Source organism: Bacillus sp. TE8-1, assembly GCF_008368855.1.
In the GTDB taxonomy this organism is placed as follows: domain Bacteria; phylum Bacillota; class Bacilli; order Bacillales; family Bacillaceae_G; genus Bacillus_A; species Bacillus_A cereus.
On sequence record NZ_QPET01000021.1, the window covers coordinates 57,672 to 115,342 of the forward strand.

Consider the following 57,671-nt stretch of genomic DNA (forward strand, 5'->3'; position numbering starts at 1 on the left):
TCCTTTTACTGTTTGTCGCGCTACCGATAAGGAGCGCGGCTGACAGTTATCTTGGTGATGATGGGAAGATTAAGTTTAAAGTGGATCGACTTGAAGAAAGCGACCAAGAAAAAAATAAAAAGGAACATAAGGAAACAGAATTAGATAAAGCATCGATTGAGTTATTTAACAAAGATATAGAAGAAGAAATTGAGAAAAAGAAAAAGAAAGAACAAAAAGATATGGAAGCTTTGCGAGATTCTCTTTTTATAAAACAAAAAGAGAATAATAGTGTTAAAGATACGAAAAATAGTTTGTTTAGCAGTGAATACATTGTCAGAAAAAGTGCAGATGAAGTAGCAAGTAATGAAACAATGAATGAAGAACCAATTAGTATAACAATAATATTATTATTTGGCGGCGGCATTCTACTTATTTGCATCGGTATTTATACGGTTCTTCGTAAAAGTTGGAGGTAAAGCGATGGCAATACAAACACATATCAATGTGACAGTAGATTTTAGTAAATGGAATGGAAATACATATGATTTGCGTATTCCGAATCATCAATCTATTAAATATTTATTAAAAAACTTATTAGATACGCTAAAGATTGATAATCATGAAGGTTCACATTTTGTGATTAAAGTGAAAAATAAGTCAATTGTTTTAACAGATAATGATCGTTTAATTGATCACCAAATAACAGATGGAGATATTTTGCAAGTTTTATAAAGAATATTTTTTACTTTTAGTTATTTGAAAATAAGTTATTACGGGTTATAAAGAAAAGGAGAAGAGGATAAACATGACGGAAAAAATAATTCAAATTGATGCAATGAACTATCAATTTCAAATAGAAAAAGAAAATTGGAAATTGGAGATGACCAAATCTCAAACACGTATAAAAGACTTCCGTCAATTCGATATAATTACGGGCGAATCATCTGAATTTGTACCATTAACAATAGAAGAAACGGATGATATGTTTACGTTTCTATATCAAGTAGATAAAAAATTATATAAGTGGGACGATCTTAGCCGTTTTGGAAGAAATGAGAAATTAAGACTACTTCGGAATGTTGCGCAGTTTCGTAAATATTTAAATAAACGAATCACGTTCTTTTTACATCCAGACAATATAGTTTTTAATGCTAATTTAATACCAAGTATTATACATAGAGGAATTCGAGATATTGTTCCGCCAACCCCATTATTAGAAGAGCAATTTTTAACACAATATAAGTGTCTAATTATTGCTTTATTCTCCCAAAAACATAACTTTGATGATTTGTATGCTGGGTTACTAAAAGATGCAAAAGAAACAACATTTGAACAGACCGTTGCTCAAATGGAAAGCTTAGATGCATTACTGCAGTTTCTTGATGACAGCTTTGAGAAGGAACAAACAAAAACAGAAAAAAATATGCAGTTAGTACCTAAAAAAAGCTATAAATCATTTAAATACTTAGCTTTTTCCTTCATAGCGGCGACAGTTATTTTAGCTGCTCCTTTAATATATTTCACTTTTATAAAATTTCCTTATCAAAATAAATTGTTAGAAGCAAATGCAAGTTTCATAGCAACTGATTATGACAAAGTCATTACGCAATTGAATGAGGAGGAGTTTGAATCATTACCGATTGCATCTAAATATGAGTTAGCATTTGCATACATTACAGCTGAAAAACTAGGTGAAGCTCAAAAGAAATCGATTATGAAAAACATTAGTTTGAAAAGTGATGAAAAGTATTTGCTGTATTGGATGTATAACGGAAAAGGTAATTTTGATAAATCATTAGATTTAGCTAAGACACTTGATGATCCTCAGCTTATTATGTACGGCCTTGTTAAACAAATTGAATCACTGAAAAATAATCCAGATTTATCAGGGGAAGAACGTGATCAAAAGTTAAAAACATATGAGCAACAATTAGATGAATATAAAAAGAAATATGGCAATTCATCAAGCGATAAAAATTTGTCGGACACAGAGAAAAAAGAGTAAGCACTTGATGAGACAGTTGAAAAGGAGCAGTGAACACGGATGGAGCAACTATTAGTATTGACTTATGGAGACAAAATATATAAGTGCACATTACATCCAAATGAGCAATCAATAGTGTCGATTGGAAAAGAGTGGACAAATGATATTACGAATCCAAGTTTAGAACAAGAAGTAGAGTTAAAGTGGAATAATGAAGTAAATGCTTGGATGGTACAGGATCAATTAATAGAATTTAATAAGGAAATTGAGATTGGGAAAACAAGAGATGTGAGCTTGAAAATCTTTATATCTATTGTTGGCACAACTAGAGTGTTTGATATCGGAACGAAACATTCTCTTACAGTGAGTCAAAACGATTACGATGATATTTCTATTACCGGGACTAGTGTAGATTTAATGCTATCTCGCGAAACGTTGTACGATTCTTTTAAAGTGAACGTGTATGGCGGGGATGTATTTCATAATTATACGAAGTTAAAAGATAGCGTTATGTTGGAATCAGGAGACGTATTATATTTTGATGGTATTTTATTGGAGATTGGTAGTGAAGACATTCAAGTACTTTCTTCAGAAGATAAAGTGAAATCTGAGTTACCTATTTTAGTAGAATCAGAAACAAATTATCAAAGTGGTTATCCAGACTATCATCGTTCACCACGTATTATTTACCGTGAACCAGAAGAGAAAATGACAATTGCAAAGCCTTCAAGTATGCCATCAAAACCAACGGAGCATTTAGCAAGAATCATTGCACCTTCACTTGTCATGATTGTCGTAACCGTATTACTTGCTATTTTCATGAAATATGGAATGTTTATTATCGCATCGATTGCGATGACATTAGTAACAATCATTGTTTCTGTCACATCGTATATAAAAAATTTAAAGCAATATAAAGTCGATATTGTTGAACGAGATAAAAGCTATAGAGAGTATATAAAACAAAAAACGAAAGATTTACATGCAGAAAGTGAAAAACAGCGTCACGCATTACATTATCACAATCCAAATGTAGAAGTAATACGTAATATGGCAGTTCAAGTAAATCCTCGAATTTATGAAAAAACAATGTTACATCATGATTTCTTAACATTTAGCGTTGGAACAGGACAAGCTAATACGAGTTTTGAAATTCAATTTAATGAAGAAGAATTTAGTCAAACGAAAGATGAATTAATTGATATAGCACGTGAACTAAGACAGCGTTATCTATCGTTGGAAGATGTACCAGTTGTAACAGATTTAATGAATGGACCAGTCGGTTATATTGGTCAACGCTCTTTAGTGTTAGAGCAATTACAATTATTAGTTGCACAAACGGCTTTATTCCATAGTTATTATGACTTGCAGTTTATTACTATTTTTCCGGAAGAAGAAAAAGAAAAATGGGATTGGATGCGCTGGTTACCTCATGGAAGTGTTCGCGATATAAATGTACGTGGATTTGTATACCATGATCGTAGCCGTGATCAAGTGTTAAATAGTTTGTATCAAATATTGAAAGAACGAAAATTAAAACTAGATGAAAAAAGTTCTACTAATGAAAAAATGTACTTTGCACCGCACTATGTCGTTCTCATTACAGATGAAAAACTAATATTAGACCATGTTGTTATGGAATTCTTTAATGATGATCCGAGTCAATTAGGTGTATCACTTGTATTTGTACAAGATGTTATGCAAAGTTTACCGGAGCATGTGAAAACGGTAATAGATATAAGAGATGCAAAACAAGGGAACATCATCTTAGAGCAAGGAGAACTTGTTAACCGTCAATTTAAACTAAATCATGTGCCAAAAGGATTCAATTTAGAAGATATTTCACGGGCATTAGCACCATTAAATCATTTGCAAAACTTAAAAAATAGTATTCCAGAAAGCGTAACATTTTTAGAAATGTATGGCGTTGAAAAAGTAAAAGAACTGAATATTACAAGTCGTTGGGAGAAAAATGCAGCGCATAAATCTTTAGCTGTACCACTTGGATTACGTGGTAAAGAAGATATCGTAAACTTAAACTTACACGAAAAAGCACACGGACCACACGGATTAATAGCAGGTACAACGGGTTCAGGTAAATCGGAAATTATACAATCGTATATATTATCTCTAGCAGTAAATTTCCACCCGTACGAAGTAGCCTTTTTACTAATTGACTATAAAGGCGGCGGTATGGCGAATTTATTCAAAAACTTACCGCATTTATTAGGAACAATTACGAACTTAGATGGAGCACAAAGTATGAGAGCGCTCGCATCAATTAAAGCTGAATTACAGAAAAGACAACGATTATTTGGTGAAAATGATGTAAACCATATTAATCAGTATCAAAAACTGTATAAAGAAGGCTTAGTAAGTGAGCCGATGCCGCATCTATTTTTAATTAGTGATGAATTCGCGGAATTGAAGTCAGAACAACCAGAATTTATGAAAGAGTTAGTTTCAACAGCGCGTATCGGTCGTTCGCTCGGAATCCATTTAATATTAGCTACGCAAAAACCGAGTGGTGTTGTAGATGATCAAATTTGGAGTAACTCGAAATTCAAATTAGCATTAAAAGTTCAAAATACGTCAGATAGTAATGAAATTTTAAAAACACCAGATGCTGCTGAAATTACATTACCAGGACGTGCTTACTTACAAGTTGGGAATAATGAAATTTATGAACTATTCCAATCAGCCTGGAGCGGAGCAGACTATGTAGAAAACAAAGAGGATAAAGAACATTTAGACGCAACAATCTATGCAATAAATGATCTAGGACAATATGAAATATTAAGTGAAGATTTAAGTGGCCTTGGTAGCAGTAAAGAAGTAATAAGCGTACCATCTGAACTGGATGCTGTTATTGACTACATTCACGATTACGCAGAAATAAATGAAATTGAAGCGTTAGCAAGACCGTGGTTACCACCACTTCCAGAAAGCGTATATTTACAAGACTTACATGCTATTCAGTTCAAAGAAGCATGGACGAAAGAAAAGAAACCATTACAAGCAACAGTTGGTCTACTAGATCAGCCAGAATTACAATCACAAACACCATTAACACTAGATATTAGTAAAGACGGACACGTAGCGGTCTTCTCAAGTCCAGGCTACGGAAAATCCACATTCTTACAATCAGTCATTATGGATGTAGCTCGTCAGCATAGTCCGGAGCATTTGCATGTGTATTTATTAGACTTCGGAACGAACGGTTTAATGCCATTAAAATCATTACCGCATGTGGCAGACCTCATTACATTAGATCAAGTTGAAAAATGCGAGAAATTTCTTCGTCGCATAGAAGACCTATTAAAAGATAGAAAGCAATTGCTAAGTAAATATGGCGTTGCGAGTCTTGAAATGTATGAGAGAGCTAGTAAAGAAGTATTACCAACAATATTAATTACGTTAGATAACTATGATGCTGTTAGAGAAGCTGGATTTGTCGAAGACTTTGAACGCATTGTTGCACAAATTGTACGTGAAGGGGCAGCGGTAGGAATTCATTTAATGCTTACGGCTACACGTCAAAATGCATTGAGAGTACAAGTAAATACAAATATTAAACTACAAATTGCTCTATATATGATAGATGAGGCAGAATCTAGAGCTATTGTAGGAAGAACAGAGTTAAAAATTGAAGAATTAGCAGGCCGTGGTTTAGTTAAAATTGACGAACCAACAATCTTCCAAACAGCTTTACCGACAAATGGAGAAGATGTCCTTACTCGAATTGAAAATATACAAGCTGAAGGAAAAGAGATGGATTCATTCTGGGATGGAGAAAGACCGAAAGCAATTCCTATGGTACCTGAAGTTCTGGAATACAAGGAATTTATTGCATGGCCAGAAACAAGAAAAATTATTGAAGCAGGCAAACTAACATTTGGTGTAGAGACAGAAAACGTTACGCCTCTCGAATTAGATTTAACGGAAGCGTCTAATATTGTTGTAGGGGGAATTAAGAAAGATGAAGTTGAAAATGTAGTTCATCAATTCCTTCAACAGTTAGCAGACAGTGGACACTTTGACCTAGGTTTAATTGATACAAGAACACGAAATTTCTCAAACTATAGAGAGAGCGCTGCTTTATATGTAGCTGAAAAAACAGGAATTGAGAAAACGATTAAACAAGTTACAAACGCTTATAAATCGAGAGAAGCGGCGTTTAAAGAGGAGCAGGAAGCATCAAGTGAAACAGTGAACCCGGCAGAATTTATTAAGAAATTTAAGCCGATTGTAATCGTAATTGCAGATGTAAATGATATTTTAAGTAATTTAGAAGAAAGCGATATATATAGTTTAGCGGAATTAATAACAAATGGTGCATTTATGGGCATCCACTTCATAATTGGCTGTGATGTCGATTCAATTGACAGCCGATACGACTTAGTTTCAAAAACAATAAAAACGCAATCTCATGTTATTTTACTTAGAAAATCATCAGGCCAAATGGTCTTCGATGTATCTAATAAAGATTTAAGTAGTACAAAGTTAAACCCATTTGAAGGGTATTTTGTTGAAAATCGTTTTGCTACTAGAATTAAAGTGCCAACTATTTAAGGGGGGATTTGCATGGGGATAGAGGAATTAAATAGTCAAAAATCTGGTTTATTAAGTAGTATAAGTCATCAACAAGGGCAATTGGCTGAATTACAAATGAAACTACGAAGGCTAATAACTGCTAAGGGGAAATTTGTAAATAATCTTGAAGCAATTAAACAAAATCAAGAGCAGTTTAAGTCTTTAGAAATAAACGAGAGTAGTTGGAAAGGGCAAAGAGCAACTACTTTTAAAGAAACGTATGAACAACAAGTCATTTCGAATTTAGGGAAGTTTATCGGAGAACTAGGGAGAGTGCAAGAAGACATTGATCAAGCTATACGGCGGCTTGAAAGAGAAATCGCTACATGTGAGTCTAGTATTCTTTCTTTAAGTAGAAGTGTTTCAATGGTTGACGCTAGTATTCAAGTAGAAGTACAGAAGGCGGGGAAATGATAAATGGGGGAAATTAAATTAAATAAAGGGGTATTTGATGCGAAAGTAAGTGAATTGAAAAGTCGTGCTAGTGATTTAGGGAAACCGAAATTTAATGATATGAAGTTGAGTCGTACGAATTTGACTAGACTGATTCAATATTGTGAAGCAATTGAACAGTTATCTCAAAAGGTGCAACGATACGAACAGATATTAGAAAATGACTTAAATAAAATACAACAAACTGGGGAGAAAATAGTCGAAAAAGACGAACAACTTGAAAAACAATTAAGAATGATAGATTCAAATTATCATGCAAAATAGGGAGGGAGAAACGTGGATAAAAATATAGAGTTACAAGAAGTAAAAGAACTTCAAAGTAGATTTCAAGCAAGTGCCACTGAGTTGAATCAACAGTTTGAATCATTATTAGGAAAGATAGCGGATTTTAGTGAGATTAATTCATTTCAAGGTGCTGCTGCTGATGGAATTAAAGGCCATTTATCTAGAGTTCATGGAAGTGTTATTTCAGGTTGTATGGTCGCAGCAGAAAGCTTAAGCATGCAATTTGAAAAAGCAATAGAAGATTTTAATAGTTCTGTTGATAGTGATGCAGATACGAAAATTTATGGGAGTTATTTAGATAATGTAAAGCAAAAAATTAATGGGTATAGTAACAGTTTTAATCAATCAAATGAATTAGCACAACAGACTATCAGTTCAATTAATGATATTGTTCCGATCCATTATCCCTCATCATCAGGAATTTCTGAAGGGGTTGAAAAAAGTCAAAAAGAAATCAGTGATACGTTAGAAAAACTAGAGGCTTACAATAGTCAACAAAATGATCTTCAAAATTTTGATGACATGTTACGCGGATTAGATGGTGCTATGAGACAAATACAAGAGACTGAAGGGAACTTTTCTAGTGATACAACCGAAAAACTTCTGTCTGAAGGAACCTTCGCATCTATAGTTGGAGTAGCTAAAATGATTGCGGGATATACGGGTAAAGCGAAAAAAGGAGTAGTCGGATTATTTTCTGGTTATTTACGTCTGGTTTACATGAAAAAAAATTTGGGATTTGGTGTTGATTTTGATGTTAATGCTCGAAAAGGAAAAGGGGCATATGTATTTAAAACTTTAAACGATGCCGATATTGTAGCGGCTTCCAAACTTTTAGCTACAGATGCAAATGAAGATGCTATTTTTAAATTTATTTTTAAAGATAAATTTAAAGTCAAGTACAACAACGAAACAAGAAATGTAATAAAACAAGCAAAAAAAGATATTTATAAATTGCCTGAATTTAAAGCGGGTGAAGATTTTATGATGACTCGGAAGGAAGAAGGTTTTTTAAAAGCACTTAAAAATAGATGGACAGATTCATTTGGGACCGAATTTCAAAAGAGCATTGACGAATTCAATTTTAAGAAATGGCCAGAGACATTTAAAAAACTCAAAGGTACTGGGACGCTCTTCAAAAGTGTGGCAATTATTGGAACAGGGCTGACAGTTGTAGATAATGCTATAAAGTCACAAGATGATGGATTTCAGCTACAGGATGTAAGAGATGTTGCATTAGATACAGGTGTGGACTTAGCATATGCAGCGGGAGCAGCAGCAACTGGAGCAGCGATTGGGACTGCTGTGGGACCACTTGGAACCTTGGCAGGAGGAGCTATAGGTGCAGTGGTGGGGATTGGAGCCTCATTACTGGTGAATGAGAAACTTAGTATATTAGGAGGTGAAAGTGTAGTTAGCGGAACAAAGAAATTAGTAAAATGGGCGGTAAATATGAACGATAATTTAAAGTCTGGAAATTATAAAGAGTTTACGAAAGAAAATGCAAAGGTCCTTAAAAAATTGAAATCAATATTTTGGTAATTTATATAAAATTAGAAGGTAGGATAAATGAATGCTAAAGATAAAGGAAGAAGATTTGGGCCTTTTTGAAATTGAAAATAGAAACAGATTAAGTCCGGATTATATAAGAATCTTTTATGTAGGAGTTTTTGCATATACTTCTATACCCATGCTCATCATGTTTTTAGGTGTTTTGCTGAACGGTGATAAGATTTCTTTAACACCATTTGAAACATTTTTGGTACGATCTGAGGTAAAGTTATACATTTTGGAGTTGATTTTTTTAATAATTTTCATGTCTTCAAAGGTTGCTTTTAAATTACAGAAACTCCAAGCCATCGTGACTTTATTTTATTCTTTTCAATTAGCAACATTACCATTTATTGTTATGATGGTTGAAGGAATGTTTGATTTTCCAAGTAATAATAAAACGTTAGTTTATATTGGTTTAATAATGTTAGGGGCGCTTTGTACTCACATTGTAACTACAATTGATGTTTTTAAAAAGGCAAAACATGGAGGATATAAATCGGAAGGACCAGCCGTCTCATTTTTTACTAACGCAAAATTATATTTATCGATTGGAATGACAATTGGTGTAATGGTTCTACTTATATTAATTTTTTTAAATCTTAATTATACATTTAGCCAAATGGCAATTTATGTTGTACAAACAATAATATTATATACATTTGCTGTAGTATCAGCAGAATTCGTCCTGTTAGTGTATTGTCGCTTCAAATTCCCATCATTTAATATTACGTGGGAACAACATGAAAAGGAACGCCAAGAATTTATAGCAAATAGAAAAAGAATCAGAGAAAAAGAACAAAAGAAAAATAAAAATTGAAATGAGATTTGTAAATGATAGTCATAAACTGTTTTTTTATGTGCGTGGAAGAATCTATTTGTGAAGAAATAAATAAATCACTGTATAAGGGGTAGAGATTATGAAAGTTCAGTATAAAGCATTATCGCTTTTAAATTTAATAAGCATCACTCAAATAGTAAAAAAAGATGATTGGTTGTTACCAGCTATCGCACTTAGAAATCAAGTAGTTCATAACGATATATACCCAATAGGACCTGTTCTTTTTACGTATTCACCATTAGAGAATGAACCGGAATATGGTGAATATATGTATTGTGTCCCAGTGAATGGAAGGGTAAATATGGAAGAGGATTCACCGTATGAGTATATTGATGCAATTCTTATTGAAGAAGCACTTTGTGTTAGATTCTCAGATGAAGATGGTGATATTGAAGACGCTTATCGTGTTTTAAATGAATTTGCTGAACAGAATCATATGAAATTAGATAGTAGCTTTTATCACGTATGTTTAGATGTATATGGTGATATGTGGTTGGATATTTATGCTCCTATTATTGAAGTAGGTGAATTAGTGCGATGATAGTTGAGGAACAAAGCATTGCTTATACAAATGTTGTATCGAGAGAATATTTTTTTCACTATACTGATATGGAAAAAGTAATAGAAGATTTATTGACAGAAATTGCGCAAGCGAATTTAACGGTCAAAGGCCCAATGTTTTATGCGCTGAAAAATGTACCATCAGATGGAGATATGTTTATTGAATTATTTATGCCAGTATATGAGAGTAGTATTCCTAAATCAGAAACAATGAAGTTTCGAAGTTATTACTATGTTGATAACATGCTAATGAAAAGATATGCAGGAGATTTTGAAACATTAACAGAGTATGCATATGCTGAGATTCTTCAGTATATGGAAGATAATGAACTTGATATAATCTCGCCTATTTACCATATTTTTAGTGGTGATGAAGAGTTACAGTATGTTGAAATAAAAATTGCAGTAGATACACAATAATAAATTAGTACACTTTTAGTAATAAAGATATGAAAAGTAAAACCCTAATTTTAGTTTTGTTTTATAGAAGAATATAAAGGTATTCTTGAATTAAGAGTTCTAATTGTTGTTTTTAGTAGTAAGGGGCCTACATATGTGGTTATTTTCAAAAGAAAAAACTTTGTACTTTCAGTAAGAGTGTGGGGATAAAACTGGGGGATTAATTGAACAGAAAATATTGGATAAAGTATCGGTGGATGATTGCATAATAGCTGTTGAAATGCTTGATATATTGTTTATATACCTGAATTTGCAGAAGAACTTGCAACGATTGTATATATTAGTAATAAAGAATTATCCCGAACGGTTGCTATGTTTGTTGGTACATTTGAAATTTTTGTACAAGTTTCAAACACACCAAAAGTTATTATCCAATGTATTCCGATAGATGAGGAAATGGAAGAATAAGTATTTTCAGATATGAAAGTGATTGGTTTTAAATATAAGAAAAAATCCACTGACGAAGAGAAAGAAGAAATAGCAGAGTAGATGCTGGAATATAAAAAGATGTGTGAAAAAATAGCAGAGCACTATGAAATAGCTTAAAAAGAATCATTATTATAATGTAACAATATCTGAGATTAATAGAACCTTCTCTTTTCATCAAAATGAGAAGGTTTTTATTTTTAATCTACATGATTTAAGGGAATGTAGTTAAGGGTGGGACAATTGGATGTGGAACATAAAAGAAGATTTAGATGAATTTAATAACATGTAGACATCGTTTAAGCCCTGAAGGAGCTATGTTGTTTATGTTTGGTGGAATGCTTTATAGTTCGTTATTGATGCTTTTTATTTTTGGAGCATTAATTAGATTTGGCTGGGATTACTATCCGACTCTTTTTGACACAGTAATGGTCAGAATGGAATTGTTGTTATATAGCCTACAAGTAATCTTTTTTATTATATATCTGATTCCTAAGGTACGCTTTAAATTTCAAAAGCTCCAGACATTGGTGATATTATTATATGCGTTTCAGTTAGGTACTATAGGTCTTACGGCGTTTGTTCTTCCAGGGATGAGTAATTATTCTATTAATTTTATTACGCTTATTTATGTAGGTTTACTAGTATTAGGAGCAATACTTGTTCATGGTGTAACAACATTTGATACTTTTAAACAAGCAAGTAAAGGTGCGTTTAGTATGGGAGAAAGATCTACTTCATTTTTTAATAAGGAAAAGAAAAATGTAATGTTTGGTGTGGTAATTTATATACTAATTCTTCTTGTTTTAATTTATATACAAAACAATTACTCATTGAGCATAATGTTTGGTTACTTTATATTTACGTTCATCATGTACGCGGTAGCCATAGGTGCAGCAGAGTTCCAATTATTAGCCTATTGTAGATTTAAATTTCCATCATTTTATATTTCGTGGGAGGAACATGAAAGGGAACGTCAGAAAAGACTAAAGCTTTATGAAGAGAAGGAAAAAAGAAAACTAAAGAAATAAAATAAGTTTTGGTTTCTGAAAATTCGAATAGAATATATAAACAATTAAGGATTGTATATAAATTAATGCTATTAAAAATTAAAGCATCTTCAATATAATCTGTATGAGTAAATAAATAGCAGTAAGTAAAGGTGAAATGTATTAATTTCCAAAAAGGAACATAATGAACTTAAAAATGCCTAGGGAAATCAACGGGGTGTCAGTATGAAGTTAAAGAAGAAATCTAAGATGATGATAGTTCTGTCAATAGTATCAAGTTTATTAAGTGGATGTGGTTTTGGGGAGACGAAGATAGAGTATGAGAGATTAGTAAAGGCATTGGATGAAGGTGATATGAAGACGGTTATGTCTGCGAGTGATGATGGATATGCATATGTGAAAGAAGAGACTAGCGACAGTACTTATGAAGAAAAAGAAGATGGTGAACATAGCAGGATAATATATCAAACAACCCATGGAGTATATAATGTGAAAGAAGACGACTTATATGGGAAAACAACTCAAAAGATTGCTACTGATATAAAAAATGATAAAAACATTGGTAGTAATCAAAATTACAAAAAAGAAACTGTCTATAGTACAAATTTGAAAAATGAAAAATCCCGTTCAATAGCCCAGAATCAAGGCATAGATGTTTCATATGTAAAATTAATGTTTAGAGGATTAAATGAACTTAGTAAATTGAAACCGAGTGAAGATAAAAAAAGATCTAGTGAACCGAGCATAATAAGCTATGATTTAACTGAATTACAGTTTAAAAACATCATGAATGATAAGTTAAATTTAAAATATGATAAATTTGATTCTGCAATATTGATGATTGAATTTAATACGCCTAATGATACAAAAGAAAATCAAATGAGAATAACACAAATAACAATATCGGTAAATTATGAAGAAAAAAAAGAAGATAAGCTTATAAAACGCAATCAAGAGATTTCAACATATTATCATACCAGGGAAGATAATAATCAAAGTTCCAAAAAAGAATATGTAAATTATGAAAAAGAGTATATAAATCAAAAATAATATATTTTAATTGAATTTTGAGAACGATAAATGTTGTGAAAATATGAGTAAAGGGGTAGTGAAAAATAGTTATTGTGATAACAGTTATGTTTTACTGAGCGCGTATAGTTCTGGTAAATCAAAAAGAGTATGAGAGTCTAATTAAAAGTACTTGCAAGAATCGCTTAAGCCCCGATTGGGCTACAGGGTTTATGTTTGGAACGATGTTTTTTATTTCATTAATAATGTTTTTTCTTATTGGAGGGTTAATAAGGTTTGGTTGGAGTTATTACCCGACTCTCTTTGATAAAATAATTGTTAGCCTTGAGTTGGTGCTTTATAGTCTTCAAGTAATTTTTTTAATTATTTATTTGTTTCCTAAGATGCCATTTAAATTTCAGAAACTACAAACACTCGTGGTACTATTATATGCGTTTCAGCTAGGCACTATAACATTTACAATGTTGATAATTCCAGGAGCGTCAAATTATTCAATTGATCAAGTTACATTAATGTATGTCGGGTTATTATTTTTAGGTGCAGTCATTTTACATATTTTAGCGACTATTGATACTTTTAGACAGGCAAGTAAAGGGGCATTTAATACGGGAGAAGAGTCCTCTTCATTTTTTAGTAAAACAAAGAGGACTGCAATTAAGTGTGCTCTAATTTATGTGTTAACTCTTCTCATTTTAATTTATGTGCATAATGATTATACACAAAATATTTTAGGATTGTATGCGGGAGGAACTCTAATCATGTACGCGGTAGCCATAGGTGCAGCAGAGTTCCAATTATTAGCCTATTGTAGATTTAAATTTCCATCATTTTATATTTCATGGGAGGAACACGAAAGGGAACGTCAGAAAAGACTAAAGCTTTATGAAGAAAAGGAAAAAAAGCAAGCCAAAGAAATAAAATAAGTTTTGCTTTCTGAAAATTCGAACGGAATATATAAACAATTAAGGATTGTATAAAAATCGATGCTATTAAAAATTAAAGTATCTTCAACATAATCTGTATGAGTTAATAAATACCGGTAAGTAAAGGTGAACTATATTACTATCAAAATGGGAATGTAATGAACCTAAAAATGCCTAGAGAAATCAACGGGGTGTCAGTATGAAGTTAAAGAAGAAAGCTAGGATGATGATAGTTCTGTTAATAGTATCAAGTTTATTAAGTGGATGTGGTTTTGGGGAGACGAAGATAGAATATGAGCCATTTGTCAAAGCTTTGGATGAAGGTGACATGAAAACGGTTATGTCTGCGAGTGATGATGGATATGCGTATGTGGAACAAAGAGGTATATATAGTACATATGAGCAAAAGGAAGATGGAGAGCATAGAAAAACAATCTATCAAACTTCGGAAGGGATATATAATACGAAAGATAAAAGTTTATATGGAAATACAACACAAGAGGTTACTTCAGCAGTAGACAGCAAAGATAATAAAGAAGAAGTTGTTTATCGTACCAATATTATGTATAAAAATGGACAGGTACAAAGTCCGGAATCGAATCTGGATGTTTCATATGTGAACTTAATTGTAGATCGTTTAAAAGGGATAGGGAAACTAAAGATGAAGCCCGGGGATGATATAAAAAAGTTTGATCAGCCTAGTACTGTTGGATACAAATTAACTGAATTAGAGTTTCAGAGTATCATTAATGATAAGTTAAAAATACAATATGATGAATATGATGGTGGATCAATCGCATTGCATATTGAGTTTACAAAGGGCTCAGAGCAGATATTGGAGGTAAGTATTGTAATAAATTATAAGAAGCGAAATGATGAAGGTAAGTTAGTAGAATATATATCACAAATACACACATCTTTTGATAGTCACCAAGGTAATAACCAAGATGCGAAACAGGAATATATTGATTTTAAAGCAAAGTATAATGAGACGCAGTAATATTTAGAAGGGCATTTGTACGGAAAGATAATAGCGACATAAGTGTGATAAATGTTTCATAAATATTTCTATTTGTAGTGGAAAGAAATTGAGTATAAATATGTAGCCCCAGTTGCTGGAGTAGATGCAACTGGGGCGTTTATCTGTCTAAATTTAGCTTGAATACATGACATGTTTTAGTTAGGGGCACGGCTTTACAAGTAGTTTCTTCATAATAACGGTGTGGGTTTTTTGTGTAATCAACTTTTATTGCTAAGTTACAACTATTTTCGTTTATAGAGTATCTCTTATTATCGATACATCGTCCACATTCCAATGTCTTTAAATCCTAGTCGTTTATAAATTCGTCCAGCAGCTGGATTGTTATAAAATAAACAAAGTGTTCGGCCTTCTTTCGTAAAGTCTTGGATCATTTTTTGTAATATGAGTGAAGCGTAACCATTTCCGCGATAATTCGGGTGTGTACATACACCAACTACCATAGCAGATAATGAATTTTCAGCGGAAGTAGAGGCGGATGCGAAGCCTGATGAGATTTTATCTATGAGTGACCACTCTTTTAGTTATTCGTTTAGGAAAATTATAGAGGTTACAGACTTGTGAGTCAATAACTATTCAGTTTGAACTTGTGAGGTAGTCCAGAAAGTTAGACTAATAGATTTACCTAGCTTGTTTGTGAATAACCAACAATAAAGCCCTTGAGTTAGGGTTCTCGAATTTAATGCTAATCAGTGATCTAGGTAGGTTCGGGGAGTGTTTTTGCAAATCATGAAGGTATGGAAAATATAGTTTATTGAGGTTGTTTATGTTATAGTGTTATAGGTAGATTTATTGATGTAAGGGGGTGTAACTATGACAGTGATATATGAAATGGATCGCAAATCAATTATTCAAGAAAAAAAGGATAGGTTAAAGTGGCAAATGAACAAAAGAAAGCGAACGGGTAGATTGGCTATGTTCGTTGCTTTTGTTTGTATTGTAGTTATTCCGGTAGCTTTATATATGTTCCCAGAAAATATTTTTCCATATGGGTCCCGTTCTTTTATCCCATTATATTCTTTTATTAGTGTTATTTATGGAATGGTATTTTTAGCATTTCCTATTCTAAGACCATCAACTGATTACATGACTGAATTACTAGAGTTAGAAAATGAATTAGATTTATTAGCTATCTCTGATTCTTCATTAGAGGAAAGATCCGAAAAACTCTTTAAACATCATCATCTTGAATTAAAAAGATATTATGATGAGAATCTTAAGCAAAGTTCATGGATATTTTTAGTTGGTATAGCATGTATAGTTATTGGATTTGCAATAATTGGGATAACTTTGTACTTCTTAATTGCTAATCTCTCTAATGAGCTAGAAAATAAAATAATTGTAGCTTCAGTAGGAGCTGTAGGAGCAATACTATCTAACTTTATTGCTGTAATTTACTTAAAAATGCATTCTGAGGCAGTAAAAGCCTTAACGGAGTTTCATAATCGATTTGTAAACACTCATCATTTCTACTTTAGTAACTTCTTACTATCTAAGATTCAGAATGAGGATAAGAGAGAAGACGCACTTGTTGATCTGGCTTTGAAGATTAATGGTATTTCTCCAAAGGCTCCGGCTCAGGGGGAAGAAAATAAATAGGTATTAACTAAACACTGTTTGAATCTAAGCAGTGTTTTTTCTATGGAGTTAATGCCTTGGTAAATGATAAAAACTCTTTAGTTAAGCTACCAAATCTACTTTTAACTTCATCGTAATTAATAATGAGACCGAGGCTAGAGAGATGAATGATATAAACATTGGTTTACTTTAGTTTTAAATTAAATGAGTTTATTTATTCAAAATAAGTAAAATTTGGTATAATATTCGAAAATGCTATTTAAAATTATATCAAAGAAATTGGGTGTGGAATTTGGATTTAGAGTATAAAGGTCAAGCTGTTTTTCATGCAATGGAATTTGAAGGCGTTTATGATTATTACGATGAACTATATAAAGTAAAAAATAACCCAATCATTTGGAGGTACATGGATATCTCTAAATTTAAATCCTTATTAAATCAACATGCTCTCTTTTTCGCTAAACCTAGTGCTTTTGTAGATCCGTTAGAGGGAAGTTATTCAATGTGGGATATAGAGGGATATCGAACTAACGGTGATCCTATTTTACCTAGGGAGTATATGAAAAAGATTCAAGATTTTGCTGGCATCTCATGTTGGCATATGAATGATCAGGAATCTGCTGGAATGTGGGATTTATATTTGAATTCTCAAGATGGTGTTGCTATAAAAACAAAATATGGGAATTTGGTTAATAGTGTAGGGGACTTAAGGTATAGATTGTTCGCTGGTAAAGTACAATATATAGATTTTAACAAGGATATGACAAGTAGAAATATCTATGATACTTTATTCTTTAAAAGGAAGTCATTCAGTCATGAGAATGAATTAAGATTCATGATTGTAGCAAGTAGATATGATGAAAACTGGCTTCATTGTGTTTTTGATGAGAAATATATTCCATATTATAAAAGAAGAAGGAAAATGGAAAGGTTAGAGGAAGAATCTTATAAGTTTTCTCACTCTAATGGAAATCTTATATCTTGTGATTTAGAACTATTAATTGATGAAATATATGTTTCCCCAAAAAGTTCTCCTGAATTTTTTGAACAGGTAAAACAATTAGTTGAAGAACATGGGTTATCTCATAAGCGGATTATACAATCTGATTTATATACTGATTACATATATTGATTTTATTAAAGATTATAAAACAATTAACTGACACTGCTAAAATCCAAGCAGTGTTTTTCTATAGAGTTTGTACCTCGTTGATTAAGAATCCCTGCTATTAATCTGGTAGGGAGGAACTATATATACGGCGTGGTAGAGCAACATAATTATAGGTATATAAGAGATAGAAACGGAGAGTGGATTATCTTTCTGGGTAAAACCTCCCCCTCGATGCGGTACCTGTTGGGATATCCAATTTAGGAACTATAAGGTCATATGAACCTGAAAGTAATCACCCTTGAGTCAGCCTACTAGTACCCCTCCAGAGTATGCCTCCTCACCACTACCCAAAGAGTACAACTACAAAGGTGGAACCCATAGGGAAGTGCATAACCCACAGAGATAGCAACCCTACAGTTATACTGGTTAGCGCCACCTCATGGTGAATAGGACTGAGTAGATATACATTAGGTGAATATCTGTAGAGACCGCTACCTCATACAGTAATTTATTCAAAGGACTAGTGAAAGTACGATCAGTGTAGATGTACCAAGGAGGCAGATACCCTAGAGTATATCTACAGAGCTGTACCTGTAGTTTACATAATCAGCCTTATGGGTAGTAACTATCTGGGTTACAACTATATGAAAGTGAGGTAGCTGAACTCTACAGAGTGAACTCATGAGCCTGCCTCTGTGCATACCTACAGAGAGGTGATGCTAACAGACTACTTTATATAGGTGCGCCTCTGTATGAGCCTCCTAGACGCCTTGAACGGTACGCTGTACAGTGTGTACTGTTGAGGTGGATATGCGTCCTACCTGCAGAGTGCACCTTGTGTAGCCTTGCTGCTGTGTGTACCACTATTAGCTATGCGTATACCTATGAGTAAACCTGCTGTGTGTATGGCCTGTGTGTTAGGTCTAGCGAGGCAGGCATAGAGTGTATACTGTTTAGTCCTCGTCCTCATATAGACCTTTGATTAATGAATGAAAGTACGAGGGCTAATGGAGGTAGCTAATTAGGCTGAGCTCTTAGCCTTGCTGAACGTATAGTAACGGTAGCCGAACTCTTAAGGTAGATCCACCTAGCTTACTTCACCACTACAACTTACAGTGGTACTCATACAGACATACTTGTTAAACGCTCCAGATTGCCCTGTATGAGACGGAAGCTATATGAGTGGAGCTATTTAACTCGCTAGTATACACCATCAGGTAGACTCCTGTGAGCTGGGTACATATAGTGATAGACTGTTAGCCCTGCCTCCTCAGTGTAGCTACAGAGGGCGAACCTCAATAGATGCCAACTCCTATTGTTCTTGAATCAACCAATGAAAGTAAGGCACTATCCTATACAGTCCACTGTCACGAAAGTACACCACCATGAAAGTACGCTCACGCACTGACCGCCTCACTGGACACACCCTCCGAAAGTACACACCCCGAAAGTAAGGCACCTCCGAAAGTGAAAGAGGATATATGCCTACAGAGAGGTTCCTATGAGCTGGGTACATATAGCACTACCTGTTAGTCCTGCCTACTCAGTGTATAACCTACAGTGCCGCTACCTCACCAGTGTAAGCCTATGTGTATGGCCTCAGTGCTATGCCTACTAGGCTACACATGAGACAGCATACATTGTTTTGTAGTGTGACTAAGAGGGAGGCTTGTGTGGGTTTGTATGACTAGTACCTTGCCTGCTCAGTATAAGCCTGCTAGGTGTGTCTAATGGTGTGTGCCTACAGTGTGTGGACTAAGGAGCAGTACAATGAGACAGCCAGCTCAGTAGCCACCGTCTCATCAGCCACCACCTACCAAGGGTACCCCATCTTTTAGGAAGCGCGGGGGTGTACGTACGTACGCACCTAAACTTATGTAGGAGAAATCATATAGGAAAATCGCCCCCTGAGACAGCACCTCCCCAGACCTGCCATCCACGAGTACGCCTACAGAGTTTCCGCCTCCCCAGAAAAATAAAATTTAGAGTCGGGACATCGAGGCTACCTCACCAGTATTACCTAGGTATGACCTATATTCAGAATATACGAATACTATTGTTTGTCACCTAGAGACGGCTTACAATGATAACTATAGAGGAGGGATAAATATGTTCACAAACATTGAGTCACCACTCGGAAGTATTCGTACCTACGAGGTTGACGGTCTCAAGTGGTTCGTTGCTAAAGATATTCTAATGGATGCTATTGGATATAGAAACATGACAGACCTATTCACTAAGGTAGACAAGGAAGAGAAGAATAAAATTCCGTCATCTGGCGGGTACAAACTTACAGTGTTAACCTCGGAAGGATTAAGGCAATTCTTTGATAGGACGATCTCTAGTAAAGAGCAATTCAATACTATGAAGGAGTGGGCTATTGAGCAAGGATATATTCCAAAAGAAGTGAACAGGTCAGTTGTTACAAATATGCCATCTCTAGGTGATACATTTGATAACTCTGAGTTTGAAAGTAAACGAGATAGACCTCAAACCTTAGAAGGAAATTTCTATAGCTCAATTACCAAGTCATATGTAAATGGACTAGTATTGTGTGGGTTATCGTTTAATTTACTACTGATAAAGCTACCAGTTATTAGCTCTAAATAAAAAGTTAGGTTTAGCTCCATTATAACTACTGGTCGTGGTGTCTCCTCAGTTTTACTAAAAGTCATACTCAACATTCGCTTCCGGTAGTTATCCTTCTACAGTTTTCCGCCTCAGTAGATCCAACTCTAAAAGGTTAAAAACATAAAGACCTTCTGAGCAGACGCCTATGAGAACGTAGTAATAATAAAGGAGTAGACCTCCTTAGCCTAACTCCTTATGTGTAAATCCCTATAAGGCAATTATTCTTTATCGTGTTTGTTCCACAAATCCAACTTGCTATATTCAAATCGCAGCATAGCAAAATCTATATTTCCTTCCCCTTTGTAAATTATAGTTTCTATGTAGTCCTCCTCTTTGTAGAGTTCACCTACACCGCCAATCAACTGAGCTACTTCCTCACGAGTCATATCATCTTCAAGTGCTTCAAACTCTCCCTCGTTTATGTACCCCTGAGATGGCTTGTAGTCCTCAAATGGTACCTTCGTCGCAACTTCTTCTTCCTGTGAGCAGGCAGCTAATAAGCTGATACTTATAAATAATGCTCCTAATCCAAAGTGTTTAACCATATAACATCCCCCTTGGTTTATTATATTCGTTCTCATAGTTGTCCTATCAATATCACTTATTAGACGTACTCTATAAGTCCCTTACAAGACCAGCTTTAACAGTGAAAATCAACGATCTCCCTTTAAAATAATCCCAAAAGATTACTTATACATCGTTCTCTATTAGTTTTCCATCTCATTAGAGCGCTATTGCTATTAAACTAATGAGTTTAGATCTGATAGTTAACTAATCAGAGTAACTCCTTGAGAAAAAATAAAGGACTACTGAGGAAGCCTAAAGAGAAGTGCTAACTGGTAAATCAATAATTATAACTCTTTAGTTACTCTAATTAGTTATCCTTCTCTAGGTTTTAGGTATTTAAATATTTAAAAACAAAAGGACTATAGTGAGGTAGCCAATTAGTTAAATCTCTAGAGTAAGTCTTTAACGTTTCTTCTTCTCGTTACCGAGATAGACAAGCCTTTAAAGTTATTCTCTAGAGTACCTATCTCATTAGGTCTTTTTATTTTTTTTAATGAGTTGGGACTAATTGTGTATTACTCCTATAGTACTCTCGATAGGTATTCTTCAGAGGTTTTGTATTTATGTTTTGAGAAGTTAAGGACTAGTAGAGACAGCTGATTAAGTGTATACCATGGAGTCAGCTTATAAAGTTTGCCTCCAGAGAATAATAACTATTCGAATAGCAATATGAGGTGGAAGCCCCCTATAAGATATAAGAGGATGTTTAACCCTGGAACAAGGTTAGTCCTTAGAGCCGCAAGGAATTGTGTCGAAATGACATGTTCACTTTTATGTGCAAAAAGGGACTAACATGTTCACTTTCATGTGCATACTTTTTTGGAGATTACTTTTGTGAGATAGCAAACTGTATGTATTTAACCTGCAAGGGTGTCCTCTAGTGCTGGCGATCTCTACAGGTATATCTTGTGTCTTATTTTGAAACGTAATTCAATAGTAGGAGTTAACTAAGGGAGAGTAGTACAAACCCCCTACTTGATATATGAGATTGAAATAAAGGATGAGGGGTGTAAATCTACTATATCTATAGGGAAACAAAAGAGGTATACGGTACAGCTACTATATAGTGTAGGCGATAAAAGAGAATGTCCCGCTCCAGCTACTATATATGAGACGGTAAAATAGCACAGGTTAAGTACTACATATATAAGGAAACAAAAGAGGTAGTTGCACATTTATTACTATATATATATGAAGGAAATAAAAGAGAGTAGCAATTTGTATTTACTATGTTTATAGAGGAAAAGTAAGTGGGTCATGCCTACTCTACTATATTAGTAGAAGTGAAAAGGACTACCTTGTACCTACTTTATATATGAGAGGGAAAACAATAGCAACTTTTATCTACTATATCTATAGATCCCCTAAGAGAAGTAAAAAAAGCACAGGCTAAGTATTATAGTATGAGGGCATAAAAGAGGGGAGATCTATACAAGTTAACCTTTTGAGATGAGATATTGGTAACGGTATTACTACTATATATGAAGCAATTAAAAGAGTTATTGCTCTGAAGTCATTTCTTCCCCTTTGAAGTGGCTTGCGAAGAACAACTCTTTACTGTACACCTAAAGCGTTGCTCGTTATTCATTAACAACTCTCCGGTTGTATATAGCTAGTTCGGCTTGTCACCGAGCTGGCTCCCTTTTTACTCAAAGGGTATCTGGAGGAATATTATAACCAAGACAACTACAAAGAATCACCACATATAAAATAACCTATGAGGAGGAAAAGAAATGAAACACTATGTTGACTTAGAAGGTTTACTACAGAAGAACCGAATCACATTAGCCGACTTATCCAGACGGACAGGTATTGAAAGACCTAACCTGACTCGTATCAAGAGAAATCAGACAGCTACTTTAGGTAGTATCAGCCGAATCGCTCAAGCGTTAAACATTAAAGATATTAACGAAATAATAAAAGCTCGATAGTACCAAGGGGAGCTAGACAGACAAAGCCAAGGAGAGGATGACCAATGAAGAGGAAAATTGAAGCAATGCAATTCAAACAGGTGTACCGTTTACTCGAGTTAGCTTACGAGTCAAAACTAAGAGATTTAAAACTGGAAATTCACTTGAAGTCAATCACTAAGGAGGTAGCTAGATGAAGAGATATCTAGAGTACACTATCCGAATGAAGTTTACAGGAACTAGTACGATACTCAAGAGATATCAGCTATCTCAGGTAGGAGAGGGAAAGTTGGACAAACATGCAGCGCTAGTTAGCAAGGTCTACAGTGGCGTATACAACACAGACTCGACACAGCTTGTTAGCATTACCTGTACAGAGCTAACTGAGGAACAATACAACGAACGCAAAAGCAAACTGGAGGAGGAAGAATAATGGATACATTGGGACAAGCTAAAGAGGAATTATTAGAAGCAGGTTACGATCTAATCAGCCCAGCTCAAAAGGAAGCTAGAAAGAAGTACAAGCCAATTGCACGAGATGGGAGGCATTTTGCTATGCAGAATATTGAGGGTTACGAACTACTGAGAAGCCAACTAACACAAGGTCAAAAAGGTGTACTACTACTACTTACAACTGCGATGGAAATCAACGAGGGAGGAAAGTTATTCAAGGGAAAGAATGAACGCCTAACTGTTGAGGATGTATCTGTCATGATCGGTAAGAAGAGGGTTCAAACTTTTAAGATCCTAACTGAGTTAGAAAACATAGGGGCTATCACAAAGGAACAAGTAGGGAAGAACGTATTTGTTAACATCTCGGAAGGTTTTTACCGTTGTGGTTACATGGAGAAGAATACTCCAGTAGTTAAAATCTTCAAAAAGCGCCTACAAGAAGTTGCTAGCAAGCTATCACACAACGAGTTAGGATTCTTATCGGATGTACTTTCTCATATGCACTGGGAGACGCACATCCTTTGTAGCAATCCTACAGAGAAGGACGCTAGTAAACTAGAAGTCTGGAAGGGGAAAGACATTGTAGAGGTGCTGGGCTACTCAAGGAACTTTGTGAGCACAACTCTAAAGAAGTTCAGACAAAATGAAATCACTATGGAGATCGGAACGGTTTTAGATGTAATTGTGCTAGATCCAGACCTGGTAAGTAAACAAGCTAAGAAGGTGACTCTGGAAGACATCAAAAGAGTAGCTAAACAAGTTCACCTTTCTTCTTCTAATTATAGAAAGATTAACTAATCAGATTTATCCTCCATAAGAATACCGCAAGAACACTAAAAGACAACCTCTAAAATAATATCCTCAATAGTCCACCTCAAGGACTAAAGGTAAAAAAACAAAAAGGGAGCTGGAGAAAATGACAAATAACTTACAGGTATTCGACAATGGATTAGGTGAACTAAGAGTTACCGAGAAGGATAACCAAGTGTGGTTCGTAGCTAAGGATGTATGTGACGTATTAGAAATACAAAACACATCAGATGCACTAAAAAGACTAGATGAGGACGAACGGGCTAGTTTCAATCTAGGTCGTCAAGGTAACGCTAATGTAATCAACGAGAGCGGACTCTATAGCTTAATCTTAGCTAGCCGTAAACCTCAAGCGAAAGCCTTCAAAAAGTGGATTACATCAGAGGTACTACCGAGTATCCGTAGAGACGGTGGCTACATGGTTACGCACGAGGAAGAGTCAGAAGAGGATCTAATGGCTAGAGCGCTTATCTTAGCTCAGAAGACACTACAGAGGAAGACTGAGAAGTTGAAGCAAGTAGAGCGACAACTAATCGAACAGGCTCCTGCTATCGAGTACCACGACAAAGTGTTGTCTATTGAGGGCTACGCTACAGTGACAGATACAGCTAAGGCACTCGGTATCAGATCCGCTCAGATGCTCAACAAGATGTTACTACAGAAGAAGATAGTCTTCATGAGCAAGAAAGGTGACTACTTGCACACTGCCCAGTACAACTACATGAGGGAACAAGGAATGATTAACTACAAGGCACTCGAAAAGAAACGACTACAATTGCTTATCAGCGAGACAGGAAAGAAAGAGATAGCTAAACTACTAGGTATCATCGAGCAGTAACCCCTACCCAATTGCTTCACTAGGCTCACCCACCCCTTAGCTGACTCAATACAAACTAAACCCAAACCTAAACCAAAAGGAGAAGATGACAAATGATGAACACTTTTAAAAACTTATTAGCAGGTAACGCGAAGGTAAAGACAGAGGAGCAAGCAAACAAAGAGGTTGAAAAGTTACAAGTTCAAGAGAATGACCTACAAGGAAAACTCCAAGAAGCACAAGTAGGACATTCCAAAGTATCAGCCGCACTAGACATTATTTCAGCCAGCCTAATCATTGATGAGACAGACAAGGTAGCTTTAGCTAACAAGAAGAAAGGTGAGGCTAAGCTAGAAGTGTTAACTAGGGAGATCGAATCTACACAGTCTAAACTTGCAGAGGTTAGCTCGAAGAAGCAAGAAGCGATTAAGGAATTGTATCGCTCTCGTGGAGAGAAATCTCGCAAGTATAATGTAGAGCAAAGACGCAACATGGTAGTAGCTAATCGATTCAACATGGCATTCCAATTAGAGGATGCTCTACGATTGGCTGCTGTTTATGATGCGAAAGGATATGACTTAGGGGTTGAGTATGGAGTAGGCGCTACAGACAGCTTAGATCCTCGTAGTGAAGATTGGAATTTCATTGCTGATATGAATAAAGAGGATGCGGCTGAGGCAGATAAACAAGCTGAAGCTATTTCTCGAGAGCTAGAAGAAGCTATCTTATCGGTCTTCAAGAAACATAACATTGAGTTAACCGAACAGACGTTAATTAACTTATCTCGCATCTAAGTGAGGTAGGTTTCTATATAAGTAAAACTTAGAGTTGGATGCTGAGTTAGTAATCGCAGAAGCCGTTAACACAGGTGGAGGTTGCTAACTCGGTAGATCGGCTCCACTAGAAAGCTACACAACAGATGAACAGTCACTACTCAGAAGGTGGCTTTCTCATACAGATTAAACAGACGAGGAGGAAACAATATGAACGCACAACAGAAGGTTGCACAAATGAAATTAGAGAGACGATTCAAAGAGTTTAACGAAAAGATTGACCGAATGAACAAACAACTTGAGGAAGACAAGAAAGTATTTGCTGAACAGAAGAAAGCTAACGAACAGGCTAAGTTCCAAAAGGAATACGATGAATACCTAATCAGCATTGGCAAGAAAGAAAAGCCTATCGAGATGAGCAAGGAAGACCGAGCTTATTACGATAAGTATATGGCTAGCCTAGGTCTAGGCCAGAGGAAGAAATAATATGGCTAAAAAGAAATTAAGGAAGGATCTCCAAAAGTACATAGACAACATTAAATCAGGTCTAGCTAACGGAGATCTTAAAAAGGATTCTGAGGAGATGGCATTCGTTAAGGTGCTTCTCAAGAATGAGTCGTCTATATGCGGAGCTATTAAGGGTAGCGGAGAAGTGTGTACTCGTATTCCTTCTAATGAGAAGAATCTGCGTTGCTGTTTCCATGGAGGTAAAAGCACAGGAGCAACTACAGAGGAGGGAAAAAACAAAATGAAAGAAAACTTAGCTAAAGGGAGACAGCCTATACATGGGTTGTATCAGAAAGACTTCTTAGCAACATTAACCGAGGAGGAAAAGGACTGGTATAGCGACACTATGGAGTGGTACAAGAATAACTACGACGACTTAGATCCATTAGACATTGCTAAGCTTGACCTAGCTCTCATGAATACAATTAAGAGTTGGCGCAAGAATGGCAAGTCTATGAAGTATGCAGTTAACGAGAAAGTCTCAATGGTTGACTTTGAGAATAGAGCTATCAAGTTACTTGATGACTTAGGTATGTCTCGTAAGTTTAAGAAGTCTCGTGAGAACTCATCTAACTCTACGAACGTAAATGTATTCAATAGCTTGTTTGATGGGATGGAAAAATAAGAACTAGTGAGGACGGATCTCTCTAGCCTACTTTGCAGGTGGGCTTATTTGTCGTTCTCATAAACATAAGGATGTGATTATCATAGCGAGTGTAATTGATATTATAATTCAAGCTCAAGATAGAGCGAGTAGTCAGTTTAGACAAACCTCTTCGGAAGCGAAGAAGATGGCAGCCATCATAGGCGGTATCACGATAGCAGCAAGCGCAATGACTCCAGCTCTACTAGGCGGACTAGGAGCAATCGCTTCCTTGTTTGGTACTGCCGGTATAGCTGCAGCTGGGTTTGGTGCTCTAGCGTTTACTACGATAAGTAAAACTGTAGAGACAGCAAACCAATTAGAGGAAGCCCAACTCAAGGCTAACGCAGCCCTGATAGCAGGTGACACCAAAGGTTATGCCAAACAGATGGCTCTGGTGCAAGCCATCATGGAGAGTCTCACGGAGGAAGAGAAGAGAGCTGTAATAGCCATTAACCAACTAAGTGATGCTTGGCGAGAGATGGAAAACAAAATGGCTCCGACTACATTAGACCTCGTAGCTAACTCTACAGACTTCCTCCGGTTGACAATGACTAAACTGTTCCCTTCTTTCCAAGGAGTCGGACAATCATTCTCCAACATGATAGGCAAAATGAACGAAGGTATCACTCAAGGTAAAGCTGATAAGTTCTTCGAGCATATGAATACCTTCGCAGTTCCGATGTTCGAAATGGTAATGAAGTCTGCCGGTAATATCCTCAAGGGGTTCAGTGACATCATGATAGCATTCACTCCACTAGGTATGGACTTAGGGAACGGCATGGTAGATCTGACTCAGAAGTTCGCTAACTGGGCAGCAGGATTACAATCGAATACAGCCTTCCAAGACTTCGTTAACTTTGTTAAGACGAGTACGCCAGTCATTATGCAATTCATAGGCAACTTAGTGTTGACTCTGTGGGATATCATCCAAGCGTTAGCGCCAGTATCTATCCAGGTTATCCAGCTCGCTAATGACTTCATGACATGGGCTAGGGAGTCAGGTGCTCTTGATACTGCTTTAGGTCTAGTGAGCAATGCTATCCAGTTCGTAGTAGATAATGCTAATTGGTTAATCCCTCTAGTAGCTGCTCTCTGGGCAGGGTTTAAAACATTCAGCATTCTTATTAGTGTAGCTACATGGATTGATGATACAGGAAAGGCTATCAATAAGGTAATTGAGATAGGTAAATTGTTTGGTTCGTGGATACTTGACGCTATCAAGTTGCTAGGTCGGTTGAGTATGACGCTGTTAGCTTCTCCTTGGTTCTGGGTAGTAGCAGCCATTGCAGCAGTAATCGCTATTGGCGTTCTCTTATATCAAAACTGGGATGAGATTAAGAAATATGCTCAGGAGCTTTGGGACAAGGTTAAGGATGCTTGGAACGGAATGACTAAGGCTATTGGTGATGCTCACGATCAGATGATTGCGGCTGTTAAACAATGGTGGAATGAGACTAAGCAGAAATGGAATGACACTGTAGATAACGCTAAACAGAAAGCTCAAGAGATGAAAGATAAAGTAGTCGCTAAATACGAGGAGCTTAAACAGGCGGCAGTCGACAAGATACAAGGTATCCTCCAAGACAACGCTAACAAGTGGAACAGTATTGTTAATGATGCTAAGCAGAAAGTAACTAACTTGAAGAACGGTGTTGTCGAGAAATACGAAGAACTAAAGAGTAAGACAGTAGATAAATTACAAGGAATGCTGAATGACACTAAGCAGAAGTTTAACGATATGGTTCAAGCTGCTAAAGACAAGGTAAGTAACTTTGGAGAAGCTGGCTCAGATATGCTAAGAGCATTAAAGAACTCTGTGAGAGATGGATTCAACGATGCTGTTAGCGCCACAGGAGACGGAATTAGAAAGATGGTAAACAAGTTCACTGGATACTTCAGAGACTTCTACAACTCAGGGAAAGGGTTACTTAGTGAGTTCGTAAATGGTATCACATCAGGTTTCTGGGATGCTGCTAATGCTGTCTCTAGAGGTATGAAAAACATTCGTGCTTACTTACCGTTCTCACCAGCAAAGAAAGGGCCACTTAGTGACCTAGACAAGTCAGGTGAAGCATTCTTCCCTACTTGGTACGAAGCTGCATTAACACAAGTGAGATCGATGGAACGTGCTGTAGGAGGTGCCTTCAAAGGAGTTGCTAACGAGGCTAATGTAGCTCTAGCAGGCACAGGTTTGGAGGCATTCACCGGAGGGAAGACGGCTATCACAGTTACCCACAAGCACGAGCATAATGTTAATGGCACTGTAGGTGTAGACGGAGATGCTTTAAGAAGCACTGTGGAGCAGAGAGTCGCAAGAACAGCTTATGAGCAAGGCTTAAGTGGAATGGACTACGCAGGTTTACAACAATCAATTAGAAAATACTAGGGAGACTTCGGTCTCCTTGGTTATTAAAAGGAGAGATGGACAATGAATTACTTTTGTATAGACATAGCTTACAAGCAAAACAATGAGAGATTCCTAGATAGCCGTATGTTCCAAACTGAGGACGATATCAATGAGATGATGGAAGCCTACTCAGTGGCAACCAAACGAGCATACGAGAAAGCATTCGTTATTACTCAGTGCGATCTCATTAGTGTTACTCCTAGAGAAGTAAGCGAGATTGAATACAAAAGACACGCACTCTCCAGAGAAGGCAAGCGAGACCTTAACCTACAGAAAAGGGGTGTTAGACGATGAATTACTACCAAGTGAATGTTAACTTTATTGAGAACGGCGAACATATGGAAACTCAACAGTGTGTGGCTATGAAGGGTAACCCAGTATTAGCTGCAGTCCAACTGAGAGGAAACACAGAGAGGTTAGTGAGGGAGTCTATCGAGCCACTAGGAGGAACACTCAACAGCGTTCGTACTCGTAAGGTATCAAGAAAGTATTTTGAATCCAACAAAGAACTAGTAATCCTAGAGGGAGGTCATTAATATGGCTACAGTGGTTGAAGTCAAGTTGACTAAGTGGGGCAAGCAAGCTCTACTTGGTGAGATATCTGGCTAGAGAGTAGTACTTGGTTGCTTGGGTAACTTCTATGCTGTACTCGTTGTAGTGCTGTAGCTGCAGAGGTGGCGGTGGCGCTCTCATAGGTCGCCTAAAGGGTTACAAACAGACAAAAAGGAAGGTAAAACTAATGAATGTACCACAGAAAAAGTCAAGACTAAGTAAATTAGACCTAGAGAATCGATCTCACAGGTGGAGATTGTATTTGTTTATAGCTCTAACGTATATAGTTTTAGCTGGCTCTATATGGTTTGGCTTGCAGAGTTTAGCATTATTACTCCCCATACTATTTATGATAGGGATACTAACGAGATAGCCGTTTTAGGTTGTCTCATTTTTTATGTCCATTGTGTATTCTCGGGTGGAAGATCTCGTAAATTTGTGAGAATCTTAAGTGATGGAGAGATGGCTGAGGTGTTAGATCTTGGAGGAGATTCGTTGAGAGTTCGTCCTTTGAGAGACGACTATCTCGCTATTGAAATTGAATTGAAGGGGATGGATAAGGGGTTTGTGTTAGATAAACATCAAGCCCAAGGGTTATCTAATTGGTTTCAACGAGTGTACAAACTATAATTTCAATTACCGTAATGGTATATGTGAGGAAGAAAACAAAAGAGCCGACTCAATGAGAGTCAGCTCGAAGGGGAGTGTCCTAGAGTTTTAGTTTATTCCCCTTAGTTATTATCTACTCGATCCCACACTCTTAGTTTACCCTTTTCGAATACCATGACTGCAAAGTCAATCTCACCAGTTTCCTCACCGTCACCATCATAAGTTACGTCGGTGTAGCCATTAGAGTTGGTGCGCTTTCCGTTACCGCCCACGAGATCTGCAACCTCTGAGAGCGTCATCCCTTCCTCTAGAGAGTTATACTCATCTTCGGAGATTGTTGAACTGTTGCAGGCGCTCAGCAGGATAATACTGGACAGGAAAACAACCATTCGTTTTTTCATTGGTATTCCTCCTCAGTTAATTCGTTTAAATTAAAACTAAGAGTTTTAGAGATTTTGCCAGCTCGTAAGATAACTACATACGTAAGGTCTAGTTGGAATGTATCTACTTTGCAAACTTTATTAGTGATACGAGATAGTGAGTCTTGGAAGTTGGACACTAAAGTATCGATCTCCTCCATAGCAATATCTAAATTAGTTGGTTGAATAGTATTTGTTGTCATAAAAAATCTCTCCCTTTAGTTTTTATTTGTTTACACGAGATAGGTAATACTTACAGGTGTACAATCATGAGTGAAACGATGTAACCGGCTGCGTAAAGAAAGCTTATACTGCCGCCAGCTACCAAGGTTGATGTAACCCACTCTTTAGGTTTCAACTTATTCGCCTCCTGTGAGGTCGAACCTTTACAGCTATTCCTGCTCGTGATACTATAGGGAGGAAAGAGCCTTGTAGGTTCGACTGAATTGCGTAGCCTTGTTCGGTATACTCGCCAAAGTATAACTACCGAGTGGGGCTATTTTGTTTTGTGTAGTTCTAGGTTAGTCGGTTAACTTCTTACCAGCATACATTCGAGTTAACATTTTATCGATCTTATTAGCTTTATCTACTGTGTTAATCTTGTTGAGTTGATTAAAAGCTGTATAAAACCTCTTAGCGTCCTCGATGGATTCCAGCTCATAAAAGTCTTTGACTTTACCGTAAAACTTTTGTTGCTTACTTTCCAATTTCCTTGCTCACCTCATTCCCTGAGTGGCTTAATTACATATTAATTAAAAGTTCTAGAACCGTCAATACTTTTTTCTGAAAGTTTTTTTAAATCCATTTCTTTGACTCACAATTTATCCTTACAACCAATTATATTAGCTACCTATTTTGGGTTACCAAAGTAAGCTTGAATAAGTGTAAAGTTATTTAGAGTGCGTACGAGCTTATTACACGTTACATAACTTGTTTAGGTGCAAACGTAATAAGTTGGATAATAAAAGCTCATACAAAGGAAAATGGAGCTTCGTTTTATGAGGTGGCTCGAAAATGGAGATGTTATTTTACATCATATGGCATTCAATCGAGCATATACCTAATCAGTTGCCAGACCATTAGGCACAACCCACCGAGGACTATCCCTAAATTTGATAATCGTACAAGAACCAGATGTAATGCCACCCTAGTAATCAATCGGGCATAGCTAAATAGAGATACCTCCTATGTTAAAGAGCTATAGGACAACGACTAGATAGGAGGGATTATTACCTACAGTAATGCTACTGAAGGAAGTTGAAAAGTTTACACTTAAGAGATCGTTGGGCAGTAGATAACTTCTGAGCCAGAACTCCATAGAAATAACCATTGAAATCACGTACACGTTTAGCTTTGCTAGCAAGAATGCTAGCTCGTAACCCTGAGATAGCTACCTCTACAGTATTAACTAAATCGGGTGCATACTTCCGAGCAGCTAATTGAACACGACTCCATAGCTTGTACACCTCAGTTGCATCAAAGTAGGAGATAGCCAAGCTAGCGAACTCGGTAGGAACATCAGCGGAAATTAAGTCATCTATACCTAGATCGTCTACGTATGTATTATCTTTAGAGCTTTTAGTTTTGTAAGTAATTGTATCTGTATGAGAAGGATGCTTCTCAATGTACTCAGGAGTAGGCTCTGCAGCTTCCTTGCGAGGTGACTTAGCAAGGTGACTCTCATAGGGATTGATCACTGTTATTGAAGCGCTATAGCCACCCTTAACAGGCTTGAATTGGTTGATGCGAGTAATGATTCCTAAATCAGATAAACCCTTGAGAGCACGCTGTATAGTGCGCTTAGAGTAACCTGTGAGATCAGCTAAAGAGTCAACTTTGAGGTAGCTAACTCCTATGAATTTGCATGAGTAACAAGCAAGTTTCCATAACACTGTGTACTCTGATTCTTTAAGTTTGTACGCTGACAGGTATTCACTAATAGAATTATCCATCTCAGTAATCGAATTAAAAGATTGATATTTTCGTAGTTCCTTCATAGTAAATAATCTCCTTAATAGGAGCTACTTGCAGAGTGTACCTTAGGGTAGTACAATATAAGCAAATAGCTCCATAGTTATTTTGTGAAAGAGTCCTGTCTGGCCGCCAAACTAGAGCAGGACTCTTTTGTGTTTACTTATAGGTCGAACCTATTGAGAGGGTTATACTTATCGTTGGATTCAGCTAACGAGTTACCGAAAGCATGTAGGTAAACTTCAGTAGTTCTTATCTGGGAGTGATGCATAAGTTTACTCAATGTGTATATATCCATGCCAGCTCTTAAACAGTTGCTCGCATAAGTGTGTCTAAACATGTGAGCTGTAGTTTTGAAACCCATGCGTAAAGACAACCTGGTGAACATTAACTTGACAGCGTTCACTGTAAGTGGGTTACCTCTGTGGTCATTAAACACATGAGCAGGCAACTTAATGTAGTACTTCTCGCAGAATAATCTCCACTCGTACAACTCTCGAGCCACCTTATCCGTTAACGGAGTAGACAGGCTCTTACGATTCTTCCCGAAGATAGTGATAGTCTTATTGAGTAAATCCACGGAATCCCACCTCATGGATACCAGCTCGCCTAGTCTTATGCCTGTACCCGCGAGGACGACTATTATGGTATGACCTCTGTAGCTATACAACGTGTTTTCTCGAGAGCGCATCCTCCTGTAGTATCTAAGCATTTGCTTTATCTGTTCATCGGAGTACACCTTGATGGTCTTATCCGTCTTAGCAGGCTTAATCTTGTTAGTGGGATTGCTACGGATCTCTATAATGTCCTCATCCTCTAGGTATCTAAAGAATGTTTTCAAGTGCTGGAGCTTACCATTACGAGTAACTACTGTGTTTCCTCTCTCCTTGGAACAGTAGAGGAGGTAGCCCTTTATAACTTGTGGAGTAATATCCTCGATGTTAATGATCTCCTTCTCAGCAACGAGCCAGCGAGAAAACTCATTGAGTGTATCTCCGTAGCTCTGTATTGTCCTAGGAGCTAGCCCACTGAGTTCTTTATCCTCTAGGTAATCCTTAATCATAAATCTAAGTAGTGCCATTTAGTTTCCCCCTTGAGTACGCACAAAAAGACCACCTCCATAGGCTACTTGTGAGTAACCTAGAAAGTGGTCTCTTGTGAGAATATTGTTTCTGTCATAGACAACCATTCAGCTTGACCTTGTGAGGCTTGTCCTGCCTCGGGTGAATTAACTCGCCTGTCCTACCATAGCAGATAATGAATTTTCAGCGGAAGTAGAGGCGGATGCGATGATCACGCCATCTTTTTCAATATAGTATGTGCGTCCTTTATTTGTTTCGATAGCCTGCCTTAATATTTTCTCTGATTCATTGGTAGTCGGAAATTCAGCGATGTCACTTCGTAATTTCATAATTCGTTCTATATCATCGAGTGAAGCAAGTTTAATTGTTTCATGAATTGGTGTGCTAGGTAAGTTGTTGTCATTTAGACATTCGCAAAAATACATTTCATTTTTAGTACCTAGTTGTATATTTGAAGCAGTTTCAAATTGTTCTACGATAGTTGACTTACCAGAGAGTTTAAGCGGCTTATATGTGGAAAGAAGTGCCTCATAATCAGTGGTAATAAATTCTTCTTTACTATAGGGTATAAATGAATCGTGGAATCGGAGTAGAATTGATTTTAATGTTCCATTCTCTTTAAATACTCCCCATAATTCTTGAAAATCTGTGTCATAACCGAAAGCTTCAATATCTCCAATAATAAACAAGTTAAGGGCTGCTTCTTCTTTTAGATAAGCGAATACTTGTTCATGATCTTTCTTTGTTAATTTTCGCATCATAACGAATCGACCTCTTTTTTTATTTTTCTAAATATTACAACTTAAGTTTTTTGAAATCAATATAAAATTTTATGTTTAGTTCACAAACTTTCGGAAAAACTAGGAAAGATATGACAAAGGAGGTTATGAACGGTGGATCATCCAATTCAAGGGTTAATGAAAGCAGCAATGGAAAATTTAAAAGAAATGGTCGATGTAAATACGATTGTTGGAGAGCCTGTTCAAACGGCTGACGGTGGTGTAGTGTTAACGGTTTCTAAAGTAGCGTTCGGTTTTGGAGCAGGAGGTTCTGATTTCCAAACGAATGATGGACAAAGAGCGAACGGTAACCCTGCATTTGGTGGCGGTAGCGCGGGTGGTGTTTCTATTACACCAGTAGCATTTCTTGTGGTGAATAAAGATGGAGTAAATATTCTTCATCTACAAAATGCGACACATTTAGCAGAAAAAATGATTGAATTAGCTCCACAAACAATTGATAAAATTCAATCGATGTTCCAAAAAGAAGAAAAGAAAGAGGGAAATCATCATCCTCAAAACCCTGATGAAATCCTTTAAAAACGCCTGCTTATGAGCAGGCGTTTTTTCTTGTAATCACTATGTAATAAAACACATGAAATTGTAAATAGTTTTTGAAGTTTTTTCTATGTTTCTAAAATTTTTCATGTTAAAATATGCTATAGAATTGAAACATATAAAACGAAGGTGGCTAGGTGCTTTGTCTGGAGGATCTGACCAAGTAAAGAATATGATATATATTAATGGTAATCGTCGAGGTCATTGTTTTATTACATCAGGAATTACGTTTAAAGAGTTTGCGAGTAACATCCCTTCACCGCTTCATCAAGTGTTGCTTTTGAAGCACAACTTTGAATGGACGGATTTTCATTATCATACTTTATTTGAATATGTTGAGGAAGAAAATATACATAAGTTAATTCAAGCAGAGATTGATGAATTTGATGAATTTTGTTGGGTAGATTTTGATGATGCAAGCGATTTAGATGAATTAGAGCCGAAAGAAATTGCAGAATTATTATATTTGGCTCACAAAAAAGAACCACTTGCAAGAACATTCTTTCCGCTGTTGAAAAATAGATTTGTTTATTTTTCACATGATGACGGATGGTACAACAAAGTGTATTATCGTAGAATTGCTGATTTTGTAGGAATGTTAAGTAAAGTCATTCCGTATAAACTCGGTGCTTTCGGTAAGAAACGTTTTTCTTTCTTCCAAAAATCAAAAATTTTCCCAGCGATTTCAAAAGAATTGATTATGGGACTTATTCCACTAATGGAAGATGGTCTTTACATAGATTTAGCAGGGAAGATTGAGTCAAGAAGAGGTCTTGAAATTCCGGTATATGTAGTTGGTTCGTATGAAAGTACGGATGAGGTGTTAGATAATATCGATGAATTGAAAGAGGAAGCAACAGAAACAGGTTGGCTCATTTTTGATAAGAAAGAACAAGAGTGGCAATGGGTTGTTGACTAAGAAAACTTGGCGTATGAAGTCAAGTTTTCTTGTCATTTGAAAGGAGTACAAATGAAGAAATATTATACAATTGTGGGTATTATAAGTATTATTCTCGTGGCAATATTACTTATAACTTGTCCGAAAGAATCAGATTTTAAAGTGTATGTACAGGATAAGTATGCGTTGAATTGTAATGAGAGTAGTTTTGAATGCACGCAAAATGTAGATGGTAAAAAAGAAAAACTACAATTTGAAAGTACAGATGCACGAAATGGTGTATTCTTTATGACTGTAAAGCAAACATTTAAAACAGAAGCTGGTGTTTCAAAAGAATATAGCGGAGTAGGAATGTTTGGTACATTTCTTTTTGTTTCAGAGAAGACTTTCTAGTAATAGAAGGTCTTTTTTTTATGCTTATGTTCATATAGATGAAGTAAGACAAGCATAGGAGGGGTATTGATGAAGAACACATGTATTGTTTGTGGCGGTGAGGAGTTTTTTTCCTCAACGTTATATGCACGTACGAAACAAGATTGGGCATATGCACCAAACATGTATCGATTTGAAAAAGTATTTATTGAGCATCGAGATGAAGAAAATTATCCCGTTTTTCAAGAAATTACAGCGAAACATTGTTGTGGATGCGGCCATATTATGTTGTATCATGAATGAACACACCAAGCATAACTTGGTGTGTTTTTTTAAAACGCTGACAAAGCAAGCGGATAAAGTAAAGTAAATAAAACAGAAAAACTACCAAAACCAATGGCTGTATATCCAAGTGTTCTTGCTCCGAAATTGACAGCTAATAGGCCAACTAAAATTGCTAGGGAGCCGAGCGTAACTGGATAAAAAGCAATGGAGAATAACGAAAGAAATAAAGCGACATAGCCTACCATTGTGCCGGTATTTGTACCTTCTATCTCATTTGCAATTTCTTTACGCTTATGTCTAATTGGAATGCCAGCTGGTGATATTTCAGCTGCATACTCTTCGTTTTTTTCACCACTTTTAAAATGATGATTTCTCTTTCTTCGCATGTACATCCCTCTCTTTCAATTGGGTGTACCTATAGTATCTTTCATAAAGAGAAGAACATGAGTATGAGTTAAACCCAAGTAAAGCAAAAATTGGAGAATAAAGATTCCTTCATTAGCATGTATATCTCCTTATGAAGATAAAACAGGAATTTTGGAAAATGATGTAGAATGAAATGAGTGATAAAGCGTGAAGGTAGGGGAATGTATGACGAAATTTAATTGGCATGAATCAGCAGAAAAGAAATGGGATAGTAGCGCAGAGTTTTGGAATCAAAATAGTCAAGAGATGTGGGACAGTGGTAGCAGAAGTACAATTATTCCGTTTTTTGAACAATACGTAAAGAAAGAAGCACAAGTGCTCGATGTTGGTTGTGGTGATGGGTACGGTACATATAAATTAAGTAGCGCAGGCTATAAAGCAGTGGGAGTAGATTTATCGGAAGTGATGATTCAAAAAGGTAAGGAGCGCGGAGAAGGACCGAATTTATCTTTTATAAAAGGCGATCTTTCTGCATTACCATTTGAAAATGAGCAATTTGAATCAATTATGGCAATTAATTCTTTAGAATGGACGGAAGAGCCATTACGAGCGTTAAATGAAATAAAGCGTGTGTTAAAGAAAGATGGATATGCATGTATTGCAATTTTAGGACCGACAGCAAAGCCACGAGAGAACAGTTATCCTCGCTTGTATGGAAAAGACGTTGTTTGTAATACGATGATGCCTTGGGAATTTGAACAGTTAGCGAAAGAACAAGGTTTTAAAGTTATAGATGGCATCGGCGTATATAAGCGCGGAGTAAATGAGAAGATGTTAGGTCAACTACCTACAGAGTTACAACAATCGTTAACATTCTTATGGGTATTTATGTTAAAAAACGTATAAAGAAATGAAAGAATTTTTAGGAGGTAAATAAGTGCAGAAAATACAAAAAACTGATACAATATCATCAGAACCAATTAAAGGGGGACTAGGGTATATGACAACTACTACAACAGTGAAATCCGATATTGAAATCGCACAAGAAGCGAGTATGAAGAAGATTCAAGAAATTGCAGCTGATTTAAATATTTTAGAAGATGAATTAGAGCCATACGGACATTATAAAGGTAAGTTATCTCTTGATATTTTTAAGCGCTTACAAGATGAGGAAGACGGTAAAGTTGTTTTAGTAACAGCGATTAACCCAACTCCAGCTGGAGAAGGTAAATCAACAGTAACAGTTGGTTTAGGTCAAGCTTTTAACAAAATTGGTAAGAAAACAGTAATTGCACTTCGCGAACCATCTCTTGGACCAACGATGGGATTAAAAGGCGGAGCAGCAGGTGGCGGTTTTTCACAAGTCGTACCAATGGAAGACATTAACCTTCACTTTACTGGAGATATCCATGCGATCACAACTGCCAATAACGCATTAGCAGCGTTTATTGATAATCATATCCAACAAGGAAACACACTTGGAATTGATACGCGTAAAATCGTTTGGAAACGCTGTGTTGACTTAAATGATCGTGCCCTTCGTAACGTAGTAATTGGTCTTGGTGGACCTGTACAAGGTGTACCACGTGAAGACGGTTTTGACATTACAGTAGCATCTGAAATTATGGCCGTATTCTGCCTTGCAACAGATATTCAAGACTTAAAAGCGCGTCTATCTCGCATCGTAGTTGCTTATAACTTTGCAAATCAACCTGTAACGGTTAAAGATTTAGGTGTAGAAGGTGCGTTAACACTATTATTAAAAGACGCATTAAAGCCGAACTTAGTACAAACGTTAGAAAATACACCAGCTATCATTCATGGCGGACCATTTGCGAATATCGCTCACGGTTGTAACAGTGTTATCGCTACAACAATGGCAGCAAAATTAGGTGATTATGTTATTACAGAGGCTGGATTCGGTGCTGATTTAGGCGCTGAGAAGTTTTTAGATATTAAAGCTCGTGCAGCTGGCATTAAACCAGAAGCAGTTGTTATTGTTGCGACGATTCGTGCGCTTAAAATGCATGGCGGCGTTGCAAAAGATCAATTAAAAGAAGAAAATGTAGATGCATTAGCAAAAGGTATGGAAAACTTACAGAAGCATGTTGAAACAATTCAAAGCTTTGGAGTGCCTTTCGTAATTGCAATTAATAAATTCATTACAGATACAGATGCAGAAGTTACATACTTACAAGAGTGGTGTAATGAGCGTGGCTATGCAGTATCCTTAACAGAAGTTTGGGAGAAAGGTGGCCAAGGCGGAGTTGACCTTGCTGAAAAAGTACTAAAAGAAATCGAAAAAGGTGAAAACAACTACGCACCACTTTATGAATTAGAATTACCATTAGAAGAAAAAATTCGTACAATTGCTCAAAAAGTATATGGCGCAAAAGATATTGAATTTGCTCCGAAAGCACGTAAGCAATTAGCTCAATATGAAGGAGAAGGTTGGAGTAATCTACCAGTTTGTATGGCGAAAACACAATACTCTCTTTCTGACGATGCAACAAAATTAGGTCGTCCATCTGACTTTATCGTTACAATTCGTGAGTTAAAACCATCTATCGGTGCAGGCTTTATCGTTGCGTTAACAGGTACAATGTTAACAATGCCAGGTCTTCCAAAACAGCCAGCAGCACTTCAAATGGATGTAAATGAAGATGGAAAAGCAGTAGGTTTATTCTAAAAGGTTGTAATTCATCTCGTTTATCTGTAAACTATATATACATCAAGTGGCGCCTTTCCATCGAAAGGCGCCTGTTTTTTGGAGGAAATTATGTTTGATCCAACTGCTTTTGACAATTTAAAAGTAATCGTAGAAGGTGCTGTGTATGATTTTGATCTACATGGAGATATTCTTGTAACAGATCGAAAAGATATGATGGATCTTGCTTCATTAAGTCGTATATATCATATCTCATTTCAATTAACAGAACCGTTTGAACCATTAGTAGAAGCAACATTTTCATTATCTGTGGATGCAAAGAACTTGTCTGGTGAAATACTAGAAGTGCCTCAGTTTACACCAGGTTGTGAAATGAAGCTAGCATTTTCATTCCCGTTAGAACAACCAGAAGTAAAATGCGAAGAAATTGAAACATTAATGCGTTCTATATGGGGAAAAGAAAGAATGATTATGCAGAAAGTTTCATACGAATATAATAAGCAAGCGATTTCATATCATAATAAGGTAGAGGTTCTATTTCAAAAAGCGATTACAGAAGACCATGTTGATGATTTAATAGCTGTTATTTCACACATGATAGAAACGGTGCGAACAATACAGCATTTTCTTCAAAAATAGAGATAAAGGAGAAAAACAAATGATAAAAGATATGCAACCATTTTTACAACAAGCTTGGGAGAAGGCTGGTTTTAAAGAGTTAACTGAAATTCAAAAACAAGCGATTCCAACTATTTTAGAAGGACAAGACGTTATAGCTGAATCTCCAACTGGAACAGGAAAAACATTAGCGTACTTATTACCACTTTTACATAAAATTAATCCTGAAGTAAAACAGCCACAAGTTGTTGTTTTAGCGCCAACACGTGAACTTGTAATGCAAATTCATGAAGAGGTTCAAAAGTTTACAGCAGGAACTGAAATTTCAGGTGCATCTTTAATTGGTGGTGCAGATATTAAGCGCCAAGTTGAAAAATTAAAGAAACACCCAAGAGTAATTGTCGGTTCACCAGGCCGTATTTTAGAATTAATTCGTATGAAAAAGCTAAAAATGCATGAAGTAAAAACAATTGTATTTGATGAGTTTGATCAAATTGTAAAGCAAAAAATGATGGGCGCAGTGCAAGATGTAATTAAATCAACGATGCGGGATCGTCAATTAGTATTCTTCTCGGCGACAATGACAAAAGCGGCAGAAGATGCGGCACGTGATTTAGCAGTGGAACCACAATTAGTACGTGTAACACGTGCAGAATCAAAAAGCTTAGTTGAGCATACGTATATCATTTGTGAGCGACGCGAAAAAAATGATTACGTAAGAAGAATTATGCATATGGGCGATGTAAAAGCAGTTGCGTTCTTAAACGACCCATTCCGTTTAGATGAAATTACTGAGAAATTGAAATTCCGTAAAATGAAAGCAGCAGCTCTTCATGCAGAAGCAAGTAAACAAGAGCGTGAAGCGACAATGCGTGCTTTCCGCGGAGGGAAATTAGAAATTCTACTTGCTACTGATATTGCAGCACGCGGTATCGATATTGACGATTTAACACACGTAATTCATTTAGAGTTACCAGACACAGTAGACCAATATATTCACCGCTCAGGACGTACTGGACGTATGGGTAAAGAAGGAACTGTCGTGTCTCTTGTAACACCACAAGAAGAGCGTAAATTACTGCAATTTGCGAAAAAACTAGGCATTGTATTTACGAAGCAAGAAATGTTCAAAGGATCATTCGTAGAAACGAAACCGAAAGCACCAAAGAAAAAGAAACCAGCATTTACTGGGAAGAAAAAGCCTAGATAAATGATAGGGAAGGCGTAACTATTTGTAGTTACGTCTTTTTTGTTTGTAAACAAGTGATAATGGGAATTGTATTAGTGTTTTTAATGTGCCTATCATATATATGCTTCTACTGGGAGTATCGAAAAAAGGGTAGTTTATTTATTTGGTTTATACGAGGAAATAATATAAAAAAAGTCGAATATTAAACTGACACGAAATAATAAAAAGAAGGTACACATATGGATAGGAAATTAGGAATGTTTTTAAATACGAAACATATTGAAGTAAACGAAGGAATACAAAAAGCAAGGGAATGGGATTTAGAATATATTCAATTATATGCTATGAATCCGACTTTCAACTTAGCTAACATCTCAAAGATACAATGGAATACATTAAAAGAAAACTTATCTTTTAATGAGATTCAAGTCCCATCATTAGCAATTAGCTTCGGAGAAAATGGAATAATAGGAACTGAAGCTGAATGTGTAATAGAGAGTTTTAAATATATTACTGATAAAGGGTTAGGGTTAGGAGCTAACGTAGTAACAGCCCATATTGGGAAAATCCCTGAAGATGAAAATAGTGAGTACTATGATAAAATGCTACGTGTTTGTTATGAGATAGGGGAATTAGCGTTCAAATTTGGAGGATTCTTCGCCATTGAGACGGGATCTGAAAAAGCAATAGTATTAAAACGATTTTTAGAAACTGCAAACTCGAAAGGACTAGCTGTTAACTTTGACCCAGCAAATTTAATAAGTGATGTAAATGAAAATCCGGGAGAAGGTTTATTACTATTAAAAGATTATATAGTACAAACTCATATTAAAGATTGTAAAGAAGTGAAAAGTGATCGTTCAACTAAGTATATAGAAGTCGCAGCAGGGAATGGTGAAGTAGATTTCGATATATTCTTCAAAGTATTAGATAAAATTGGATTCGACGGATATAACATGATTGAAAGAAATGATTATTTTGATGAACTGGATGGGATGAGTCAGTCGATAAATTTTGCAAAGAAGTACATACCAACTCAAAAGGAATAACGATAGCATCTATAGAAAGTTACATAGAATATAAAAACAATAGGAGGAATACAAATGATTCATAAGGTCGGACAAATTATGTTATATGTAAATAATCAAGATGAGGCAGTAAATTTTTGGACGGAAAAGGTAGGGTTTCATGTAGTTGCAGAGGAAGATAATAAGCAAGGAATGAGATGGATTGAAATCGCTCCGAAAAGCGGTGCGGAAACGAGCATTATATTACATAATAAAGAAGTTATTTCGAAAATGAGCCCAGAATTGAATCTTGATACACCGTCTTTAATGTTCTTCTCAGAAAATCTTGATCAACTATATACAGATTTAACAAATAAAAATGTTACTGTTGGAGAAATGGTAACTATGCCTTCTGGTAAAGTGTTTAACTTTGCTGATAGCGAAGGGAATTATTTTGCGGTTATGGAGAAGAACCAATAATAATATTGCTATGTGAAAATCCCCCTCAAATATATTTGAAGGGGATTAAATTTTTGAAGTGGATTTTTCATTAGAGAGTTGTTTAATAAAAAATACTCCTTTTTCAATAGCTGTCTCAATATAGCCAACAATTTGGTCAAACGTAAATACTTGTAAGTCTTCATGCAAGTGTTGCTTTGGATATAACATATCTTCAAAAAGATACTTTCGAAATTCTAAAACGTTTTCTTTAGAAACCTCTTCAATATCCACAATGTGAGCCTCTTGATTGAGAAGAGAGAAAAGCTGTTGTTCTTGATCGTAATGATGAAGCAACTTTGCATTTAACAATTTAAAATCGTTATAGTACAGGGGTGCGATCGTTTCGTCATTCTCTATTCTATTTTTTAGCCAAGGTAGAAAAAATCCACTTAGCCAATTATCATCGGCAATGAGGTGGGTATAATAGCCTAAAATAAATGGGGAATCTATATGTGATTCATATTTATGAAAAAATGAATCATAATCTATTCTTCTCGTATAGTTGTTCGTTGTACCGTCATAAAAATGTGAGGTTCCTTTTTCTTTTTTTGAATGAACAGCATCAGGGGCTACAGCTCCAAGTAAGAAAGAAGTCTTATCGTGAATAGATAGTTTCTCAGCAATACCGTTAGCGATAATAACATGCATAATTCGTGATCCCATGAATGCCACCTCTGTTTCCAGTATTCATTTCAGGAAGAGGACTGAACAGTTAGTATTACTTTCCCTGTACTTTTTCTACTTTCGACCCATTCATGTGCTTTCCCTGCATCTTGAAGTGGAAAAGATTTCGTAGCCTTAATTTGTAAACGTCCGTCACGCAAATAACGGAAAACTTCATTTGCAGTTTCTTGGAGCAGTTCAGGACGCTTTTTTCGTGTGGTTCCAAAGCTAAAACCGAGTATAGAGCGGCAACTTGCATGTAAATCTTTCGTTTGAAAGTTACCAATTTCACCGCTAGCATTACCGAAATGAACGAGGCGACCGTAAAAAGCAAGGCAGTTTAAACTTCTTTCAGAAACAGTTCCAGAAATAGAGTCCAAAATAATATTCACTCCTTCTCCGTTTGTCAGCTCATTGACTTTCTCTACAAAATCTTCAGTTTGATGACAAATAACATAATCAGCTCCAGCATCTAAAGCGATTTTTCTTTTCGTTTCACTTCCGATAGTACCGATAACTGTTCTAGCCCCTAATAGTTTTGCAAATTGAATTGCGGTAGTACCAATCCCGCCAGCAGCTGCATGAATGAGTACAGATTCACCTTTTTGAATCCTTGCAACATTTGCGAGTAAATTATAGCTTGTAAAAGATACGATCGGACAAGCGGCTGCAGTGTGAAAGTCAACTTCATGGGGTAATACGAAAGTAAGATTTTCATTTGCAACAACGTATTCTGCGTAAGATCCATTTTGAGGAAAAGCAATGACACGTTGTCCAGGGTGAATATTTTTCACATGAGAACCGACACGTTCTACAATACCAGTGGCATCTATACCTGGAATAAAAGGTAGTGCTTTATTTCCTTTTTTACCATAACGTGATTTAATATCAGCGAAATTTACACTAGTAGCAACTACGCGAATTAAAACTTGATCTTCTGAAATAGCCGGTATATCAAAATCTGTATATTTCATCACTTCAGGACCACCGAACGACGTTACAACGATAGCTTTCATTATATGTCCTCCTAAATTTGACTATATAAATTATTTTAAATCTTTATCAGAAATTGGAAAATTATATAATAGTTATGTGTGGTTATAAGTGAAGCTTATGAACTCAGTGGATCATTATATTAATTTATATAAAAAACTTTTTCGGAAAAATCGAACGAAATATGAATTACCTGCCAATATATAGTGTAAGACAAAGGAGGGCTGGAATATGAAGGATGAAATAGATTACGCACATTTAATTCAATTAACTTTATCAGGCAATAAAGAAGCGTATAGCGAATTGTATGATGTAACGATTCAAGAAGTATATAAAACAGCACATTTTTTAATTGAAGATAAAACGGATGTAGATGATGTCGTTCAAGAAGTATACATACAGCTATATGAATCGCTTCGTAAATATGATAGCGAGAAGCCATTTCGCCCTTGGCTAATTGGGCTTGCGATTAAACAAATTCATTCTTATAGAAGAAAGAGGTGGATGCGACTACGAATTATAAAAAAAGCAGAAGAGCAAAGAAAGCCAGTGCAAATTGATTTTTCTAACGATGTTGTAAGTAAAATATCAAACCAAAAACTAATCGAACTCATTCATAAATTACCGTATAAATTGAAACAAGTTATTATCTTAAGATACTTACACGATTATTCACAAGAAGAAGTAGCACAAATATTACATATTCCAATCGGTACAGTGAAATCTAGAATTCATGCGGCATTAAAGAAACTACGTCAAAAAGAGCAAGTAGAAGAAATTTTTTTAGGAGAGGTAGGGAATGTGAAATGAGTTTAGATTGTAGAGTTAGGGAATCTATACAAGAAGAAGCAAAGGGTATTGTTGCCCCGCCGGATTTAAAAGAAAAAGTAATCGTGCAAATAAAAATGAAGCACGGCGAGAGTAAGAGGAAGAAACGCCTTATCGCAGGAGTACTTGCAGCAGCTCTTTTAATCCCGACGACAGGTTTTGCGTACCAATCTATTATGGCGGATGGTATATATGGATCTTTTGAGAATTTAAAAAAACATGCCGGAGCAATGACATTAGAAACGTATATGCGTTTTAATGCAAAATTATCAGAAGCGAAAGATGAAATGGGTGCGAAGGAATATGAAGAGTTTACAAAAGAACTGAAAAAATTAACTAATGCAAAGCTTGCGTACGGAGATTCGAACGGTAATATAGATTATGATCAATTATCATCAGCTAAAAAAGAGGAATTGAAAAAGGTAGTAATGGAGCTTCATCCGTATTTTGATAAATTAAATGGCCATAAATCTAGTAAAGAAGTACTAACTCCTGAAGAGTATGAACAATATATGGAGGCATTAATGTCACATCAAACTGTGTTAGTAAAAACGAAATCGAGTGGAGGGATAACAGTAGAAGAAGTACCTGAGGCGTACAAAGAAAGATTTATTAAAGCGGAGCAGTTTATGGAGTATGTAGATGAAAAGGTGAGATAAGTAAAAAAACTCAAAGCTTTAGCTTTGAGCTTTCTTTATTAAAAGAAAATAGAGGATTCAATTATATTTTTTCATCGTTGCATTGTCCTTTTGTATAAAACAATCTAAAAGGGAATAACCAGCTATTAAACTAATAATCGTAACAAAAGTTGTATTTATTAGAATAATATTAACTAAATAAGGTAGGTATTCGGCAAGTGGTGAAAAGAGTAGTGCTGGGGAAAAGGAAATGAATAGTGTAGGCACTGTAATAGCAATAAATTTATCCGGTTGAAAGCTCCAGTTTTGTTTACTCGTTTCGCGATTAATAGATTGAAGGAATCGTAATAAAATGCCAACTATAAGAGGAAAGAGTGTAAAGTAGAATAATCTTGGATAAACGTTAAAGTTCACTTGTGCATCTGTATCTAAATAAAATTGAATTTTTACTCCTACAAATAATAATAAGACGATAAATAATGTGAAGCAGAGGTATAGCATCAATTTTTGCATTATATTCCACCATCCTTTACTCAAAATATATTCAAAAAAAGAAGAGATATACAATAACTACTGTTGTATATCTCTTCTTTTACTGTTAGTTAATAGTGGAGTTTGCTTTTTCTTGCTTCGTGAAATAATCAATAATGCCCATTGCGCTAATTTCTATATCTAAATGTAAAATATTATAAACGGAATGATCTGATGGAACGTTTAACTTTGTAAGATGAGAAGAGATTTTATCCATTAACAAAGTTTGTAAAGCTTTAGTCGCTTCATCGAAATCATTATACTTTTCAAAGACTTCCTTACCAGTCTGAACGAAAATAGGTAGCCAATGTTCCAGTTGATTATATACTTCTGTAACATTGGATGATGCACCATAATGCCCGAAATAAATAGTATCTACATCCATACTTTGAATGTGATTTTTAGAAGCAATCATCGCATCTGGTTGAAATTGTGAAGGGGACGTTGATGGTAGATACAGTTCTACACCAAGGTCTGCGAGTTCTCTATAATAAATTCCAATTGTATCGCCAGTAAAAATCCCCTTTGTTAATGAATCGTGAATGCTAATATGGTGCTTCGCATGTCCTGGTGTATCATAAAATGTAAGGGTGCGGTCTTTTGCAATTTTTAACGTATCACCATGTTGTACAATATGAACACGTTCTTCTTCAATTGGAAGAATTGGGTCAAAGAGTTTATCGAAATCTTCTTTGTAGACAGCTTTTGCACCTAAAATAAGTTTTGTTGGATCAATCATATGACGAGCACCACGAGAATGCACATATAACGTAGCATTTGGGCACTTTTCCATCATTAAACCAGCTGCGCCAGCGTGATCTAAATGCACATGTGTAACGATAATGTTTTTAACATCGTTTAAATCAATATGTAATTGTTGTAAGCCGTCTAAAATATACGGAAGAGAAGGGGCTGCACAAGTTTCAATTAAAGTAATATCGTCACCTAATAAAACGTACGTACCTGTTCGTTCATTATGCTGTAAATCGAAATCATCAATCAGATATAGGTGAGAAGATAATTGCTCTACTTTTTTCATATTTACCACTCCTTATATACTGCATGTTTCTATTATACGCTAAAATAGAAAAAAGGCAGAAAACGAAAGCTCGTCTTCTGCCTTTTTTGTAATATTATTATTTCGTTTGTTGTTTATTAATAGACATAATGAACAGTCCAACAATGCCGCCAACTAATGGAAGCATAATCTCTCCCGCTAAATTAAAGTAGGAGCTTAAGAATAAACCATTAACATCGATTACCCAGCCAATAACATACAATAACATCATATATAGTACGAAATAAAACTCGCGATTTGAAATCGTTTCATGTTGTGCAGTTTTCATATTGAACACCATCCTTTTCTATAATAATAGAATATAAACTGTCACATTTTGTTCACATTTCAATTGTAAAACTTTCCATCATAAAAGTCTAGTAATTTGTGTCGAATTTTTGAACGTAAATAAAGCGTTTTCAATTGTGGGGGGAAATACGTAATAAGAGCTGTAAATTCACGAATGTAGTATAGTATAAACATAGAATGATAGTGAAGAGAGGGGCAAAGACAATGACAGTTTATGATTTTTCAGCTAAAACAATTACAGGTGAAGAAAAATCGTTAAAAGATTACGAAGGAAAAGCACTTCTTATTGTAAATGTAGCTAGTAAATGTGGTTTCACACCGCAATATAAAGGATTACAAGAGGTGTATGATAAATATAAAGACCAAGGACTCGAAATACTCGGATTTCCTTGTAACCAATTCGGGGGACAAGAACCAGGTACAGAAGCGGATATTACTAGTTTTTGTGAATTAAACTACGGTGTAAAATTCCCAATGTTTGCAAAGGTTGATGTGAAAGGTGATAAGGCTCATCCTTTATATACATACATGACAGAACAAGCACCAGGTTTACTCGGTATGAAAGCAGTGAAATGGAATTTTACGAAGTTTTTAATCGGAAAAGACGGGAAAGTAGTAGGGCGTTTTGCGCCGCAGACGAAGCCGGTAGATTTAGAAGTTGAGATTGAGAAGGTACTTGGAGAATAATTAGGAGTTTCACTTTATTAAAAAACGTCTCAAAGAACAATGTAGTTCTTTGAGACGTTTTCTTTAAACTCACATTTTCAAGATTAAATAACTGTATCAAAGCCATCTGATTTAGGTAGAGAAGCTGCTTTTTTCATAAGCACTTCCCATAAGTGTACAGATTTCTTCCATTCTTCTGCAGCCTGCTCCTGTTTATACATAGCGTTCTCATAACTGGCAGTAAGTTGTTGCATATCGGCCGAGTTGTAAAGTGTATCGATATGGAGAGCGTATTCTCGGAATGTTTGACTTTCACTCCGTGGTATGCCAATTCTCGCAAATTGTTTTAAAAGTGCACCGTAAGCTTTTTGATAAACAGCATCATTTTTTCGGTATTTATAGAAATGAATAATAAGAAATGTCATCCATTTCATTCTAGTGGTGAAGAGAATGTATCCTATAATACTAATTAGTATCGTAGAGAGGAATACGTACCACCAAGAAAAACTAGTTTTAGAATTTGTGACCTTTTTAGTAGAAGCTTCTTCTGTATTTTCTATTAAACTTTTAAGTTTTGCTTCATTATTTCGTTGTTGTATTTGCTCGTTATTAGAATTATTTGCTTCGCTATTTTGTGAAATAGGAGCAGGCGTATTATTTATAAAATTATAGGAATTAGTAAATCCTTTTGTCGGTTCGAATGGAATCCATCCGTATCCTGGGAAATATACTTCGACCCAAGAGTGTGCGTTATCGTTCGTGATTGTATAAATATCCTCACCTTCTGCAGAGGCAAGTGTATTGTCAAGAGTTCCTTCTGTATAGCCTTTTACCCAGCGAGCAGGAATCCCTGCAGAACGAAGTAGTACAATCATAGACGTCGAAAAATTATTACAGTAGCCGCTTTTTGTATCGAAAAGGAATTGATCTACATAATCTTGGCTTTTTGCAGGGAATAAGACATTCGTTGATTCGTATGTAAAAGAGTTGTCTGTGAAGTAATTTTCAATAGCTAATACTTTATCATATCGGTTGTCTTTATCATTTGTAAGATTGACAGCCAAGTCTTTTACGCGCTGTGGTAATGACTCGGGAAGTTGTGTGTACTTTGTCATAAAATAAGGGTTTGTTTCTTGACCTTCATTTGTTTTTACAGCTTTCAAGTTTTCTATGGAAAACTCAGGGATCTCATATGTTACTTTATACGAATGTAAAGTAGTAGAAGAGTCTCCATTCATTGTATAAATTTTTTCTGAAAACGGGTCAACACTGTATGATACATCAGAAGAAGCCTCAACTGATACTAATCCTGCTGGATAGGTAAGGTGAGGGTAACTTTTTTGCATGGTAATTGTTGCCTCAGTCGTTTCCGTTTTTGTATTTTGTTCGTACCAGCTTACGACGTCGTTTTTATTTTTAAAAGAAATCTTTTTCGGATTTTCAGAAATTTCCCAGCCTTTTCCTGTATAGAAATCTTTTGTTTCTACTCTCCAATATTGTTTGTTTTGCGTTCGTGCTGTGAAAACAATTGTAGGATCCGCCTTAAAAGGACCACCTAATCGCGAGTCATCTAAACCATACCCAATTGTAGAAACTTTTTGTTCTTTACTTGCTTCAGATGTGTTGAATTTTAAAAAATCCATTGGGTTTGGCCATTGAGGGCCAAATTTTGGAGCAAAGTATGCGATGGTTGCTAATAATACAATAAATATTGTAAGTGGTCTAAGTAATTTTGAGATTTCCCTAGCATAATTTTGTAAGTGTTCACGCTCTTTTATTCGTTCTACTTGAAGAAGACTAAGCATAAAAAATCCGATGACAACAGTTCGAATAATAGCGTAGTTTGCATTGTATAAATGTAAGTTATGAAAAGTTGCGATATAAATAATAGTCAATACAAGAAATAGAAACCCACGTTTTTTATGAATAATCCAAAATGAAGTGAAAGAACTCAAAAACCAAAATGAGAGAAAAAATAAAACCGTCGGAAAAACTGGAGAAATATCTAGTAAATTCCCTTGGAAAAATAGGGAGGAATTTCGAGACATATCAGAAAAGAATGTTGTTAGCCAAGATGGATTTATAAAAGCATTTTTATAATATAGGGAATGAATGATAAATAGGACTGTGACAATTTTTATTGGAATCTGCCACCTCGTTTGAAAAAAAGAGAGAGCGAAGCAAATTCCTATAAATGTTACGAAAATATCTAATCTACCTACATTTGTAATACCTATAAGAGGTCTTAGCCATTCTAGTAAAAGAAGAAATACACATGCATGCATAAAGAATCTGTTCGTATCCCACTTGTATTTTGTTTGTAATGTTATCATTTGCTCACCTCAAAAAACACGTTTGTATACCGGTTTTCATAAACCGTGTTTACAAATATTTGTCGTTTTTTTAGAGTTTCTAGTATACTGATTTCTCGGTGTGAAAGTTGATTCGCTTTTTCTTTCACGACAAAAACCATACATTTTCTATTTTTTATAGCAGCACAATCAGCCGCCTTTTGAATATCGGGAGAAAGATTACTGGTCACGAGTATAACCGTGACGGGCTCATAAATTTTTCTTAGTTCCATGTCTACACTCTGGGAGAGCGGGAATACACTGTCTGCTTGCACTTTTGCTAAATGACAAAGGATTTGTTGTAACTGCGTATCTCCATTGTCTAAAGGGAAAATAGTTTGTTCTTTTCCGATAGACACGAATGATGCTGGTGAATTTTGTTTCAAGACAGCCCTTACGATAGAGGCAGTAAATGTGACGACTGATTCGAATAGAGGAGACTCGGTTCTGTCTATGAATATCATGACATTATGGCTGCGCTGTTGTTCAAACTCTTTTGTCATAATATTGCTTGTTCGTGCAGTTGCTTTCCAATCAATCCATGAAAAGCGATCACCAGGTTTATAGTCTCTGACACCGACAGAGATTGTAGAGTCTTTTGCTGAATTTATATTTGCTGAAAGCGCTCCTTGTTCGAAATGATTTTCCAATTGTCGATATGCTATATCTACATACTGGGGATAGACTAAAAATGTATCTGGAACTGAAAAAGTTACTTCTTTCTCTATCATGCCGAATAAATCGCCAGTTTTGACACGAACGCTTGAAAAAGTGTGCTCGCCTCTAGGGATTGTGTCAATAACATATTGAAACGAAATATTTCGTTTCAATCCTGGGAAGAGTACTACCTTATTCATCTTTGTTTGTTTACAACTTATAAATTGTGTTGGCAGTTCATCTTCTATAACTAAATAAAGTAAGGGAAAAGGAAATTTTCTTTTTATTGTAATCGTGCTTACAAATTGTTCTCCTACTACATATCCATTCTGGTTTGTTATTCGCTTTACTTCAGCGTCCCGTAAAGCGTAGAAGGGGAGTAGTAGCGAATAAAGAGCAATGGGAATTATGCTGTAAAACAAAAACCAACTGACAAACCCGCCTTGAAACATAGCGTACATAAATGTTAAGACTAGGCATAAAGGGAGTAGCAATAACTTCATAACGTGATATAGCGCTCGCAGCATTCGTTTCATCAAGGGTTCATCGTCCTTTGAGTAGGCACGGTAGTTCGTGCAACGATTTTTGCGATAACTTGTTCGCCAGTTATTCCTTCAAATTTTGCTTCCATTTTTAGAATGAGTCTATGTGCTAAAACATAAGGAGCTAAAAATTTAACATCGTCTGGAATAACATAATTCCTGCCATGGATAAATGCATAAGCTTGTGAAGCTTTCATTAAAGCAATCGAGCCACGTGGACTTGCACCTAACTGTATAGAACTGTACGTACGAGTCTGATTAACAAGCTTTACAATGTAATGCTTAATTGCTTTGTCCATACTTACTACCTGTACGCTTTGTTGTAAATAAAGTAAATCTTCTATTGTAGTAATGGTTTGTAATTGAGAGAGTGGATTTGTTTTTTCCATCCGGTTTAAAATTTCAAATTCTTCCTCTGGTGTAGGATATCCCATTTTTAGTTTCAATAAGAAACGATCGAGCTGAGCTTCTGGTAGAGAATATGTTCCTTCATATTCGACTGGATTTTGTGTAGCCATGACAAAGAACGGCTTTGGTAAAGGTCTTGTAATACCATCTATTGTAATATTGCCTTCTTCCATACATTCAAGTAAAGCAGATTGTGTCTTTGGAGATGTACGATTAATTTCATCAGCAAGTACAAAATTCCCCATAATTGGTCCAGGCTTGAACTCAAATTGGAGCTCTTTCGGATTATAAATAGAAACTCCTGTTACATCTGACGGCAATAAATCAGGTGTAAATTGAATTCGCTTATAATCAGCATCAATGGATTTAGAAAGAGCACGTACTAGCATTGTTTTCCCGACACCAGGAACATCTTCTAATAGCACATGACCTTCAGCTAAGAGAGCTGTCAAAGCTAAGATTGTTTCTTTTCGTTTTCCGACCATTATTTTTTCAATATTATTGATTATTTTTTCTACAGTGGGATGTAATGAATCAAGCTGGGGCATCGTAATCCTCCTAATGTTATTATCGTTTTCTAATCAATTTAGTGGACATATTTCTAATTCTATATGTAGATAGTAAAACTTCTACCTTTAATTCTGAGAATATTCAGATTATTTATTTCGATTACATCTAGTATAATTGTTTCCGTAACTAAGGGCAATACAGTAAATAATGATTTGTAGTTTTATGTAAAATAAGACTCGATATAAAATAATAACATTGGGAAAAATATTTTTACATACAATTTATACTCTTTTCCTTATGGCAGTTTTGAAATAATATCAAAACTCTTTTTCTTTTGCAAAATAGTCGATACCTCAAAATACCATTCTCCTAATAATTAAGATTAACCATAATCTTCACAACGGAACACAAGATTTTCTCACAAACTTATTTTCTACTGAATTTTTGACAATCTCTTGAACTGTGCGAAATGTCACATCTGTATTTTACAACCTCTCTTATAGTAAGGGTATGTAAGAGAGACGTATTAAAGGAGTGAACAGTATGAAGAAAAAACCTTCAGCACTAATGAGACGTTTAAAATATTTTTCACCAATAGATCGTTATAACGATAATCATACACAAGAAACATATGAAGATCGCGAATGGGAAAATGTGTACAGAAAGCGTTGGCAGCATGATAAAGTAATTCGTTCTACACACGGCGTGAACTGTACTGGTTCATGTAGCTGGAATATATATGTGAAAGATGGAATTGTAACTTGGGAAGGGCAGGAGCTTAACTATCCGACTACAGGTCCTGATATGCCAGATTTTGAACCGCGAGGATGCCCACGTGGAGCAAGTTTTTCTTGGTACATTTATAGTCCACTTCGTGTGAAATACCCGTATGTACGTGGTGTTCTTTGGAATATGTGGCAAGAAGAATTGCAAAATAACGAGTCACCATTAGAGGCTTGGAAAAGCATTGTGGAAAACCGTGAAAAGGCACGTACGTATAAGCAGGCGCGTGGTAAAGGGGGATTCATTCGTGCGAATTGGGATGAAGTGTTACAACTCGTTTCAGCTTCATTACTGTACACAGTAATGAAATACGGTCCAGACCGAAATGTTGGCTTTTCACCAATTCCAGCTATGTCGATGCTAAGTCATGCTGCAGGCAGCCGCTTTATGCAACTTATGGGTGGACCAATGCTTAGTTTCTATGATTGGTACGCAGATTTACCACCAGCTTCTCCGCAAATTTGGGGCGATCAAACAGATGTACCAGAAAGTAGTGACTGGTATAACTCTGGTTACATTATGACATGGGGTTCAAATGTACCGATGACGAGAACACCAGATGCTCACTTTTTAGCAGAGGTTCGATATAAAGGAACGAAAGTCGTTTCTGTCAGTCCTGACTTCGCTGAATCTACAAAGTTTGCGGATGATTGGATTAGTGTGAAACAAGGTACAGATGGTGCACTTGCGATGGCAATGGGGCATGTGATTTTACAAGAGTTTTACGTAGATAATCAAGTGGAATATTTCACAAAGTATGCGAAGCAATATACTGATTTTCCTTTCTTTGTCACATTGAAACAAAAAGGAGATCAATTCGTTGCTGATCGTTTCTTAAACGCTGCTGATATTGGACGCGAAACGAAGTTAGGAGAATGGAAACCTGTTCTTTGGAACGAGAACACGAATGATTTTGCAACACCTCATGGCACAATGGGCTCACGTTGGGATAACGAAAAGAAATGGAACTTGCGTTTAGAAGATGAAGAAACAGGTGAAAAGATTGATCCACGTCTTTCTTTACTTGGAATGGAAGAATCGATTGGAACTGTACAAATTCCGTACTTCTCTGATGATGGAAACAAAGTATTAGAACGTACAATTCCAGTGAAAAAGGTTATGACAGAAGAAGGCGAAGTGTTCGTTACAACTGTATACGACTTAACGTTAGCAAATTACGGTGTGAACCGAGGGCTTGGCGGACAAGAGCCGAAAGACTTCAATGATGACGTTCCGTTTACACCTGCATGGCAAGAGAAAATGACAGGAGTAAAACGTGAGCTTATTATTCAAATCGCTCGTGAGTTCGCACAAAATGCTGTTGATACGAACGGTCGCTCAATGATTATTGTCGGAGCTGGTATTAACCATTGGTTTAACTCTGATACGATTTATCGCGCCGTTTTAAATCTTGTACTTCTCGTTGGGGCACAAGGTGTAAACGGCGGTGGCTGGGCGCATTACGTTGGGCAAGAAAAATTACGACCAGCAGAAGGATGGCAAACAATCGCGATGGCAAAAGATTGGCAAGGGCCACCAAAATTACAAAATGGTACATCTTTCTTCTATTTCGTAACAGATCAATGGCGCTATGAAGATACACCAGTTGGACATTTAGCATCACCAGTGGAAGGAAACTCTCGTTATCAACATCACGGTGATTACAATGTATTAGCAGCACGACTCGGCTGGTTACCTTCTTATCCTACATTTGAGAAAAATGGAATTGAACTATATAAAGAAGCTGTTGCTGCTGGTGCAACAACACAAGAAGAAATCGGAAAATACGTTGCACAAAAACTAAAAGAAAAAGAACTGAAATTTGCAATTGAAGATCCAGATAACAAAAATAACTTCCCGCGCAACTTATTCGTATGGCGTGCGAACTTAATTTCAAGTTCCGGTAAAGGGCACGAATATTTCTTAAAACATTTACTAGGTACAACAAACGGATTAATGAATGACGATAGTGATTCATTACGACCAGAAGAAATTAAGTGGCATGAAGAAGCGCCAGAAGGGAAGCTTGATTTACTCATTAATTTAGATTTCCGTATGGCTGGAACAGCACTGTATTCTGATATTGTATTACCAGCTTCAACTTGGTACGAAAAACATGATTTAAGTAGTACAGATATGCATCCATTTGTGCATCCTTTTAATCCAGCAATCGGTTCACCGTGGGAAGCACGCTCTGACTGGGATATTTTCACTTCACTTTCTAAAGCTGTGTCAGATTTAGCGAAGAAAATTGATCTTGAACCAATGAAAGAAGTTGTTGCAACACCACTTCTTCATGATACACCGCAAGAATTAGCGCAACCACTTGGCAAGATTAAAGATTGGAGTAAAGGTGAATGTGAACCAATCCCGGGTAAAACGATGCCACAAATTCATGTTGTTGAAAGGGATTATAAAACGATTTATGACAAAATGACAGCACTTGGACCAAATGCCGGAAAACAACCGATTGGTACGAAAGGGATCTCTTGGTCAGCTGAAAAAGAGTATGAGCAATTAAAGAGCAAATTAGGAGTTGTTCGAACGGATACTATTGCGAAAGGTTGCCCAGACATAAAAGAAGCAATCAATGCTGCTGAAGCGGTATTAACGCTTTCTTCTACAACAAACGGTCATATGGCAGTAAAAGCATGGGAAGCACTTGAAAAACAAACAGATCTAAAATTACGTGATTTAGCAGAAGAACGTGAAGAAGAATGCTTTACATTCGAACAAATTACAGCACAACCGAAAACAGTAATTACTTCTCCGGCCTTTACAGGTTCAGAAAAAGGTGGACGACGTTACTCACCGTTTACAACAAATGTGGAACGTCTTATTCCTTGGAGAACGATAACTGGTCGACAATCTTTCTACTTAGACCATGACATGATGAAAGAATTTGGTGAAACGATGGCAACATTTAAACCAATTCTGCAACATAAACCGTTCCGTAAGTCACGCCCTGAAGTAGAAGGGAAAGAGATTACACTAAACTATTTAACACCGCATAATAAGTGGTCGATTCATAGTATGTATTTCGATTCATTACCGATGTTAACGCTGTTTAGAGGTGGTCCAACTGTTTGGATGAATAAAGAGGACGCTGCAGAAGCTGGCGTTGCTGATAATGATTGGATCGAGTGCTTTAACCGTAACGGTGTTGTCGTAGCGCGTGCTGTTGTAACGCACCGTATACCGAGGGGAATGGCATTTATGCACCATGCGCAAGATCGCCACATTAACGTGCCTGGTACGAAATTAACAAGCACCCGTGGGGGAACGCATAATAGTCCAACCCGTATCCATGTTAAACCAACACATATGATTGGTGGATATGGCCAATTAAGCTATGGATTTAACTATTATGGTCCGACTGGGAACCAGCGTGATTTAAATGTTGTAATCCGTAAACTGAAGGAGGTAGATTGGCTTGAAGATTAAAGCGCAAGTCGGAATGGTAATGAACCTAGATAAATGCATCGGCTGTCATACTTGTAGCGTAACGTGCAAAA

56 protein-coding genes and 3 pseudogenes (2 of these 59 cut by a window edge) are annotated in these 57,671 nt (G+C 36.1%); 41 read left to right on the top strand and 18 right to left on the bottom strand.

Features of this window, described 5'->3' with window-relative positions; translation table 11 throughout:
• From essA to DN404_RS19345, 14 genes and pseudogenes are all read left to right on the top strand, one after another.
• Positions 1 to 458, top strand: the 3' portion of a protein-coding gene (essA, locus tag DN404_RS19275) for a type VII secretion protein EssA (RefSeq protein WP_000595653.1). It extends 46 nt beyond the left edge of the window; the window shows 458 of its 504 coding nt (coding positions 47-504); its start codon lies off the left edge, out of view; it ends in the stop codon at positions 456 to 458.
• A 4-nt stretch (positions 459 to 462) separates the two neighbouring features.
• Positions 463 to 714, top strand: coding sequence for an EsaB/YukD family protein (locus tag DN404_RS19280; protein WP_001007571.1), 252 nt, complete (start codon positions 463 to 465; stop codon positions 712 to 714).
• 73 nt (positions 715 to 787) lie between these two features.
• On the top strand, positions 788 to 1,987 hold the full coding sequence (gene essB / locus DN404_RS19285; RefSeq protein ID WP_000136612.1) for a type VII secretion protein EssB: 1,200 nt from the start codon (positions 788 to 790) through the stop codon (positions 1,985 to 1,987).
• A 39-nt stretch (positions 1,988 to 2,026) separates the two neighbouring features.
• Entirely contained in the window at positions 2,027 to 6,538 is a 4,512-nt protein-coding gene (essC, locus tag DN404_RS19290; RefSeq protein ID WP_149215341.1) for a type VII secretion protein EssC, read from the top strand.
• 12 nt (positions 6,539 to 6,550) lie between these two features.
• Positions 6,551 to 6,973 (top strand): YwqH-like family protein, encoded by a 423-nt coding sequence (locus tag DN404_RS19295; protein WP_000510565.1) that lies wholly within the window; start codon positions 6,551 to 6,553, stop codon positions 6,971 to 6,973.
• 3 nt (positions 6,974 to 6,976) lie between these two features.
• Positions 6,977 to 7,276, top strand: coding sequence for a TIGR04197 family type VII secretion effector (locus DN404_RS19300; RefSeq protein WP_149215342.1), 300 nt, complete (start codon positions 6,977 to 6,979; stop codon positions 7,274 to 7,276).
• A gap of 12 nt (positions 7,277 to 7,288) precedes the next feature.
• The gene (locus DN404_RS19305; RefSeq protein ID WP_149215343.1) at positions 7,289 to 8,839 is read left to right on the top strand and encodes a T7SS effector LXG polymorphic toxin; all 1,551 of its coding nucleotides are present in this window, start codon (positions 7,289 to 7,291) and stop codon (positions 8,837 to 8,839) included.
• Positions 8,840 to 8,870: 31 nt separating this feature from the next.
• Entirely contained in the window at positions 8,871 to 9,668 is a 798-nt protein-coding gene (locus DN404_RS19310; RefSeq protein ID WP_064460227.1) for a hypothetical protein, read from the top strand.
• Positions 9,669 to 9,768: 100 nt separating this feature from the next.
• Entirely contained in the window at positions 9,769 to 10,230 is a 462-nt protein-coding gene (locus DN404_RS19315) for a DUF5085 family protein (protein ID WP_061667204.1), read from the top strand.
• Complete coding sequence (locus tag DN404_RS19320; RefSeq protein ID WP_074542815.1) at positions 10,227 to 10,670, top strand: DUF5085 family protein; 444 nt, start codon at positions 10,227 to 10,229, stop codon at positions 10,668 to 10,670. The genes DN404_RS19315 and DN404_RS19320 overlap by 4 nt, the downstream gene beginning before the upstream one ends.
• A 712-nt stretch (positions 10,671 to 11,382) precedes the next feature.
• Positions 11,383 to 12,166 (top strand): annotated as a pseudogene (locus DN404_RS19330) (hypothetical protein).
• A gap of 228 nt (positions 12,167 to 12,394) precedes the next feature.
• Entirely contained in the window at positions 12,395 to 13,195 is an 801-nt protein-coding gene (locus DN404_RS19335; protein WP_149215399.1) for a DUF3952 domain-containing protein, read from the top strand.
• Positions 13,196 to 13,305: 110 nt separating this feature from the next.
• Positions 13,306 to 14,097, top strand: coding sequence for a hypothetical protein (locus DN404_RS19340; protein WP_149215344.1), 792 nt, complete (start codon positions 13,306 to 13,308; stop codon positions 14,095 to 14,097).
• Between the two features lie 199 nt (positions 14,098 to 14,296).
• Positions 14,297 to 15,097, top strand: coding sequence for a DUF3952 domain-containing protein (locus tag DN404_RS19345; RefSeq protein WP_149215345.1), 801 nt, complete (start codon positions 14,297 to 14,299; stop codon positions 15,095 to 15,097).
• Positions 15,098 to 15,387: 290 nt separating this feature from the next.
• Here DN404_RS19345 and DN404_RS19350 read toward each other — a convergent pair.
• Positions 15,388 to 15,618: pseudogene (locus DN404_RS19350) on the bottom strand (GNAT family N-acetyltransferase); the annotation flags it as partial.
• Positions 15,619 to 15,949: 331 nt separating this feature from the next.
• On the opposite strand from DN404_RS19350, the gene DN404_RS19355 reads away from it, so the two are divergent.
• The 3 genes from DN404_RS19355 to DN404_RS19365 all read left to right on the top strand — a co-directional run bounded on the left by DN404_RS19355 (position 15,950) and on the right by DN404_RS19365 (position 20,435).
• The gene (locus DN404_RS19355) at positions 15,950 to 16,735 is read left to right on the top strand and encodes a TRADD-N-associated membrane domain-containing protein (protein ID WP_247610933.1); all 786 of its coding nucleotides are present in this window, start codon (positions 15,950 to 15,952) and stop codon (positions 16,733 to 16,735) included.
• A 262-nt stretch (positions 16,736 to 16,997) separates the two neighbouring features.
• Positions 16,998 to 17,846, top strand: a complete 849-nt coding sequence (locus DN404_RS19360) for a DUF2971 domain-containing protein (RefSeq protein ID WP_255445219.1) — start codon at positions 16,998 to 17,000, stop codon at positions 17,844 to 17,846.
• Between the two features lie 2,088 nt (positions 17,847 to 19,934).
• Positions 19,935 to 20,435, top strand: a complete 501-nt coding sequence (locus DN404_RS19365; protein ID WP_088081173.1) for a BRO family protein — start codon at positions 19,935 to 19,937, stop codon at positions 20,433 to 20,435.
• Positions 20,436 to 20,674: 239 nt separating this feature from the next.
• Here DN404_RS19365 and DN404_RS19370 read toward each other — a convergent pair whose 3' ends face one another.
• Positions 20,675 to 21,001 carry a hypothetical protein gene (locus DN404_RS19370; protein WP_255445220.1) on the bottom strand — a complete coding sequence of 109 codons (327 nt, stop codon included), beginning with the start codon at positions 20,999 to 21,001 and terminating at the stop codon, positions 20,675 to 20,677.
• Between the two features lie 1,755 nt (positions 21,002 to 22,756).
• Between DN404_RS19370 and DN404_RS19375 the strand changes: the two genes are divergently transcribed.
• From DN404_RS19375 to DN404_RS19405, 7 genes are all read left to right on the top strand, one after another.
• The gene (locus DN404_RS19375) at positions 22,757 to 22,954 is read left to right on the top strand and encodes a helix-turn-helix domain-containing protein (protein WP_149215348.1); all 198 of its coding nucleotides are present in this window, start codon (positions 22,757 to 22,759) and stop codon (positions 22,952 to 22,954) included.
• Between the two features lie 172 nt (positions 22,955 to 23,126).
• Complete coding sequence (locus DN404_RS19380) at positions 23,127 to 23,366, top strand: hypothetical protein (RefSeq protein WP_098425529.1); 240 nt, start codon at positions 23,127 to 23,129, stop codon at positions 23,364 to 23,366.
• Positions 23,366 to 24,184 (top strand): MarR family transcriptional regulator, encoded by an 819-nt coding sequence (locus DN404_RS19385; RefSeq protein WP_149215349.1) that lies wholly within the window; start codon positions 23,366 to 23,368, stop codon positions 24,182 to 24,184. The genes DN404_RS19380 and DN404_RS19385 overlap by 1 nt, the downstream gene beginning before the upstream one ends.
• A gap of 118 nt (positions 24,185 to 24,302) precedes the next feature.
• On the top strand, positions 24,303 to 25,034 hold the full coding sequence (locus DN404_RS19390) for a BRO family protein (RefSeq protein ID WP_098202759.1): 732 nt from the start codon (positions 24,303 to 24,305) through the stop codon (positions 25,032 to 25,034).
• A gap of 92 nt (positions 25,035 to 25,126) precedes the next feature.
• Positions 25,127 to 25,807, top strand: coding sequence for a hypothetical protein (locus DN404_RS19395; protein ID WP_149215350.1), 681 nt, complete (start codon positions 25,127 to 25,129; stop codon positions 25,805 to 25,807).
• A 189-nt stretch (positions 25,808 to 25,996) separates the two neighbouring features.
• Positions 25,997 to 26,272 (top strand): hypothetical protein, encoded by a 276-nt coding sequence (locus DN404_RS19400; protein WP_149215351.1) that lies wholly within the window; start codon positions 25,997 to 25,999, stop codon positions 26,270 to 26,272.
• Between the two features lies 1 nt (position 26,273).
• On the top strand, positions 26,274 to 26,918 hold the full coding sequence (locus tag DN404_RS19405; RefSeq protein ID WP_098317748.1) for an HGGxSTG domain-containing protein: 645 nt from the start codon (positions 26,274 to 26,276) through the stop codon (positions 26,916 to 26,918).
• Between the two features lie 132 nt (positions 26,919 to 27,050).
• On the opposite strand, the gene DN404_RS31015 is transcribed toward DN404_RS19405, so the two are convergent.
• Entirely contained in the window at positions 27,051 to 27,275 is a 225-nt protein-coding gene (locus DN404_RS31015) for a hypothetical protein (RefSeq protein WP_255445221.1), read from the bottom strand.
• Between the two features lie 49 nt (positions 27,276 to 27,324).
• Between DN404_RS31015 and DN404_RS19410 the strand changes: the two genes are divergently transcribed.
• Both DN404_RS19410 and DN404_RS31020 read left to right on the top strand, forming a co-directional pair.
• Entirely contained in the window at positions 27,325 to 29,325 is a 2,001-nt protein-coding gene (locus tag DN404_RS19410) for a phage tail protein (protein ID WP_255445222.1), read from the top strand.
• Positions 29,326 to 30,393: 1,068 nt separating this feature from the next.
• Complete coding sequence (locus DN404_RS31020) at positions 30,394 to 30,528, top strand: hypothetical protein (protein ID WP_255445223.1); 135 nt, start codon at positions 30,394 to 30,396, stop codon at positions 30,526 to 30,528.
• 101 nt (positions 30,529 to 30,629) lie between these two features.
• Here the strand turns inward: DN404_RS31020 and DN404_RS19425 are convergent, their stop codons facing one another.
• The 6 genes and pseudogenes from DN404_RS19425 to DN404_RS19450 form a co-directional block, all read right to left on the bottom strand.
• Positions 30,630 to 30,908: a hypothetical protein gene (locus DN404_RS19425; RefSeq protein WP_088338965.1), complete on the bottom strand. Its 279-nt coding sequence runs from the start codon at positions 30,906 to 30,908 to the stop codon at positions 30,630 to 30,632.
• Positions 30,905 to 31,129 carry a hypothetical protein gene (locus tag DN404_RS19430; protein WP_149215355.1) on the bottom strand — a complete coding sequence of 75 codons (225 nt, stop codon included), beginning with the start codon at positions 31,127 to 31,129 and terminating at the stop codon, positions 30,905 to 30,907. Before DN404_RS19430 ends, DN404_RS19425 begins: the two co-directional genes overlap by 4 nt.
• A gap of 318 nt (positions 31,130 to 31,447) precedes the next feature.
• Positions 31,448 to 31,633 carry a hypothetical protein gene (locus DN404_RS19435; RefSeq protein ID WP_000444252.1) on the bottom strand — a complete coding sequence of 62 codons (186 nt, stop codon included), beginning with the start codon at positions 31,631 to 31,633 and terminating at the stop codon, positions 31,448 to 31,450.
• Between the two features lie 537 nt (positions 31,634 to 32,170).
• Positions 32,171 to 32,923, bottom strand: coding sequence for a helix-turn-helix domain-containing protein (locus DN404_RS19440; protein WP_149215356.1), 753 nt, complete (start codon positions 32,921 to 32,923; stop codon positions 32,171 to 32,173).
• 137 nt (positions 32,924 to 33,060) lie between these two features.
• Complete coding sequence (locus tag DN404_RS19445; protein ID WP_149215357.1) at positions 33,061 to 33,978, bottom strand: tyrosine-type recombinase/integrase; 918 nt, start codon at positions 33,976 to 33,978, stop codon at positions 33,061 to 33,063.
• 162 nt (positions 33,979 to 34,140) lie between these two features.
• A pseudogene (locus tag DN404_RS19450) lies at positions 34,141 to 34,740 on the bottom strand (GNAT family N-acetyltransferase); the annotation flags it as partial.
• 132 nt (positions 34,741 to 34,872) lie between these two features.
• Between DN404_RS19450 and ytfJ the strand changes: the two are divergent.
• From ytfJ to DN404_RS19470, 4 genes are all read left to right on the top strand, one after another.
• On the top strand, positions 34,873 to 35,298 hold the full coding sequence (ytfJ, locus tag DN404_RS19455; RefSeq protein WP_000349991.1) for a GerW family sporulation protein: 426 nt from the start codon (positions 34,873 to 34,875) through the stop codon (positions 35,296 to 35,298).
• Between the two features lie 160 nt (positions 35,299 to 35,458).
• The gene (locus DN404_RS19460; protein ID WP_000014087.1) at positions 35,459 to 36,235 is read left to right on the top strand and encodes an oxalate:formate antiporter; all 777 of its coding nucleotides are present in this window, start codon (positions 35,459 to 35,461) and stop codon (positions 36,233 to 36,235) included.
• Between the two features lie 51 nt (positions 36,236 to 36,286).
• Entirely contained in the window at positions 36,287 to 36,607 is a 321-nt protein-coding gene (locus DN404_RS19465) for a hypothetical protein (RefSeq protein ID WP_000761174.1), read from the top strand.
• Positions 36,608 to 36,676: 69 nt separating this feature from the next.
• Positions 36,677 to 36,889, top strand: a complete 213-nt coding sequence (locus DN404_RS19470; RefSeq protein WP_000798747.1) for a hypothetical protein — start codon at positions 36,677 to 36,679, stop codon at positions 36,887 to 36,889.
• A gap of 29 nt (positions 36,890 to 36,918) precedes the next feature.
• Here the strand turns inward: DN404_RS19470 and DN404_RS19475 are convergent, their stop codons facing one another.
• Positions 36,919 to 37,257 carry a hypothetical protein gene (locus DN404_RS19475; RefSeq protein ID WP_001253202.1) on the bottom strand — a complete coding sequence of 113 codons (339 nt, stop codon included), beginning with the start codon at positions 37,255 to 37,257 and terminating at the stop codon, positions 36,919 to 36,921.
• A gap of 205 nt (positions 37,258 to 37,462) precedes the next feature.
• Here DN404_RS19475 and DN404_RS19480 point away from each other — a divergent pair, with 205 nt between their 5' ends.
• The 6 genes from DN404_RS19480 (at position 37,463) to DN404_RS19505 (ending at position 43,199) form a co-directional block, all read left to right on the top strand.
• Positions 37,463 to 38,143 (top strand): class I SAM-dependent methyltransferase, encoded by a 681-nt coding sequence (locus DN404_RS19480; protein ID WP_000160049.1) that lies wholly within the window; start codon positions 37,463 to 37,465, stop codon positions 38,141 to 38,143.
• A 94-nt stretch (positions 38,144 to 38,237) separates the two neighbouring features.
• Positions 38,238 to 39,926 (top strand): formate--tetrahydrofolate ligase, encoded by a 1,689-nt coding sequence (locus DN404_RS19485; RefSeq protein ID WP_013141915.1) that lies wholly within the window; start codon positions 38,238 to 38,240, stop codon positions 39,924 to 39,926.
• 90 nt (positions 39,927 to 40,016) lie between these two features.
• The gene (locus DN404_RS19490) at positions 40,017 to 40,544 is read left to right on the top strand and encodes a hypothetical protein (RefSeq protein WP_000460219.1); all 528 of its coding nucleotides are present in this window, start codon (positions 40,017 to 40,019) and stop codon (positions 40,542 to 40,544) included.
• A 19-nt stretch (positions 40,545 to 40,563) separates the two neighbouring features.
• On the top strand, positions 40,564 to 41,733 hold the full coding sequence (locus DN404_RS19495; protein ID WP_000588613.1) for a DEAD/DEAH box helicase: 1,170 nt from the start codon (positions 40,564 to 40,566) through the stop codon (positions 41,731 to 41,733).
• 218 nt (positions 41,734 to 41,951) lie between these two features.
• Positions 41,952 to 42,761 (top strand): sugar phosphate isomerase/epimerase family protein, encoded by an 810-nt coding sequence (locus DN404_RS19500; RefSeq protein ID WP_049107450.1) that lies wholly within the window; start codon positions 41,952 to 41,954, stop codon positions 42,759 to 42,761.
• 54 nt (positions 42,762 to 42,815) lie between these two features.
• Positions 42,816 to 43,199, top strand: coding sequence for a VOC family protein (locus tag DN404_RS19505; RefSeq protein WP_000581462.1), 384 nt, complete (start codon positions 42,816 to 42,818; stop codon positions 43,197 to 43,199).
• Positions 43,200 to 43,244: 45 nt separating this feature from the next.
• Here the strand turns inward: DN404_RS19505 and DN404_RS19510 are convergent, their stop codons facing one another.
• Positions 43,245 to 43,883: a zinc dependent phospholipase C family protein gene (locus DN404_RS19510; RefSeq protein WP_006922477.1), complete on the bottom strand. Its 639-nt coding sequence runs from the start codon at positions 43,881 to 43,883 to the stop codon at positions 43,245 to 43,247.
• A 29-nt stretch (positions 43,884 to 43,912) separates the two neighbouring features.
• A complete protein-coding gene (locus DN404_RS19515) occupies positions 43,913 to 44,899 on the bottom strand; it encodes a quinone oxidoreductase family protein (protein WP_000644623.1) in 987 nt (328 codons plus the stop codon).
• Between the two features lie 208 nt (positions 44,900 to 45,107).
• Between DN404_RS19515 and DN404_RS19520 the strand changes: the two genes are divergently transcribed.
• The gene (locus DN404_RS19520) at positions 45,108 to 45,686 is read left to right on the top strand and encodes a sigma-70 family RNA polymerase sigma factor (RefSeq protein ID WP_000650920.1); all 579 of its coding nucleotides are present in this window, start codon (positions 45,108 to 45,110) and stop codon (positions 45,684 to 45,686) included.
• On the top strand, positions 45,683 to 46,363 hold the full coding sequence (locus tag DN404_RS19525) for a DUF3600 domain-containing protein (protein ID WP_149215359.1): 681 nt from the start codon (positions 45,683 to 45,685) through the stop codon (positions 46,361 to 46,363). The genes DN404_RS19520 and DN404_RS19525 overlap by 4 nt, the downstream gene beginning before the upstream one ends.
• 57 nt (positions 46,364 to 46,420) lie before the next feature.
• On the opposite strand, the gene DN404_RS19530 is transcribed toward DN404_RS19525, so the two are convergent.
• The 3 genes from DN404_RS19530 to DN404_RS19540 form a co-directional block, all read right to left on the bottom strand.
• Complete coding sequence (locus DN404_RS19530) at positions 46,421 to 46,855, bottom strand: hypothetical protein (RefSeq protein WP_001170914.1); 435 nt, start codon at positions 46,853 to 46,855, stop codon at positions 46,421 to 46,423.
• Positions 46,856 to 46,940: 85 nt separating this feature from the next.
• On the bottom strand, positions 46,941 to 47,912 hold the full coding sequence (locus tag DN404_RS19535; protein ID WP_063536177.1) for an MBL fold metallo-hydrolase: 972 nt from the start codon (positions 47,910 to 47,912) through the stop codon (positions 46,941 to 46,943).
• Between the two features lie 97 nt (positions 47,913 to 48,009).
• A complete protein-coding gene (locus DN404_RS19540; protein ID WP_063536178.1) occupies positions 48,010 to 48,219 on the bottom strand; it encodes a DUF3925 family protein in 210 nt (69 codons plus the stop codon).
• 224 nt (positions 48,220 to 48,443) lie between these two features.
• Here DN404_RS19540 and bsaA point away from each other — a divergent pair, with 224 nt between their 5' ends.
• Positions 48,444 to 48,926 carry a glutathione peroxidase gene (bsaA, locus tag DN404_RS19545; protein WP_063536179.1) on the top strand — a complete coding sequence of 161 codons (483 nt, stop codon included), beginning with the start codon at positions 48,444 to 48,446 and terminating at the stop codon, positions 48,924 to 48,926.
• A gap of 83 nt (positions 48,927 to 49,009) precedes the next feature.
• Here bsaA and DN404_RS19550 read toward each other — a convergent pair whose 3' ends face one another.
• From DN404_RS19550 to DN404_RS19560, 3 genes are read right to left on the bottom strand one after another with little or no spacing between them, the layout of a single operon-like run.
• Positions 49,010 to 51,238, bottom strand: a complete 2,229-nt coding sequence (locus tag DN404_RS19550) for a transglutaminase TgpA family protein (RefSeq protein ID WP_149215360.1) — start codon at positions 51,236 to 51,238, stop codon at positions 49,010 to 49,012.
• Positions 51,235 to 52,449, bottom strand: coding sequence for a DUF58 domain-containing protein (locus DN404_RS19555; RefSeq protein WP_149215361.1), 1,215 nt, complete (start codon positions 52,447 to 52,449; stop codon positions 51,235 to 51,237). Before DN404_RS19555 ends, DN404_RS19550 begins: the two co-directional genes overlap by 4 nt.
• Entirely contained in the window at positions 52,449 to 53,411 is a 963-nt protein-coding gene (locus DN404_RS19560; protein WP_049107454.1) for an AAA family ATPase, read from the bottom strand. The genes DN404_RS19555 and DN404_RS19560 overlap by 1 nt, the downstream gene beginning before the upstream one ends.
• Positions 53,412 to 53,916: 505 nt before the next feature.
• On the opposite strand from DN404_RS19560, the gene DN404_RS19565 reads away from it, so the two are divergent.
• Positions 53,917 to 57,600 carry a nitrate reductase subunit alpha gene (locus tag DN404_RS19565; protein WP_149215362.1) on the top strand — a complete coding sequence of 1,228 codons (3,684 nt, stop codon included), beginning with the start codon at positions 53,917 to 53,919 and terminating at the stop codon, positions 57,598 to 57,600.
• Positions 57,590 to 57,671, top strand: partial view of a nitrate reductase subunit beta gene (narH, locus tag DN404_RS19570; protein WP_098906422.1) — the 5' portion only. 1,394 nt of this gene lie beyond the right edge of the window; only the first 82 of its 1,476 coding nucleotides appear in the window; it begins with the start codon at positions 57,590 to 57,592; its stop codon lies off the right edge, out of view. The genes DN404_RS19565 and narH overlap by 11 nt, the downstream gene beginning before the upstream one ends.

What these genes read in the sequence shown, in the direction of transcription:
- DN404_RS19540 (WP_063536178.1), bottom strand. Translation starts at nt 48,219, where the DNA reads ATGAAAACTGCACAACATGAAACGATTTCAAATCGCGAGTTTTATTTC.
- DN404_RS19405 (WP_098317748.1), top strand. Translation starts at nt 26,274, where the DNA reads ATGGCTAAAAAGAAATTAAGGAAGGATCTCCAAAAGTACATAGACAAC.
- DN404_RS19485 (WP_013141915.1), top strand. Translation starts at nt 38,238, where the DNA reads ATGACAACTACTACAACAGTGAAATCCGATATTGAAATCGCACAAGAA.
- DN404_RS19300 (WP_149215342.1), top strand. Translation starts at nt 6,977, where the DNA reads ATGGGGGAAATTAAATTAAATAAAGGGGTATTTGATGCGAAAGTAAGT.
- DN404_RS19505 (WP_000581462.1), top strand. Translation starts at nt 42,816, where the DNA reads ATGATTCATAAGGTCGGACAAATTATGTTATATGTAAATAATCAAGAT.
- DN404_RS19530 (WP_001170914.1), bottom strand. Translation starts at nt 46,855, where the DNA reads ATGCAAAAATTGATGCTATACCTCTGCTTCACATTATTTATCGTCTTA.
- bsaA (WP_063536179.1), top strand. Translation starts at nt 48,444, where the DNA reads ATGACAGTTTATGATTTTTCAGCTAAAACAATTACAGGTGAAGAAAAA.
- DN404_RS19355 (WP_247610933.1), top strand. Translation starts at nt 15,950, where the DNA reads ATGACAGTGATATATGAAATGGATCGCAAATCAATTATTCAAGAAAAA.
- DN404_RS19510 (WP_006922477.1), bottom strand. Translation starts at nt 43,883, where the DNA reads ATGGGATCACGAATTATGCATGTTATTATCGCTAACGGTATTGCTGAG.
- DN404_RS19465 (WP_000761174.1), top strand. Translation starts at nt 36,287, where the DNA reads ATGAAGAAATATTATACAATTGTGGGTATTATAAGTATTATTCTCGTG.
- DN404_RS19550 (WP_149215360.1), bottom strand. Translation starts at nt 51,238, where the DNA reads ATGATAACATTACAAACAAAATACAAGTGGGATACGAACAGATTCTTT.
- DN404_RS19475 (WP_001253202.1), bottom strand. Translation starts at nt 37,257, where the DNA reads ATGCGAAGAAAGAGAAATCATCATTTTAAAAGTGGTGAAAAAAACGAA.
- DN404_RS19315 (WP_061667204.1), top strand. Translation starts at nt 9,769, where the DNA reads ATGAAAGTTCAGTATAAAGCATTATCGCTTTTAAATTTAATAAGCATC.
- DN404_RS19565 (WP_149215362.1), top strand. Translation starts at nt 53,917, where the DNA reads ATGAAGAAAAAACCTTCAGCACTAATGAGACGTTTAAAATATTTTTCA.
- DN404_RS19280 (WP_001007571.1), top strand. Translation starts at nt 463, where the DNA reads ATGGCAATACAAACACATATCAATGTGACAGTAGATTTTAGTAAATGG.
- DN404_RS19480 (WP_000160049.1), top strand. Translation starts at nt 37,463, where the DNA reads ATGACGAAATTTAATTGGCATGAATCAGCAGAAAAGAAATGGGATAGT.
- essB (WP_000136612.1), top strand. Translation starts at nt 788, where the DNA reads ATGACGGAAAAAATAATTCAAATTGATGCAATGAACTATCAATTTCAA.
- DN404_RS19295 (WP_000510565.1), top strand. Translation starts at nt 6,551, where the DNA reads ATGGGGATAGAGGAATTAAATAGTCAAAAATCTGGTTTATTAAGTAGT.
- DN404_RS19495 (WP_000588613.1), top strand. Translation starts at nt 40,564, where the DNA reads ATGATAAAAGATATGCAACCATTTTTACAACAAGCTTGGGAGAAGGCT.
- DN404_RS19390 (WP_098202759.1), top strand. Translation starts at nt 24,303, where the DNA reads ATGACAAATAACTTACAGGTATTCGACAATGGATTAGGTGAACTAAGA.
- essC (WP_149215341.1), top strand. Translation starts at nt 2,027, where the DNA reads ATGGAGCAACTATTAGTATTGACTTATGGAGACAAAATATATAAGTGC.
- DN404_RS19395 (WP_149215350.1), top strand. Translation starts at nt 25,127, where the DNA reads ATGATGAACACTTTTAAAAACTTATTAGCAGGTAACGCGAAGGTAAAG.
- DN404_RS19535 (WP_063536177.1), bottom strand. Translation starts at nt 47,912, where the DNA reads ATGAAAAAAGTAGAGCAATTATCTTCTCACCTATATCTGATTGATGAT.
- DN404_RS19365 (WP_088081173.1), top strand. Translation starts at nt 19,935, where the DNA reads ATGTTCACAAACATTGAGTCACCACTCGGAAGTATTCGTACCTACGAG.
- DN404_RS19320 (WP_074542815.1), top strand. Translation starts at nt 10,227, where the DNA reads ATGATAGTTGAGGAACAAAGCATTGCTTATACAAATGTTGTATCGAGA.
- DN404_RS19430 (WP_149215355.1), bottom strand. Translation starts at nt 31,129, where the DNA reads ATGACAACAAATACTATTCAACCAACTAATTTAGATATTGCTATGGAG.
- DN404_RS19380 (WP_098425529.1), top strand. Translation starts at nt 23,127, where the DNA reads ATGAAGAGATATCTAGAGTACACTATCCGAATGAAGTTTACAGGAACT.
- DN404_RS19525 (WP_149215359.1), top strand. Translation starts at nt 45,683, where the DNA reads ATGAGTTTAGATTGTAGAGTTAGGGAATCTATACAAGAAGAAGCAAAG.
- DN404_RS19445 (WP_149215357.1), bottom strand. Translation starts at nt 33,978, where the DNA reads ATGGCACTACTTAGATTTATGATTAAGGATTACCTAGAGGATAAAGAA.
- DN404_RS19470 (WP_000798747.1), top strand. Translation starts at nt 36,677, where the DNA reads ATGAAGAACACATGTATTGTTTGTGGCGGTGAGGAGTTTTTTTCCTCA.
- DN404_RS19410 (WP_255445222.1), top strand. Translation starts at nt 27,325, where the DNA reads ATGGCTCTGGTGCAAGCCATCATGGAGAGTCTCACGGAGGAAGAGAAG.
- DN404_RS19520 (WP_000650920.1), top strand. Translation starts at nt 45,108, where the DNA reads ATGAAGGATGAAATAGATTACGCACATTTAATTCAATTAACTTTATCA.
- DN404_RS19490 (WP_000460219.1), top strand. Translation starts at nt 40,017, where the DNA reads ATGTTTGATCCAACTGCTTTTGACAATTTAAAAGTAATCGTAGAAGGT.
- DN404_RS19370 (WP_255445220.1), bottom strand. Translation starts at nt 21,001, where the DNA reads ATGGTTAAACACTTTGGATTAGGAGCATTATTTATAAGTATCAGCTTA.
- DN404_RS19335 (WP_149215399.1), top strand. Translation starts at nt 12,395, where the DNA reads ATGATGATAGTTCTGTCAATAGTATCAAGTTTATTAAGTGGATGTGGT.
- DN404_RS19555 (WP_149215361.1), bottom strand. Translation starts at nt 52,449, where the DNA reads ATGAAACGAATGCTGCGAGCGCTATATCACGTTATGAAGTTATTGCTA.
- DN404_RS19375 (WP_149215348.1), top strand. Translation starts at nt 22,757, where the DNA reads ATGAAACACTATGTTGACTTAGAAGGTTTACTACAGAAGAACCGAATC.
- DN404_RS19440 (WP_149215356.1), bottom strand. Translation starts at nt 32,923, where the DNA reads ATGAAGGAACTACGAAAATATCAATCTTTTAATTCGATTACTGAGATG.
- DN404_RS19345 (WP_149215345.1), top strand. Translation starts at nt 14,297, where the DNA reads ATGAAGTTAAAGAAGAAAGCTAGGATGATGATAGTTCTGTTAATAGTA.
- DN404_RS19500 (WP_049107450.1), top strand. Translation starts at nt 41,952, where the DNA reads ATGGATAGGAAATTAGGAATGTTTTTAAATACGAAACATATTGAAGTA.
- DN404_RS19515 (WP_000644623.1), bottom strand. Translation starts at nt 44,899, where the DNA reads ATGAAAGCTATCGTTGTAACGTCGTTCGGTGGTCCTGAAGTGATGAAA.
- DN404_RS19425 (WP_088338965.1), bottom strand. Translation starts at nt 30,908, where the DNA reads ATGAAAAAACGAATGGTTGTTTTCCTGTCCAGTATTATCCTGCTGAGC.
- DN404_RS19400 (WP_149215351.1), top strand. Translation starts at nt 25,997, where the DNA reads ATGAACGCACAACAGAAGGTTGCACAAATGAAATTAGAGAGACGATTC.
- DN404_RS19385 (WP_149215349.1), top strand. Translation starts at nt 23,366, where the DNA reads ATGGATACATTGGGACAAGCTAAAGAGGAATTATTAGAAGCAGGTTAC.
- DN404_RS19310 (WP_064460227.1), top strand. Translation starts at nt 8,871, where the DNA reads ATGCTAAAGATAAAGGAAGAAGATTTGGGCCTTTTTGAAATTGAAAAT.
- DN404_RS19560 (WP_049107454.1), bottom strand. Translation starts at nt 53,411, where the DNA reads ATGCCCCAGCTTGATTCATTACATCCCACTGTAGAAAAAATAATCAAT.